Annotated in this window: 50 protein-coding genes and 1 tRNA gene; 28 read left to right on the top strand and 23 right to left on the bottom strand. The window is 53.9% G+C overall.

Annotation, left to right across the window (positions count from 1 at the left end):
• Positions 1–377 precede the first annotated feature (377 nt).
• Complete coding sequence (locus tag U2W12_RS07120; protein ID WP_326499977.1) at positions 378–1,031, top strand: cytochrome b/b6 domain-containing protein; 654 nt, start codon at positions 378–380, stop codon at positions 1,029–1,031.
• 165 nt (positions 1,032–1,196) lie between these two features.
• Here U2W12_RS07120 and U2W12_RS07115 read toward each other — a convergent pair whose 3' ends face one another.
• Positions 1,197–1,526, bottom strand: coding sequence for a DUF3301 domain-containing protein (locus U2W12_RS07115; protein WP_326499976.1), 330 nt, complete (start codon positions 1,524–1,526; stop codon positions 1,197–1,199).
• An 87-nt stretch (positions 1,527–1,613) separates the two neighbouring features.
• Here U2W12_RS07115 and U2W12_RS07110 point away from each other — a divergent pair, with 87 nt between their 5' ends.
• From U2W12_RS07110 to U2W12_RS07100, 3 genes are all read left to right on the top strand, one after another.
• Positions 1,614–2,024: a GFA family protein gene (locus U2W12_RS07110; protein WP_326499975.1), complete on the top strand. Its 411-nt coding sequence runs from the start codon at positions 1,614–1,616 to the stop codon at positions 2,022–2,024.
• Between the two features lie 19 nt (positions 2,025–2,043).
• On the top strand, positions 2,044–2,730 hold the full coding sequence (locus U2W12_RS07105) for an alpha/beta fold hydrolase (protein WP_326499974.1): 687 nt from the start codon (positions 2,044–2,046) through the stop codon (positions 2,728–2,730).
• A gap of 247 nt (positions 2,731–2,977) precedes the next feature.
• Positions 2,978–3,655, top strand: coding sequence for a hypothetical protein (locus U2W12_RS07100; RefSeq protein WP_326499973.1), 678 nt, complete (start codon positions 2,978–2,980; stop codon positions 3,653–3,655).
• Positions 3,656–3,683: 28 nt separating this feature from the next.
• On the opposite strand, the gene U2W12_RS07095 is transcribed toward U2W12_RS07100, so the two are convergent.
• Positions 3,684–5,117, bottom strand: a complete 1,434-nt coding sequence (locus U2W12_RS07095; protein ID WP_326499972.1) for an ATP-binding protein — start codon at positions 5,115–5,117, stop codon at positions 3,684–3,686.
• A gap of 236 nt (positions 5,118–5,353) precedes the next feature.
• Between U2W12_RS07095 and U2W12_RS07090 the strand changes: the two genes are divergently transcribed.
• The 10 genes from U2W12_RS07090 to U2W12_RS07045 all read left to right on the top strand — a co-directional run bounded on the left by U2W12_RS07090 (position 5,354) and on the right by U2W12_RS07045 (position 14,881).
• Positions 5,354–7,414, top strand: a complete 2,061-nt coding sequence (locus tag U2W12_RS07090) for a TonB-dependent receptor (RefSeq protein ID WP_326499971.1) — start codon at positions 5,354–5,356, stop codon at positions 7,412–7,414.
• Positions 7,415–7,489: 75 nt separating this feature from the next.
• Positions 7,490–8,584: a histidinol-phosphate transaminase gene (gene hisC, locus U2W12_RS07085; RefSeq protein ID WP_326499970.1), complete on the top strand. Its 1,095-nt coding sequence runs from the start codon at positions 7,490–7,492 to the stop codon at positions 8,582–8,584.
• Positions 8,585–8,772: 188 nt separating this feature from the next.
• On the top strand, positions 8,773–9,372 hold the full coding sequence (gene petA, locus U2W12_RS07080) for a ubiquinol-cytochrome c reductase iron-sulfur subunit (protein ID WP_326499969.1): 600 nt from the start codon (positions 8,773–8,775) through the stop codon (positions 9,370–9,372).
• Positions 9,369–10,787 carry a cytochrome b N-terminal domain-containing protein gene (locus U2W12_RS07075; RefSeq protein ID WP_326499968.1) on the top strand — a complete coding sequence of 473 codons (1,419 nt, stop codon included), beginning with the start codon at positions 9,369–9,371 and terminating at the stop codon, positions 10,785–10,787. The genes petA and U2W12_RS07075 overlap by 4 nt, the downstream gene beginning before the upstream one ends.
• 1 nt (position 10,788) lies before the next feature.
• Positions 10,789–11,511 carry a cytochrome c1 gene (locus U2W12_RS07070; RefSeq protein WP_326499967.1) on the top strand — a complete coding sequence of 241 codons (723 nt, stop codon included), beginning with the start codon at positions 10,789–10,791 and terminating at the stop codon, positions 11,509–11,511.
• A 158-nt stretch (positions 11,512–11,669) separates the two neighbouring features.
• On the top strand, positions 11,670–12,275 hold the full coding sequence (locus U2W12_RS07065) for a glutathione S-transferase N-terminal domain-containing protein (protein WP_326499966.1): 606 nt from the start codon (positions 11,670–11,672) through the stop codon (positions 12,273–12,275).
• Positions 12,272–12,658, top strand: a complete 387-nt coding sequence (locus U2W12_RS07060) for a ClpXP protease specificity-enhancing factor (RefSeq protein WP_326499965.1) — start codon at positions 12,272–12,274, stop codon at positions 12,656–12,658. The genes U2W12_RS07065 and U2W12_RS07060 overlap by 4 nt, the downstream gene beginning before the upstream one ends.
• A gap of 222 nt (positions 12,659–12,880) precedes the next feature.
• Positions 12,881–12,956, top strand: a tRNA-Lys gene (locus tag U2W12_RS07055).
• A gap of 158 nt (positions 12,957–13,114) precedes the next feature.
• A complete protein-coding gene (locus U2W12_RS07050) occupies positions 13,115–13,900 on the top strand; it encodes a hypothetical protein (RefSeq protein ID WP_326499964.1) in 786 nt (261 codons plus the stop codon).
• A gap of 741 nt (positions 13,901–14,641) precedes the next feature.
• The gene (locus tag U2W12_RS07045; protein ID WP_326499963.1) at positions 14,642–14,881 is read left to right on the top strand and encodes a DUF2934 domain-containing protein; all 240 of its coding nucleotides are present in this window, start codon (positions 14,642–14,644) and stop codon (positions 14,879–14,881) included.
• A gap of 392 nt (positions 14,882–15,273) precedes the next feature.
• Here the strand turns inward: U2W12_RS07045 and U2W12_RS07040 are convergent, their stop codons facing one another.
• The 9 genes from U2W12_RS07040 to U2W12_RS07000 all read right to left on the bottom strand — a co-directional run bounded on the left by U2W12_RS07040 (position 15,274) and on the right by U2W12_RS07000 (position 25,567).
• Positions 15,274–16,047 (bottom strand): DUF5765 domain-containing protein, encoded by a 774-nt coding sequence (locus tag U2W12_RS07040; protein ID WP_326499962.1) that lies wholly within the window; start codon positions 16,045–16,047, stop codon positions 15,274–15,276.
• 153 nt (positions 16,048–16,200) lie between these two features.
• The gene (gene pgl, locus U2W12_RS07035) at positions 16,201–16,887 is read right to left on the bottom strand and encodes a 6-phosphogluconolactonase (protein ID WP_326499961.1); all 687 of its coding nucleotides are present in this window, start codon (positions 16,885–16,887) and stop codon (positions 16,201–16,203) included.
• Positions 16,888–18,372 (bottom strand): glucose-6-phosphate dehydrogenase, encoded by a 1,485-nt coding sequence (gene zwf / locus U2W12_RS07030; RefSeq protein WP_326499960.1) that lies wholly within the window; start codon positions 18,370–18,372, stop codon positions 16,888–16,890.
• A gap of 169 nt (positions 18,373–18,541) precedes the next feature.
• Positions 18,542–19,987 carry a decarboxylating NADP(+)-dependent phosphogluconate dehydrogenase gene (gene gnd, locus U2W12_RS07025; protein WP_326499959.1) on the bottom strand — a complete coding sequence of 482 codons (1,446 nt, stop codon included), beginning with the start codon at positions 19,985–19,987 and terminating at the stop codon, positions 18,542–18,544.
• An 87-nt stretch (positions 19,988–20,074) separates the two neighbouring features.
• A complete protein-coding gene (locus U2W12_RS07020) occupies positions 20,075–20,578 on the bottom strand; it encodes a hypothetical protein (protein ID WP_326499958.1) in 504 nt (167 codons plus the stop codon).
• A gap of 2 nt (positions 20,579–20,580) precedes the next feature.
• Positions 20,581–21,132 (bottom strand): FMN-binding protein, encoded by a 552-nt coding sequence (locus U2W12_RS07015; protein ID WP_326499957.1) that lies wholly within the window; start codon positions 21,130–21,132, stop codon positions 20,581–20,583.
• A gap of 134 nt (positions 21,133–21,266) precedes the next feature.
• A complete protein-coding gene (locus tag U2W12_RS07010; RefSeq protein WP_326499956.1) occupies positions 21,267–22,700 on the bottom strand; it encodes a hypothetical protein in 1,434 nt (477 codons plus the stop codon).
• A 310-nt stretch (positions 22,701–23,010) separates the two neighbouring features.
• Entirely contained in the window at positions 23,011–23,904 is an 894-nt protein-coding gene (locus tag U2W12_RS07005; protein ID WP_326499955.1) for a general secretion pathway protein GspB, read from the bottom strand.
• A 4-nt stretch (positions 23,905–23,908) separates the two neighbouring features.
• A complete protein-coding gene (locus U2W12_RS07000; protein ID WP_326499954.1) occupies positions 23,909–25,567 on the bottom strand; it encodes an AAA family ATPase in 1,659 nt (552 codons plus the stop codon).
• A 158-nt stretch (positions 25,568–25,725) separates the two neighbouring features.
• On the opposite strand from U2W12_RS07000, the gene U2W12_RS06995 reads away from it, so the two are divergent.
• The 7 genes from U2W12_RS06995 to U2W12_RS06965 all read left to right on the top strand — a co-directional run bounded on the left by U2W12_RS06995 (position 25,726) and on the right by U2W12_RS06965 (position 34,573).
• Complete coding sequence (locus tag U2W12_RS06995) at positions 25,726–27,006, top strand: MFS transporter (RefSeq protein ID WP_326499953.1); 1,281 nt, start codon at positions 25,726–25,728, stop codon at positions 27,004–27,006.
• A gap of 319 nt (positions 27,007–27,325) precedes the next feature.
• Positions 27,326–27,976, top strand: a complete 651-nt coding sequence (locus tag U2W12_RS06990) for a bifunctional 4-hydroxy-2-oxoglutarate aldolase/2-dehydro-3-deoxy-phosphogluconate aldolase (RefSeq protein ID WP_326499952.1) — start codon at positions 27,326–27,328, stop codon at positions 27,974–27,976.
• A 59-nt stretch (positions 27,977–28,035) separates the two neighbouring features.
• The gene (gene gltA, locus U2W12_RS06985; protein WP_326499951.1) at positions 28,036–29,340 is read left to right on the top strand and encodes a citrate synthase; all 1,305 of its coding nucleotides are present in this window, start codon (positions 28,036–28,038) and stop codon (positions 29,338–29,340) included.
• Positions 29,341–29,408: 68 nt separating this feature from the next.
• Positions 29,409–29,747 carry a SemiSWEET transporter gene (locus U2W12_RS06980; RefSeq protein WP_326499950.1) on the top strand — a complete coding sequence of 113 codons (339 nt, stop codon included), beginning with the start codon at positions 29,409–29,411 and terminating at the stop codon, positions 29,745–29,747.
• 146 nt (positions 29,748–29,893) lie between these two features.
• Entirely contained in the window at positions 29,894–31,177 is a 1,284-nt protein-coding gene (locus U2W12_RS06975) for a hypothetical protein (RefSeq protein WP_326499949.1), read from the top strand.
• Positions 31,167–32,429, top strand: coding sequence for a hypothetical protein (locus U2W12_RS06970; protein WP_326499948.1), 1,263 nt, complete (start codon positions 31,167–31,169; stop codon positions 32,427–32,429). Before U2W12_RS06975 ends, U2W12_RS06970 begins: the two co-directional genes overlap by 11 nt.
• Positions 32,430–32,941: 512 nt before the next feature.
• Positions 32,942–34,573 (top strand): porin, encoded by a 1,632-nt coding sequence (locus U2W12_RS06965; RefSeq protein WP_326499947.1) that lies wholly within the window; start codon positions 32,942–32,944, stop codon positions 34,571–34,573.
• 149 nt (positions 34,574–34,722) lie between these two features.
• On the opposite strand, the gene U2W12_RS06960 is transcribed toward U2W12_RS06965, so the two are convergent.
• Both U2W12_RS06960 and U2W12_RS06955 read right to left on the bottom strand, forming a co-directional pair.
• Positions 34,723–35,013, bottom strand: a complete 291-nt coding sequence (locus U2W12_RS06960; protein WP_326499946.1) for a hypothetical protein — start codon at positions 35,011–35,013, stop codon at positions 34,723–34,725.
• Between the two features lie 99 nt (positions 35,014–35,112).
• Entirely contained in the window at positions 35,113–35,859 is a 747-nt protein-coding gene (locus U2W12_RS06955; protein ID WP_326499945.1) for a 20S proteasome subunit A/B, read from the bottom strand.
• Positions 35,860–36,108: 249 nt separating this feature from the next.
• Between U2W12_RS06955 and U2W12_RS06950 the strand changes: the two genes are divergently transcribed.
• The 3 genes from U2W12_RS06950 (at position 36,109) to U2W12_RS06940 (ending at position 41,926) form a co-directional block, all read left to right on the top strand.
• Positions 36,109–39,411, top strand: a complete 3,303-nt coding sequence (locus U2W12_RS06950; RefSeq protein WP_326499944.1) for a transglutaminase family protein — start codon at positions 36,109–36,111, stop codon at positions 39,409–39,411.
• A 118-nt stretch (positions 39,412–39,529) separates the two neighbouring features.
• Positions 39,530–40,990, top strand: coding sequence for a circularly permuted type 2 ATP-grasp protein (locus U2W12_RS06945; RefSeq protein ID WP_326499943.1), 1,461 nt, complete (start codon positions 39,530–39,532; stop codon positions 40,988–40,990).
• A gap of 3 nt (positions 40,991–40,993) precedes the next feature.
• Entirely contained in the window at positions 40,994–41,926 is a 933-nt protein-coding gene (locus U2W12_RS06940) for an alpha-E domain-containing protein (RefSeq protein ID WP_326499942.1), read from the top strand.
• A 58-nt stretch (positions 41,927–41,984) separates the two neighbouring features.
• On the opposite strand, the gene amrA is transcribed toward U2W12_RS06940, so the two are convergent.
• Together amrA and U2W12_RS06930 are read right to left on the bottom strand one after the other, a co-directional pair.
• Positions 41,985–42,536 carry an AmmeMemoRadiSam system protein A gene (gene amrA, locus U2W12_RS06935; protein ID WP_326499941.1) on the bottom strand — a complete coding sequence of 184 codons (552 nt, stop codon included), beginning with the start codon at positions 42,534–42,536 and terminating at the stop codon, positions 41,985–41,987.
• Positions 42,537–42,550: 14 nt separating this feature from the next.
• Positions 42,551–43,201, bottom strand: a complete 651-nt coding sequence (locus U2W12_RS06930; RefSeq protein WP_326499940.1) for a phosphoribosyltransferase — start codon at positions 43,199–43,201, stop codon at positions 42,551–42,553.
• Positions 43,202–43,387: 186 nt separating this feature from the next.
• On the opposite strand from U2W12_RS06930, the gene U2W12_RS06925 reads away from it, so the two are divergent.
• Together U2W12_RS06925 and U2W12_RS06920 are read left to right on the top strand one after the other, a co-directional pair.
• Complete coding sequence (locus U2W12_RS06925) at positions 43,388–44,131, top strand: aldolase (protein ID WP_326499939.1); 744 nt, start codon at positions 43,388–43,390, stop codon at positions 44,129–44,131.
• Positions 44,132–44,372: 241 nt separating this feature from the next.
• Entirely contained in the window at positions 44,373–44,843 is a 471-nt protein-coding gene (locus U2W12_RS06920; protein ID WP_326499938.1) for a low affinity iron permease family protein, read from the top strand.
• A 41-nt stretch (positions 44,844–44,884) separates the two neighbouring features.
• On the opposite strand, the gene U2W12_RS06915 is transcribed toward U2W12_RS06920, so the two are convergent.
• From U2W12_RS06915 to U2W12_RS06880, 8 genes are all read right to left on the bottom strand, one after another.
• The gene (locus U2W12_RS06915) at positions 44,885–45,520 is read right to left on the bottom strand and encodes an ABC transporter substrate-binding protein (RefSeq protein ID WP_326499937.1); all 636 of its coding nucleotides are present in this window, start codon (positions 45,518–45,520) and stop codon (positions 44,885–44,887) included.
• Between the two features lie 206 nt (positions 45,521–45,726).
• Entirely contained in the window at positions 45,727–47,901 is a 2,175-nt protein-coding gene (locus U2W12_RS06910; RefSeq protein WP_326499936.1) for a xanthine dehydrogenase family protein molybdopterin-binding subunit, read from the bottom strand.
• Positions 47,898–48,362: a (2Fe-2S)-binding protein gene (locus U2W12_RS06905; RefSeq protein WP_326499935.1), complete on the bottom strand. Its 465-nt coding sequence runs from the start codon at positions 48,360–48,362 to the stop codon at positions 47,898–47,900. Before U2W12_RS06905 ends, U2W12_RS06910 begins: the two co-directional genes overlap by 4 nt.
• A gap of 3 nt (positions 48,363–48,365) precedes the next feature.
• Positions 48,366–48,974 (bottom strand): nucleotidyltransferase family protein, encoded by a 609-nt coding sequence (locus tag U2W12_RS06900; RefSeq protein ID WP_326499934.1) that lies wholly within the window; start codon positions 48,972–48,974, stop codon positions 48,366–48,368.
• Complete coding sequence (locus tag U2W12_RS06895; protein WP_326499933.1) at positions 48,967–50,067, bottom strand: XdhC family protein; 1,101 nt, start codon at positions 50,065–50,067, stop codon at positions 48,967–48,969. Before U2W12_RS06895 ends, U2W12_RS06900 begins: the two co-directional genes overlap by 8 nt.
• Before the next feature lie 152 nt (positions 50,068–50,219).
• Positions 50,220–51,194: an integron integrase gene (locus U2W12_RS06890; RefSeq protein WP_326499932.1), complete on the bottom strand. Its 975-nt coding sequence runs from the start codon at positions 51,192–51,194 to the stop codon at positions 50,220–50,222.
• 117 nt (positions 51,195–51,311) lie between these two features.
• Entirely contained in the window at positions 51,312–51,617 is a 306-nt protein-coding gene (locus tag U2W12_RS06885) for a hypothetical protein (RefSeq protein WP_326499931.1), read from the bottom strand.
• Positions 51,618–51,680: 63 nt separating this feature from the next.
• On the bottom strand, positions 51,681–51,881 hold the full coding sequence (locus U2W12_RS06880; RefSeq protein WP_326499930.1) for a hypothetical protein: 201 nt from the start codon (positions 51,879–51,881) through the stop codon (positions 51,681–51,683).
• Positions 51,882–52,247: 366 nt separating this feature from the next.
• Here U2W12_RS06880 and U2W12_RS06875 point away from each other — a divergent pair, with 366 nt between their 5' ends.
• Positions 52,248–52,640, top strand: a complete 393-nt coding sequence (locus U2W12_RS06875; RefSeq protein WP_326499929.1) for a hypothetical protein — start codon at positions 52,248–52,250, stop codon at positions 52,638–52,640.
• 285 nt (positions 52,641–52,925) lie between these two features.
• The coding region (locus U2W12_RS06870; protein WP_326499928.1) for a hypothetical protein at positions 52,926–53,150 on the top strand (225 nt) is incomplete at its 3' end.

Raw genomic sequence — 53,150 nt, 5'->3', positions numbered from 1 at the left:
ATTAAGTGAATAGCAACAAGTTCATTGGCATTTCTTGAGCTCTCTAAGTCATTGATTTGCTATTCACAGGTTGCAAACGAACTTCTCGCGAAGCACTTACCATATGATTAATAGGATTTCTACCGAGCTCCTTGCGGATTTCAGTGTCTGAAAAAATTTTCCCTCAACAATCGCATGTCACTCAACAAATGACTTACTATAAAGACCGACCATTCGATGAGTGGTGCGGCTGTGCGATCGTTTGTGGACGTATGCGGCGAATTTAAAAACCGCGAAAATCTTGGCGCATGCTTTATCCCTGATTTTCAGCTTGGTTTCATATTGACGACCTAGAATATCCCTCATTCCGTTCAACCGCCAATCATGAGGAAACTCTAATGAACAATCAATCCACCGTGCGAGTCTGGGATATTCTGATTCGCATCTTTCACTGGTCGCTGGTCGCGAGTTTTACTGTCGCTTATCTGACCAGCGAGGAAGAAAATCTCTGGCATATCTATTCCGGTTACACCGTCCTCGGGCTGATTGTTTTCCGGCTGATCTGGGGCTTCACCGGCAGCCAATATGCGCGATTCAGCGATTTTGTCCGCTCCCCCGCCGTGGTTTACCACTACGTCAAAAGCCTCCGCGCAGGTCACCCGCGGCATTATTTGGGCCATAATCCGCTCGGCGGCTGGATGGTCGTTGCGTTGCTGTTGACATTGTTCGTGGTCACCCTCAGCGGACTTAAAGTCTACGCGATCGAAGAAGGCAAAGGCCCGTTTGCCGGCACGAAGTCTATCGAAATGACGCCGATTGCTGCGGCTTACGCCGGAGATGAGGATGAGGATGAAGACGAGGACGAAGAAAATGACGATCAAAAATCAAACGACACCAACAAGGCCGATGAAGAATTCTGGGAAGAAATCCATGAAACCTCCTCGAATTTGATGTTGCTGTTGATAGCATTTCATGTGTTCGGCGTGATCGTGGCGAGCCGACTGCACAAGGAAAACCTGATTAAAGCGATGCTGACAGGTAAGAAAAATTGACCATGACAAGGTAATTGAAAAGTTTTTAGTAAAAAATACCTTGCATCGTTCCCACGCCGGATCATGGGAACGATGCAAAATACCTGTCAAAGCTGTTGGCCGCATTGCCTCGCGGGTGGTTATGCGACAATCCGAATATGACGGCTCCGATTGTAAGGAGGCGCGCTAGCCCTGTATGGAATCGATCGGAAGCCGGTAAGCGGGCATTTCGATTGCGGCCACGTCACGGCCCAGCATCACGCATGTACCTTGATAGCGATCTTCGCCGGTCGCCGAAAATTCGAACGTAAAACGTCTCAGGATGCGCACTTTCCCTGTGTTATCGCGTGCCAAAGAGAAACCGTTCAACGCAATATAACCATCAAGCATTTGCACCTCGCAAAGTCGGCACTGCCGCCGCGTCGCAGCAAAAGCGATTTCCTTGACTTGTTGCGCGCGGCTCCAGTACAGATAAGCGGCGATCAGTAATACAATAAAAACGATATCGGCTGGCATAGATTCGGATAGGCAGGATTAGTATTCGTCATCAATACCGTTTATTGTACTAAGATTGAAGAATATCTCGATCGGCAGAGTCAAATTATGAAATTACCGATGACCGGCGGCTGTTTATGTGGAGCGGTGCGTTATGAAATCAGCGCACGGCCGGTGCGGATGGTCAATTGCCACTGCCGGAGCTGTCAAAAATGCTCCGGCTCGGCTTACCTGGCGCTGTTGTTTGTGCCGGATTCGGCGTTGAAAGTCGCCGGAAGTTATCGGGAGCATCCAACTATTGCCGCGAGCGGCAATACGGTTTACCGTGCTTTCTGTACGCAATGCGGAACTCCCTTGTTCGGGCGCAACAGCGCCTTTACCCAACTCCGGCCAGTCGTGGCGATGACGCTTGACGACCCCGGCCTCTATCATCCCGAACTGGACATGTGGGTCGCCGACGCACAGCCGTGGGATACGATGAATCCCGATTTACCCAAATACCCCGGCAATTTCTGGTAAGCCGCAGAGAAGGATTATTATGCATTCGCAACTCAGTACAGTCGAAATCAAACCCGCCGCGGAGCACCGCTATTCGATCATTTGGCTGCACGGTTTGGGTGCGGACGGCCATGATTTCGAGTCGATCGTGCCGGAACTCAGTCTTCATGCCGAAGCCCACATTCATTTTATCTTTCCCGATGCGCCGTTCCGCCCTGTCACAATCAACGGCGGCATGACCATGCGCGCCTGGTTCGATATACTCGAACTTTCACGCAATTTGAAAGTAGATATTGCCGGCATTTATGATTCGGTTAAATCGATTCGGCAGCTGATAGAGGACGAAATCGCCAAGGGTATTCCGTCCGAACATATCCTGTTGGCCGGATTTTCGCAGGGCGGCACAATCGCCTTGCATGCGGGCCTGAGCTTCAATCGAAGACTGGCCGGAATCGTCGCATTATCGACTTTTTTGCCGACACTTGAGCAATTGAAGGCCGAACGCTCCGCCGCCAATCAGGACATTCCGATACTGATCGCACACGGCATTATCGATTCGGTGGTCGATGTCGAACTGGGCAAAAATACCAGCGATCAATTGCTGGCGTTCGGATACCCCGTCGAATGGCACGATTTCATGATGGGCCATTCGGTATGCATAGAAGAGATCGAACACATCGCCCAGTTCATCAATGCGGCCTTTCGCAAGCGCTCCTCGCGAGCATAGATTGGCCGCTACGCAAAGCCAAATGAGGAGGATGGGTAGTTTAGCTATCGCTCGCGGCAACGGCACTGTCCGTATCCATAGACTCTTTTGGGAGGACTGTCCGTTTTAGCGTAGCTTATCGCCTAACACCCACGCCATCGCTCCGAACCTGGCATGATCGATTCAATAATATGCCTTAATTAAAAATGTTAGAATCGACCGCACCGAGCATTGAACCGACGCCCTTTGCCGGCCTGGAGCCAGAACCATGTATAGAACAATGCGCCTGCAACTGCCACTTTTTCTATTGACGCTGATGCTGGGCAGTGCTGCGCGAGCGCAGGAAATCGATATCGACTCCGGCAAGCTGCCTCGCGAAGGCCGTTCGCTTGACGATTTTACGCCGCGCGGCTGGACGGCGGAAATGAAGGCCAACGGCGACTTGAATGCCGACGGCATTGCCGATATTGCAGCGATCCTGATTCAAACGCCTGCTAAACCGGATAAGGATAACCTCGAAGAAAGTCAACGCTTGTTGCTCGTACTGATCAGCGGGCCAAACGGAAAGCTCCTGCCGGGCGGCAGGAATGGCGAACTGCTCGGGTGTGTACACTGTGGCGGCGTCAAGGAAAGCGCCGGCGTCGAAATCAAAAAAGGCGTATTGATCGTCAGCCAGTTGACCGGTTCCCGGGAGTTTACCGATCAAACGTGGCGGTATCGTTACAACGCAAAAATTCGCCGCTTTGTGCTGATCGGCAGGGATGTCACAAATGGTGACGGCGCGGTTGGGACAGGCGTTAAAGAAAGTTACAACTTTTTGACCGGCATCAAAATCAGCAAACATTACCGGTACGATCATAAACGCGACCGGGAAGTCACAATTTCCTCAAAGAAAGAAAAAATTTCGAAACAAGCGCGATTTCTTGAAGATGCCGGCATGGAATGACAGGAAAATCCGGCGGCAATCGCGAAACCTAAGGCAAATACACGCTCCAACTCATTCCGCCCAGCGTTTTGCTTGGCACGCCCTCCAGTTTGCCGCCCAACAAGTCGATCAAATCGTTCACAACCGCCATGCCGATGCCGTGCCCGTGAATGTTTTCATCGGCTCTGACGCCGCGTTTTAATATTTCGCTCAGCTTTTGCTGCGGAATACCAGGACCGTCGTCCTCGATCAACAGATACACGGCATAATTGCGGCGGTTTTTACGCTGGTTCAGCACAACGCTAACCCGAACCGTTTGCCGGCACCATTTGCAGGCATTGTCGAGCAAATTGCCGATGATTTCGTAAAGGTCGCCTTCCTCGTAATACACCGGACTCGACTCGGGAATGTTCAGGTCGAAAAAGACGCCTTTGTCGAGATAAACCTTGGTCAGCGAGGTAACCGTTTTCCGGATGATCTCCGCAACGTCGGACCTGCCGACGGTCTTGGTCTCGCCTTTCGCGGCCGCGCGTTGCAACTGGTATTCGATGATCTTGTCCATGTGGGTAAGCTGCTCGATCACGGCGTCCTTATTACCTTGAAAGGAATGCGCATAGCCGTGCAGGATTGCCAGCGGCGTCTTCAGACTGTGCGCTAGATCGGCCAGCGTATTGCGGTAGCGCTCCAGATGCGCGCGCTCGCTGTTGATGAAAGCGTTCAGATTGCTTGCGAGCCCCTGCAACTCGGTGGCATAGTAATGGTCCAGACGCAGACGCTTGCCTTTTTCGATCGACTCCAGATCCCTGACAATCCGGCGGAGCGGCTTCAAACTCCAACGCAACAGCGAAAACTGAATCAGGATCAACACCACGCCGATGACCAACAGCCAGGCTCTCAGCGTCACGGTAAAACGCTTCACCTGCTGAGCGACAAAGCCGCCGTCTTCGACGACGGTAAACAGGTATTCGCGCTCCATACCGCTCACATTCTGCCAGATGACCCGATAATGGAAAGCATAGCGGTTACGCTTTTCCAATGTAAACGCCGATTCACCCGGCGCGATTTCGGGTATGGGCGGCGGATCTAGACCGATCGCGGAAGGCGAACTCCATACCAGCTTCTTATTGGTTTGCTGGATGTAGCCGTAGAGCCCCGATCCTGGATTCGTAAAACGCGGGTCGTGCAGGTTCGGCGAAATCGATAATTCGCCGTTATCCTTCAGTTCGGCGGACGACAACAGAGAATACACCTGAATCTGCAAGCGTTCCTTTAATGCTTCCTCGGCGCTTTCGCGAAAGCCCTGTTCGAGCACCAAGGCGACCAATGCGAAAAAGGCCGCCAGCACCAGGCCTTCCGCGGTCAGCAATCTAAAGCTTAAGGATTTGGTACGCATCGCGCTCGTCTTGTTCATCTGAAAGGGAGCGTCGGGTTTCTGTTGAATAACATCAACGCCCATGTTGTTGTCGTCGTAAGTCTTTTTCATCACGATTAGAGTCAATGACTTATCTGCTTTGTCGATAAGAAATCCTGGGTTCCAGGCAACTATTGCTTCTTGATAATTATAGGATTATCGGTCCGGCGCAGGCGTTTTATTGGAAACTCTAACCAAAGCCAATTTGCCATTGTGATTCGTAATCATACAGGAGAACGCGCTTTCATCGTCTGCTATACATTTTTTATGCGTTATAATATAACATTACACCTCAATAAACTGTCTCCATGCAGAGCAATCAACTCGCTATTTTTCCATCTGTCGTCGCCTTTTTGTTGTTCTCGGGTTTACCGGCGACAACGTTGCGAGCCGAAGAACAAGACAGCAAAATGCTGGATGAAATCGTCGTTACTGCACCTTCGCAACAGACGGAGGAGAGCCCTGTTTCGCCGTTCAAGGTAATGAGCGACGAAGAATTGCGGATGAAAACCGGTCACAGCATCGGCGAGACGTTAAAGGATGAGTTGGGCATCAGCAGCCAGTCTTTCGGTCCGGGCGTCGGCGCTCCGGTAATCCGTGGGCAGGCAGGCCCCAGGGTGCGGGTATTGAGCAACGGCATCGGCAGCAACGATGTGTCGGCGTTTAGTCCGGATCACGCGACCAGCGTCGAACCGCTACTGGCCGAGAGGATCGAAGTGCTGCGGGGACCTGCCACTCTGATGTACGGCAGCGGCATAATCGGCGGCGTGGTCAATGTGATCGACAACCGTATTCCGGGACAGATGCCCGATAAACCGATCGGCGGCGCGCTCGAACAGCGCTTCGATTCGGCCAGCGACGAAACCAGCACCGTGATGAAAGTCGACGGCAGCCAGGACCATATCGCCTACCACCTGGACGGCTTCTATCGTCACCGCGACGATCTCTCGATAGGCGGCAGCGCGATCGATACGGCCAAGGTAGCAATCACCAATCCCTCGCTCGATATCGTCGATAATCCCAACGGCCATTTGAACAATACCGGCGCTGAGGCAATCAGCGGTTCGGCCGGCTTGTCCTGGATCGGCGAACCGGGGTTCGCGGGCGCTTCGATCAATCACCTCGAAAACAATTACGGCATCGCGCCGGACGGCACCGGCGAGGAAAACGTGCGCATCGCCTTGCGGCAGGACAAATACGACTTCAAAGGCGAGTTGAACGATCCGTTCCGTTTTGCTAAAAGCCTGCGCGCCCGCTTGGGATACACCGACTACCAACACACCGAAATCGCGAACGGCGCCCCCGGCGCGTTTTTCACGAATCAAACCTACGAAAGCCGGCTGGAAATGGATCATCGTGACCTCGGCCCGCTGCGCGGCACGATCGGGTTTCAAGCGCAGGCCAGCGACTTCAACGCGCTCGAAAAACTGACCGGCGCGGCCATCGTGCCGCATTCCTTGATCAACAGTTACAGCGTTTTCGCGGTCGAATCGTTCGATGCCGGCCCCGTGACCTATCAGTTCGGCACCCGCATCGATCAAACCGACATTCGGCCGGACGGCATGAAAGGTCTCGGCTACACGCCGGTCAGCGCGTCAGCTTCCGCAATTTGGAAAATAGACAAGAAACACCAGTTGAATCTGGCAATCACCCGTTCGTCGCGAGCGCCGCAAGTGCAGGAACTCCTGGTCAACGGTTATCACGATGCCACCCGCAGCTTCGAACGGGGCAATCTGGGTTTGCGGGAAGAAACTTCCTACAACCTCGATCTGGGCTACCGCTTCAAGTCCGACTGGCTGCGCGCCGAATTCGATTTGTTCCACAACTGGGCCGGCGACTATATCTATCAACAACGCAACGGCGAATTCGTCGATGAAAACGGCAATCCCTGCGCCGTGGACTGCAATCCGGTCCTGGTCAGCAGCCAACAGGATGCGATATTCAAAGGGTACGAAGCCAAGCTGATTTTCTCTATGATGGAGAATCGTTACGGCCTGCTGGATTTGACCCTGTTCAGCGACTACACGCGCGCCGAATTCGTGAATGGCGGCGATGTGCCGCGTATACCGCCGCTGCGCTACGGCCTGCAACTTGATTATTCGCAGGACAAATTGTCGAGCTATCTACGCTTCGCCCGCGCCGACAACCAGCCGCATAGCGGCGACTTCGAAACCTCGACCGCCGGGTATTTCTTACTGAACGCCGGGGTCAACTACCAAGTGAAAACCTATAAGGACGCCAAGCTAATGTTGTTTGCAAAAGGCAACAACCTACTCGATCAAAACATCCGCAATTCGGCTTCCTACCTCCGGAATTTTGCGCCAGAAGCCGGAAGGGGGGCGGAGATTGGGTTCAGGTTGAGTTATTGAAACTCCGGCAAGACATCGACGAAGGAATCTGGGACAATGTCGCCGGAATCCAATCCATAGTAATACCGACCGAAAATGACAAAGATGAATGACCTGATTGCCCGCGTCTTCCGCCAGGAAGTGCTGGCAATGTCCGCCTACCATGTAGCCGATGCCGAGGACTTGATCAAGCTGGATGCGATGGAAAATCCTTATGAATGGCCTGAAGACGTCAAGACGCACTGGCTCGAAACATTGCGCGCCTGCCCGCTGAACCGTTATCCCGATCCCGGCGCGCGGCGTCTTGCTGCGACGATCAAACAGATGAATGGCCTGGATCAGGACGCCGCGCTGCTGCTCGGCAACGGTTCCGATGAAATCATCCAACTGCTGTTGATGGCGCTGCCGCAAGGCTCCCCAGTGTTGTCGCCGGAGCCGGGCTTTGTGATGTACAAACAACTGAGTCACTGCCTGGGCTTGAATTACATCGGCATTCCTTTGCAGGAGGAGGATTTTGCACTCGATTTGCCGGCGATGCTGACCGCAATTGAGCGGCACCAACCGAAGCTGATTTTTCTCGCGTATCCGAACAATCCGACCGGGAACCTGTTCAATCAGGACGCAATCGGTGCAATCATCGAGCAAGCTCCCGGCCTTGTCGTGATCGACGAAGCCTATGAGCCGTTCGCTGACGCGAGCTACCTTGAAATGCTCGGACGCCATCCGAACCTGTTGGTGATGCGCACCGTATCCAAGCTGGGACTGGCCGGTTTGCGCCTAGGCTATCTATGCGGCAGTCCCGAGCTGATCGAACAACTGGACAAAATACGCTTACCCTACAATATCAATGTGCTAACCCAAGCAAGCGCCGAATTTGCCTTGAACCACAAGGCGCTGTTCGATCAGCAGACCCGATTGATCCGGGCCGAACGTGCACGCGTCTTCGCCGAACTGAATGCGATCGGCGGCATCACCGCCTACCCGAGCTCGGCCAATTTCATCCTGTTCAGAACGCCGTCAGGCCGTGCAAACGCGATTTTTGCCGCACTCAAACAGATGGGGGTTCTGATCAAAAATTTGAGTCCGCAAGGCGGCATTTTGGTCGATTGTTTGCGTGTCACCATAGGCAAGCCCGATGAAAACGAAGCGTTTCTTTCCGCATTAAAACAAAGTCTTATCTCACATCCTTGAAATCCGAAGTGGTCAGCGGCAAACCGGCCGAACCGACCTGTCCGGTTTTCGCCTTGACTAATAGTTGCATTTTTTGTCATTTCCCGTTAACAAATCGATTAAGCTCTTCAACTCGACTAGGTTCTAGTGGTATATTGCGCTCGATAACGCGTTAATTACGACACAGACCTGAACAGGAGAGTTAGATAATGAATAACCAAGGCGTCGATAAGTCTAAACGCCAGTTTTTAACCTCGGCATTGACCGTAGTGGGGGCGGTCGGCACGGGTTATTTAGCTGTACCTTTTCTCGCGCAGATGCAGCCCAGTGTAAAGGCGATGGCCGCCGGCGCGCCGGTCGAGGTTGACATCAGCAAAATGGAGCCGGGGCAATTGCTCCGCGTCGCCTGGCGCGGCAAGCCGGTCTGGATTTTATTGCGAACACCGGAGGTGTTGGCGACGCTCCAAACGCTGGATAACGAACTTCGCGATCCCATGTCCGATGAATCGATTCAGCCCGATTACAGCAAAAATCTCTACCGTTCTATCAAGCCCGAAATTTTCGTCGCCATCGGCATCTGCACCCACCTTGGCTGCTCACCCACTTTCCGTCCCGAACTTGCGCCCGCCGACCTCGGCGACAAATGGAAAGGCGGTTTCTTCTGTCCCTGTCACGGTTCCTGGTTCGATTTGGCCGGTCGCGTCTACCGCGGCGTTCCCGCGCCGACCAATCTCGAAATCCCGCCTTACCGGTACGTGACCGAAAACCAACTGATCATCGGCGAATCCAGCCAAGGAGCAAGCGCATGAAACCTTCACGTCTGTCTTTGTTCGGCGAGTGGATACTCGAACGCTTCCCGATTACTAAGATTTGGGAAGAGCACATGGCGCACTACTATGCGCCGAAAAACTTCAACTTCTGGTATTTTTTCGGGTCGCTAGCGCTGTTGGTGCTGGTCAATCAGATCGTTACCGGGATTTTGCTGACGATGAACTACAAACCGGACGCCAAGCTCGCGTTCGATTCGGTCGAATACATCATGCGCGAGGTCAATTGGGGTTGGCTGATCCGCTACATGCACTCGACCGGCTCGTCGGCATTTTTTATCGTGGTCTATCTGCACATGTTCCGCGGCCTGATGTACGGCTCCTTCAAGCACCCGCGCGAGCTGATCTGGATCTTCGGCATGTGCATCTTCCTCGCCTTGATGGCCGAAGCGTTCATGGGTTATCTGTTGCCGTGGGGGCAAATGTCCTATTGGGGCGCGCAGGTAATCATCTCGTTGTTCAGCGCGATTCCGGTGATCGGCGACGATCTGTCATTGTGGATTCGCGGCGATTATGTGATCGCCGATGCGACCTTGAACCGCTTCTTTGCTTTCCATGTAATCGCGGTGCCGCTGGTGCTGGTGATGCTGGTGTTTCTGCATATTGTCGCGCTGCATGAAGTCGGCTCGAACAATCCCGACGGCATCGAGATCAAGAAATATAAAGACGCCAACGGCATTCCGCTCGACGGCATCCCGTTCCATCCGTACTATACGGTCAAGGACATCGTCGGAGTCGCGGTGTTTCTGATCTTTTTCTCGGTCGTGATCTTTTACATGCCGGAGGTGAACGGCTTATTCCTGGAGCACGCGAATTTCATCCCGGCCGATCCGATGAAGACGCCGGAACATATCGCGCCGGTGTGGTATTTCACGCCATTCTATTCGATACTGCGCGCGATTCCGGATAAATTCGCCGGCGTGCTCGGCATGGGCGGCGCGATCGTCGTGCTGTTTTTCCTGCCCTGGCTCGACCGCGGCCCGGTCAAATCGGTGCGTTACCGCGGCGGCATCTATAAGAAAGCGTTGTTTCTGTTCGTGGTCAGCTTCCTGATTCTCGGCTATCTGGGCACACAGCCGCCGACGCCTGCTGCAACCATCATCGCCAGAGTCTGCAGCGCGATCTATTTCGGCTTCTTCCTGTTGATGCCGGTTTATTCGCGCTGGGAAAAACTGAAGCCAGTGCCGACTCGAGTCACCGAACAGCCCAGCCTGGACGACCGCCTGCGTGAAGCCAAGAAGCTCTACGAAGAGGTCACCATCGTGCTGCCGGCCACACCCGAACAGGCTGCAACGCTGCTGAGCAAATGCACCTTTTTCAGAAGAAGACCAAATCCTGAAGGCATCCGCAAGGCCGCCAAACGTTTTGTCAAAATCCTCAAAACGAGCCTCGACTGATATGAAAAGAATAATAACATTACTGCTGTTTTGTGCGCTGTCGGTTACCGGGTACGCCTCAGAGGGTGTCAAACTAGAATCGGCCGACATCGACTTGTCCGATAAAGAGTCCTTGCAGCGAGGTGCAAAAAGTTTCGTCACCTACTGTCTCGGCTGCCATTCGATCAAGCACATTCGCTACAAACGGCTGGCCCAGGACCTGGAGATGGACGAAAAGAAACTCTTGATCCAGATCGCCCCGCAAAATGCGAGCATTTACGACAAGATGTTCACCGCGATGAACGGCCATGACGCGGAGAAATGGTTCGGCCTTCAGCCGCCCGATCTGTCGCTGATCGCCCGTTCGCGCGGCAAGGATTGGCTATACAGCTATCTGAAAGGTTTCTATGCCGACCATAGCGCGCCGCTCGGCGTCAATAATACAGTCTTTCCCGATGTCGGCATGCCGAACGTGCTTTGGCAACTGCAAGGCCAGCAGGAAGCGGTCGTAAAGATGATCGAGGGCAAACAGATCGTCGAAGGTCTGGTACTTGCCAAACCCGGCACCCTGTCCGAAAAAGAGTTTGACGATCTGGTGAACGATCTTGTAAATTTCCTCGTCTATGTCGGGGAGCCGATGCAGCTTGACAGAATCAGCCGCGGCAAGTATGTGCTGATTTTCCTGTTCATGTTCCTGGGTATCGCTTACCTGCTTAAAAAGGAATACTGGAAAGACGTACATTAAGCGATCGACTCCAAAGTCCTGGGGATAAAACCTGGGCGGTTCGGTTTCCGGATCGCCCAAATCCGCTTGTCTGAATGTTATAATGCCTCGTTTCAGCGTTTTGTACGTTCAAAAGAGGTTCTTGATTAGTGACCAATTTATTTAGCAATAAATCTGTGATGACTCTATTCTCTTCCCCAACATGCGCAATGAGCCATTGCGTTCGCTTTGTATTGCACGAAAAAGCGATCGTCGCAGACATCGAATATTACGATCCGGCCAATCCGCCCGAGGATTTGCTCGAACTGAATCCGACCGGCATATCGCCAACCCTGGTCGAGCGCGATTTGGTGCTTTATGATTCGCGGATCATCATGGAGTATTTGGATGAAAGATTTCCGCATCCGCCGTTGCATCAGATGGATCCGGTATCGCGCGCGAATGCCAGAATGCTGATCAAACGGATCGATCAGGACTGGTATCAATTGCTCGACGAGATTTTGTTCTCCGGCGAAAAAAAATCCGCCCGTGCGAAAAAAATGCTCAAGGAAAGCTTGTTGTCGTCCGCGCCGATTTTCGCTGCCAGGCCGTTTTTCATGAGCGACGAATTTTCGCTGATCGATTGCGCGCTGGCACCGTTGCTGTGGCGTCTGCCGATGATCGGCATCGATGTCTCGACCCCGAACGAAGTAATCACCCAATACGCCGAACGCATTTTCAGGAGGCCTGCATTCAAGCGCAGCCTGAGCGACGCCGAAAAAGACATGGCGCAGTTGCCCAAATGACTTCGTTAAAGCCTTACTTGATTCGCTCGGTTTACGAGTGGGTCACCGATAACAGCCTGACGCCGTACCTTCTGGTCGATGCCGAACATCCCGGCGCGATCGTGCCGCGTGAATTTGTCGAAGACGGCAGGATCGTTTTGAACGCCCGTCCGGAGGCGGTACAAGGTTTGTCGCTTGGCAACGAGGCGATCGAATTCAACGCGCGTTTCGGCGGAGTAGGTAAACACATTTTTGTGCCGATCCGCGCGGTTCTCGCCATTTATGCGAAAGAAAACGGCAAAGGCATGATATTCGATCCTGAAGAAGAAATCACAGACGAGACGCCGCCTGAAACGCCGGATACAAAACCACCGGGCAGGCCGCAGTTGAAAGTCGTCAAATAAATCGCAGATTATAAAACTGCGCGGGATGAGTATCGCTACCATTTCCGGCGCCTCTTAATTACCGCCGCACAGGAATAGAGTGGGCGCCGTCCCGGGTGACTAGTATATTTATTTTATGATCGACAACGCACCACTCAATGCCGATCAGCTTTCAGGATTGGAATTTCTAAAGAAATCCGATATAATTCCATTTTTTATTTCTCAAGTCGATCACTCGGCATTGGGGGGTTAGCTCAGTTGGTAGAGCAGTGGACTCTTAATCCATAGGTCCAGGGTTCGAGTCCCTGACCCCCCACCATTCATTCGCGGCAGGCATCGCGGATGCCGCCGTTTTTCTCCGCGTTTTCTTTTTAGGCGGAATTTCCTAAAATCTGCGAAGGCATAGCCACCAACAGCTTCAAGGCTTGTTTTCACGATCATTTCCGCCCTTTTTCCAATGTATTAGAGCAATTCGCCATGAATCTATCTAAGACCCGGCCGACGACCTTTCGCATCGCTTCGGTTCTGCTGCTATCCCTCTCGTTAACCGGCTGCATTTACTGGTGGCGCGCCTACCAGACTTATGTACAAATGAGCGAGTTCGACCGCTATTTCAAGGTCGCGGCCGACGACGATTTCACCTTGCTGTTCAAAGAACCGATTATGTACAGTGGAGACTTCGTTTCCCTGGCCAAACTGCGCGCCAGCGAAGAAAAGACGACTCCGACCGGCAAGCAATGGCGCTATTGGTTCCGTAAGGTCGATAACAAAGGAAGGCTGATCAAGCCGAAAATCGAGTTTTATTCCGATTTAAACTTCAACAAGAAAGACCGGATTACGGCATGGTCATTCTCCTCGCTCTTTCTCGAAATCGCCCCGCCCAAATTCCTCGAAGTGTCCCTACGCTCGATAGGCGGCGCGGATATCAATGAAGATAAAATGCAGTTGAAAGCCGACACCTCACGCATCGGCAAAGTCGATGCGGAATTGCCGCGCAAAAGCAAGGTTGTCGAGAAATTGGGCGAGCCGTTACGCATTGACAAGGACAATGACCAGGAAATCTATGTATACCATTTCAAGTTGGTCACCCCCGGTATCGAGGAAGGCTATGAGGATCGTGAACTATCCATAATCAACCTCAGCTTCGATAAAAAAACGCAGGAAATGACCAAGATGTCGGGCCGATTTGCGGGACTCAAAATTTCGATCAACTACGGAAATCTGGTTCACAAAAAAGCCGGTGACGTCCATGCATCAAGTTAAGTGTTTAGGATAGGGCTAGACGAAGCCGCTATCCCGGCACCCCTTCGAATAAACGCATAAAATGTAACCTCAAGCTCTCGATGGGCGGGAACGCTCAAAGACGAATCATGGGACTGCAACACAATAGCGCTATCACCCGAAGCCGATTTCAAGCTACTGCGGCTTTAGACAAACCGCAACGACCCGCGACATCCGAAAAGCTATTTTCTTATCATAAGGTCTGCCTTCCATCTACCACAGTGCTCGTCCAACAAACGAATCGGATTATGGCTCGCTTCGCTTACTCAATCTAGCCTTATTCGCTCAAGGTTCCGCACCCACACCAATTTTTGACCAACCGAGTGTTTTCATCTAGCCATGGTCGGACCAACGAAATTCCAAGCAGCCTGGATACAAGCCGAATCGACCGGCACAATGTTATCAAATAAGGCTATTTATGATGCCAGATTCGGCGCCAAAGTAGGTCAACACTGCTCCTGAGGTGCTTTACTGAACTTAAAGCGCGGAAAAGAGACCAATTAAATTATGGATATTATGGAACTAAAACAGGAAGTCAGAAGAAGTCATAGTAAGGATTTCAACAGCAAAAAACACATTTCATTATCAAGCCGCGGCTGATTTCGAGGCGGTCGCTGAAGATTGCTTGAGGCGAAACGTGCTGTAAGGACGCATCCCTTGAGCTATCGATCAGGGCTACGGTTTGTCTTGAGTTTTGCGAACTGATAATTACAGGGGAATCTCATGAAGCCTACCGAAAACAATATACATCAAAATACAGAAATTTTAACTCATGAAGAATCCGGCATGGCGCTCGATTCAACAGCGGTTAAGACGGCCAAGATTGCCGAATTAGCCTATTACAAGGCAGAAAGAAGGGGGTTCGAACCGGGCCATGAATGGGAAGATTGGCTTGAGGCGGAACGGGAATTGGCATCTACAGAGGATAACAGCTCGATTGGGACGACTAGCTCAAGAACATAGCCTGGATTCCAGCCATAGATGCATTGTAAAGCCTACTCAAAATCGATTTAACCTGATCACTACCCTGAAGTTAAGGCTAGCATGTCGGCAGGGACTGCCGACATCCAACTACAGAAATGAAATTGAAACCCGCCATCCATGGGTTGTCGGCACCTGTTCTATCCTTATCTACAAATCGCCTTGAAGGGAACTACCTTCCATGCTATCGGACTCGGCCAGCTCGGCCTTCGCCAGAACATTCCCGGTCGAGTGCTTCTCTTTTGCTGATTTTTTTCGTTGCTCTCCCTCCTGCATAAACCACACGGATGCGGCATAGGCAGATATTCAAGATATCTGCCTATGCCGTCGTGGTGCGAAACCGTCCCGCCTAAACGATATTCCCAACCGACCCTTTACCCGGTCTGCTCTATCGGCTTCAACTCCACACTCGTGCATCGATTGTAAAAAAACCAATTTTTGACGTGCAGGTGTTTGCGGATCGGGGTTTTAATAACCGATACACAAAGCGCGATCGAGAATAGACACCAGACTGCCGCGTATTCGTTCGGATCAGAAGTGGTGACGTCGGAAATCCACGGGCCGATCACATAATGGAAGCCGACGAAGCGCCAGGAGCCATACAAAGCCGGCATATAGAACGAAACCAGGATATAGGTGAGAGCATGCAGGCCCCAGTCGAAACCGAACAGCCAGTCCTGAGGACCCGATAACAGCCCGTTTAAAGGCATTTGCCAGGCGATGTGCCAGTCGCCGGAGACCGAGCAGACGCCGGTGCCGCAAAACCCTTCGGTGCCGATCACGCAATGCCCGGCCCAGTCGAACGGGTACATCTTGACCAGCATCGTGAGCGAGCCGATCCCGCAAATCGCATACACGGTGGTGCGGATTTTGAGTTTGACGCTTTCCGGGATGAAGTACATGGCAACCATGTTCACGAAAAACGGCTGGAACGCGACGTGAATATAGCCGAACATCGTGAGTATCTGATTTTTCGGATTGCCGCACAGGTCGATATAGACGTAGGTTGCGGCCTGTAATAATTCCATCAACGCGAAATAAGTCAATGGAATCCACAACTCCTTCGACTCGCCTTTGTAAGCGACATAAGCCGCTGTGCTCAGTCCTGCAGCTGCCAGGACGCCCGACGCTTCTCCACTCCAACACATAAAATGAACCTTCTTATAATAATTATTGAATACAGCTTTCAAGACAAGGATGCATTGATCGAATCAAGACTTCCTTCGGGGGCCTATTCTATTACAGAGACTCGGATTGAAAAAGCGCCGGCGCAATCGAGACGCGCCGACTTAGGCAAAGAATCAGGAGAATGGCAGGGCGTCGCAATCGATATAAATATCGACAGGATTTTGCGGCTCAATCGTGGCGACCGGCAGGTCTCTGCCCTCGCGCCATTGCTTGACCGGCTCTTGCTTGTTTTTGCCGGTGATCAAAAAGATCAATTGCCGGGTGTCGCTCAACGCCTTGGCGCTGACCGACACGCGCTCGGGCGGCGGTTTCGGCGAGTTGTATACCGCATGCGTCAATTCATCCTGATTGTGAACGTGGCCGGGAAATAAACTTGCGGTATGGCCGTCTTCGCCCATGCCGAGCAACACCATATCGAAAGGCAAGGCCTCGGCAACGATCCGGCGGTATTGCAGTGCGCCCGCTTCCGGCCCGAGTTCGGCAGGAATCGTGAAGATCTGTCCGCCAGGAATCGGTGCCTCCGCAAGCAATGAATTTTCCGCAATGATGCTGTTGCGATCCGAATCATCGGCCGGCAGGCAGCGTTCATCGCCGTAATAGATGTACCATTTCGACCAGTCGGCTTCGGCCTTGCCGAGCAAGCGATAGACCTTTTCCGGCGTGGTGCCGCCGGCCAATACCAGTTTGAAATGGCCGCGCTCGGCGATAGCCTCTTTGGCCGCAGTCAGGATTTGTTCGCAAGCGGCTTCGGCAACCTGCTCGGCGGTCGCGAATATCCGCCAGTTGGCGTTTTTTTGCATTTATTTACACTCCGGGGTTAATGAACTGCGCCAGGTCTGGCTGTCTTTGTCGAACAGGCGGCTATCTTCCGGCCCCCACGAACCGGCCGGATAGGTCGCGATATGGTCGCGCTCGACCGCCCAGGTTTGCAGGATCGGATCGACGATACGCCAGGCGTGCTCGACTTCGTCGAAGCGCAGGAACAGCGAGCGGTCGCCTTTCAGTACATCGAGTAACAGGTCTTCATAGGCGTCGATCGCTTTTTCGTCATGATTGCGGAAGCTCGCGTCGAGCGTGGTCGTGCGGGTGTTCATTTCGAGGCCCGGTTCCTTCACGGTCATTTCCAGCTTGATGCATTCGTCGGGCTGGATACCAAGCAGCACCCAGTTCGGGCTCATGCAGTTGACGTTGGTGCCGCGGAAGAATTGCAGCGGCGGATGGCGAAAGCAAATCGAGATGGTCGATTGCGCCTTCGCCATGCGCTTGCCGGTGCGCATGTAGAACGGCACGCCGCGCCAGCGCCAATTGTCGATGTACAGCTTCATCGACGCATAGGTTTCGGTCACGCTGCCCGCCGGGATATTGTCTTCCTGCAAGTAGCCTTTAACCTTTTCTCCCTTGCTGGTGCCGGCCGCGTATTGACTGCGGAAAGCCTGCGCATGCACCGCTTCTTTCGGTATCGGGCGGATCGACTTCAACACTTTGACCTTTTCATCGCGCAGCGCCTCGGCTTCCATCGACACCGGCGGCTCCATCGCGACCAGGGTCAACAGTTGCAGCAAATGGCTTTGCAGCATGTCGCGCAAGGCGCCAGCGCCGTTATAGTAGTCGCCGCGACTGTCGATACCGATTTCCTCGGAATGGGTGATCTGGACATGGTCGATGTAATTGCGGTTCCACAACGGCTCCAGCATCACGTTCGCGAAACGGAATACCAACACGTTCTGCACCATGCCCTTGCCGAGATAGTGGTCGATCCGGTAGATCTGTTCCTCGCTCAAATAATGGCTGATGCGTTTTTGCAGGGCCTGCGCGCTGTCCAGATCGTAACCGAAGGGCTTTTCGATAATCACACGCCGCCAGCCGAATTCTTCGTCAAAAAGCTGGTTAAGGCTCAATTGTTCCAGCACGGTTCCGAAGTCGGACGGGCTGATCGACAGATAAAACGCAATATTGCGCGAAAATTGCTGCTTATCGTTCAAGGTCTCGGCCAACGCCTTGTAATCTTCCGGCTTCTGAATATCGGTCCGATGGTAATGAAGACGCTGGCTGAAACTCTGGAAGACGGTCTCGTCGAAATCGGCCTTGACCTTGGCCTGGATCATGTCCCTGACTTCGGACAGCCATTTCTGTTGATCCCAGGGCCGGCGGCCGACCGCGACAATGCGGGTGCCTTCGGGCAGTTGTTTTGCGACATCGAGATGGTAGAGCGCCGGCATCAGCTTGATCCTGGAAAGGTTGCCGGTGGCGCCAAAGATAACGTAAGTACAGGGTTCGGCGTTCATGAGGGGAGTCGAAAAGGTTAAGGGCAGTAGCCCGGTGCAGCGTAGCGGAATCCGGGAAACTACGGGTTCCGTTTATCCCGGACTCCACTGCGTTTCGTCCGGGCTACACGCTGCGTCACGCCCCGCCGGAGCGGAGCAGTCCGCGTTCCCACGCCGGGAACGCTTACGGTTATACGTTGTAAGTTGTCGAAGCGATCTTGCCGCCTTGTCCGGTCCAATCGGTATGGAAGAATTGACCTCTGGACTGGTCAATGCGCTCGTAAGTATGCGCGCCGAAATAGTCGCGCTGCGCCTGCAGCAAGTTGGCGGGCAGCCGCTCGGTGCGGTAGCCGTCGTAATAAGCCAGGGCCGACGAGAACGCCGGGGTCGGAATGCCGAGTTCGATACCCAGAATCACCGCCCTGCGCCAGCCGGCATCGGCTTTTCTCATCGCCGCGACGAAGAAATCGGCAAGCAGCAGGTTTTCGAGTTCGGGGTTGTTCTTGTAGGCCTGCTTGATGTCGTTCAAGAACCTGCTGCGGATGATGCAGCCGCCGCGCCACATCAGCGCGATTTCGCCGTAATTAAGCGACAGCTTGTATTCCTTCGAGGCCTCGCGCATCAGGCGGAAACCCTGCGCGTAGGAAATGATTTTGGCCGCATACAGCGCATCGCGGATCGCATCGATCATCGCCTGTTTGTCGCCGCTGAATTGGCTCGGCTGTTTCGCGAGTATCTTCGCCGCCTTGACCCGCTCGTCTTTTTGTGCGGACAGGCAACGGGCAAAGACCGATTCGCCGATCAGCGTCAGCGGAATGCCGAGATCCAGCGCATTGATGCCGGTCCATTTGCCGGTGCCTTTTTGGCCGGCGGTGTCGAGAATTTTTTCCAGCAATGGCTGGCCGTCTTCGTCCTTATAGGCGAGAATGTTCGCGGAAATTTCGATCAGATAGGAACTCAACTCGCCTTGATTCCATTCGGCGAAGATTTCATGCATCTCATCCGCGGACAGTCCCAATCCTTCGGAAAGCAACTGATAGGCCTCGCAGATCAACTGCATGTCGCCGTATTCGATGCCGTTGTGCACCATCTTGACATAGTGGCCCGCGCCGTTGTCTCCGACCCATTCGCAGCAGGGTTCGCCGTCGACCTTCGCGCTGATTGCCTGAAAAATCGGTTTGACCGCCGCCCAGGCCGCCTTGTTGCCGCCGGGCATGATCGAAGGTCCGTGGCGCGCGCCTTCCTCGCCGCCGGATACACCGGTGCCGATGAAATTGAGCCCTTTTTCCGCAAGATATTGGGTGCGCCGGTTGGTGTCGGTAAACAACGAATTGCCGCCGTCGACGATGATGTCGCCCGGCGAGAGCAGCGGCAGCAATTTTTCGATATATTGATCGACAACATCGCCGGCCTTGACCATCAGCATCACGATGCGCGGCGTTTCGAGACTGTCGACCAGTTGTTCGAGCGAATGCGTGCCGACCACTTGCGAGCCTTTCGCAGGGCCGTCCAGAAACTCATCGACGGTCTTGGTGGTGCGGTTATAGACCGCGACCTTGAAACCGTGGTCGTTCATGTTCAGCACCAGGTTTTGGCCCATCACCGCGAGGCCGATCAATCCGATATTTGCTTTCATTCGATAATATTCCGTGAGTGTTAGGTACGGCTAAATTTTATCATGGCGGGAAGCGCGGCCGGTAGAAAATGCGAGGGAAACAGACTGTTAACCGGGATTGCCGTGATGCATCCTAACCCTGGCACGGATCATCGCAAAGATCACCACGATCAACAACGCGGCCAGCGAAAACTCCAGAAGCACAAAGGCTCCGATCTTGAAATAGGCGAATTGCGGATGCACGAAGCGGACCAGCCAGCCGCCCGCCTCGTCGGCGATCGCCGAGACGTAGGTCAAGCCGCTGATCCAGATTTTGAGCCGCACCGAAAAATCGGTCATCAACATCAGATGGGTTAGGGTCACGACCAGCATGCCCATCGAAAACAGGTGGAAATGCGACACTTCAAGCATGCCCTCGTAACTGCGCGGCGGTTTGAATTGCTCTTCGGAGCCGAGGTAGTAAAGTTTGACCGATTCCGACGTCAAATCCATCCGGTGAAAATACATCATGCCGTTGCTAACCCACAGCAGCACGATATAGCCCAGAAACATCAACACCAGCGCGTTCAACAACGATTTCCGGTGCTGTTCGCCGGTTACAAAATAACGCATATTTATTGACTTTGTTGTTTGACCATGACCTGATACATCGCCATCACCCTGCGCACGCTGCTGAGTCCGGCGCGCGTGCTCAACGTCGCGCCGCTGATGCCATCCACGCCCTTGCTGAAATCCATGTCCGCAAGCGGCCGCTTGTAGAGTTGCTCAAACCAGTGCTCCGGCGGCATATATTCCGGCGGTTCGTGAAAAGCGAGCGTAGTGACGTTGCGCAGTTCGCCTTCCGGCGTCAACACGATCAACAGTGTTTCCGGCTTGGTTCTGACCGTGACCGTTTCGATTGCGGCATAGCCTAAAATTTTGCCCTGGTCTTTGCCGACATAGAACGTGAACATGCCCGATTCGAGTTTGACCTTCGCCAACTCCTGAATTTTAGCGGTCTGATTTTCGTCGGGAAAAAGCGATAACAATTCGACTTGCTTATCTTTGCCAAATGCCAGTTCAAGCGCTTCGTTTTTACTGTAGAAAATGGTGGCGAAGCTCTGCGTTACCGCAGTCATCAGAAATAACAAGAGCAGAAATCCTCCTCCTTGTCTGATTGCTTTCATTCAGGTTCTCCAACTTCAAGAAAACAAACGCCAGTATCCGAAAATCCGGCCGATCGGAAAATCGAATGCTGGCGGCATGTCAGTAATATCATTTTTCCATCATATCACACTACAACAGGGCAAATGACTGGGGCCTAGAAAATGAAGCCGAAGCCTAAATTGAAATCGTCGGAAAGGGGGCCTTGTTTGGCGACACGGTTCCGGTAATCGGCCTTGATCACGACGTTAGGAATCGGTTTGTACTGTATTCCCGCCTGATAAATTTGCCAGTCTTTGGTAGGATCGTCCGGAAAGCCGTTCGGCGCTTTGGCGATCGTATCCAGGCGTTCATAACGGACGAATGGCGCGAGATATTGCGTCGTATCCGTGAATAACCAAGGCAAAACGTCATAGCCAACTTCCGCATACCAGCCGAAATTCTCGGCGCCTATAATTTGCGCAGCGACATCGGGGTTTTCCATGTGATTAATTTGAGATTGCTGGCTTAACAAGTCCGCATTGCCGATATGCCCCCACGAACCCAACGTGCGGAATTCAAGACCACGGTATTTCCATTGCAAATGACCTTCGTACAATTGCGTGAAAACATCCGGCTGTTGGCCGGCAAATGTCTGGTTCTGCCCGGATTTGCCGATAAAGGCGGAGCCGCCGACCATCAGGCCCGGCAAAGCCTTCGGCGTGTAGTCGAAACGTCCGACAAAGCCGAAGTTTTCGGCCTTGGCCTGGCTGCCGCCGCCGCGGCCTTCGCTGATACCGTCGGAGCTAAATCCAGCCGCATCCAAGCCGTTGACCGCATAAGCGGTATAAGCCAATTCCGGCGTGAGTTGGCCAAATAAACCGAGGCCGACTTCTCTCCAGGTAGACGGGATGATGCGTTGTTCGACTTCAGGGCGATGATTTCCGAAAAAGAACGGCGGCTCGTGAATTTGGTTGATAAAACCCATCGGCATCAGCACTAAACCGGCGCGGACATTCGCCATTTTGTGCATAAAAAAATCCAACGCGGCAAATTCGACCGACGCCTCGCCTTTTTGTTCAGATCCTTCACCGGTCGTGGCGTGTTCATACTCTATTTCACTATTGAAAAGAATTCGATCGTTGAACTTGTAACCCAGGTACATAACCATGCGTTCAAGATCGGCATTATCTTTGTTGTTACCCTTTTCACCAACATTGGCCTGATAGATCGCTTCGCCGTAACCGCCAATCGACAAGCCCTTGCCGACCTGATAAACCTTCGACGCGGCCGGGCCCAAGCCATAGGCGCTCTTGTACTTGGGCTCTTCGGGGATTACCAGATTGGTCCGCAGCTTTTCGACCTCCTGGCTCAAAATATCAGTCTTGCGCTCCAGCGTTTTGACGTTGCCTTGCGGAGCCGCAGCCGGCTGACTCTTAGTCGCATCCGCCATCGCGGCCTTCATTTCATCGATCTGCTTTTGCTGAGCCTCGATAATTTTCCACATCTCGTCCATGGTCTGCGGTTTTTGTAGCGCCTCGACTGGCGCATTCAATGCCGCCAGTACTGCTAATGCACTTCCCCTTAACAAAATTTTTCGCTTGCTTATCATTACATCCCCCAAAACAAAATTTTCCAGGATTATAATGCAAACAATTTTTTTATTACAAATGATTATCATTTGTTATCATGTTAAAAAGATGACCCAACCGCCGTCAGAGTCCCCATTGCCCTATGTAGATTCGGTCAAAAAATAACGTCATGACAGTCGGCACAGAACTGCCAGGCCTTAAAAAATTCGGCAGTTCCGCAACCGTAAAGCCGTTTCTAACGAAATCCTAACGATCTGAGGAAAAGGATTGGATTCCGGTGTTTTAGCGTCAAGAACCTTGGGCAATTTGCACCTAAAGCTATTTGCGTTTTCAGGGCCGCTCGATGCGAAATACTCTGCCTCCGTAACTCGCGACCACGCCGTCGGCGCGAATTTCCTTGATTTCAACCGAATCTTTGGTCATTTGGCCGGCCTTGTATTTGATCATGTTCAACACGACGAAGCGATCCTCGGGTTTGGCGTCGTACATAAAAACATTGATCGTCATCTTCGGCACGGAACTGCGGAAATCATAGGGCAGATCCTTGAATAAAGGGATTTCCTGCTTGGCTGCGGACGCGGCTTCTGTCTTTGTTTCCGGTACGACCCCTTGCTCTTCCTCAAGGCTGTACTCGTATTCCGGCGCAAGCTGACGCTGGGCGCTCCTGGCCTGGATACCACGCCTTGATTGTTCCCTTCCGCTGCTTGCGGCAGCGGGACGCGCGGAAATATTTTGTCCACTACGATCGGATGGCGCCTTTTTATCTTCCTGCACCGGCTTTGCCGTTTTCTGTTCCTCAGCCTGTTTTACCGCAGCCAATTCTTCGATCGAAGGCGTTTTTGCGCTTGGCGTAGCCGCCGGCCTACCCATATTACCCACCGGCGTTACCGCATCTACAGGCATTTGCTTTGCGTTCCCTTCGGAATCAGCCGCCTCATCGGCCGGTTCAACGGCAATCGGCGGCGCCGGCTTTTTTTGTACAGCTTTTTTCTGCATCGGCTGCGCAACGGCCTGCGGTTTGACCAGCGCTTCATCGGTATTCTTCAGGTACCAGACCAGCAAAGAAACGGCCAGCATATTGACGGCCAGCAGCCCGCCAATCAGCAACGCGGTTTTCCGGCGTTTTTGCGGCGGCGGCATCAGCACTTGTTCGGTGATGGTTTCCGGCTGATTGGCTTGCCGCTCCTGCTCCGATTTGCGTAAAGCATTGAGAATATAAGACATGGTGTTAATCGGTTATATTGAGAAGAGGCTTGTTCGAAGCCTCGGTCAAATTATCGAGATAAAACAAGGTTTGGGCACCCACCGCGCCGTCTTCGGTCAAATGGTGCTGATGTTGGAATTTGATCACGCGCGCCTTCAAATCCTGATCGAATTTTTGCGGCTCGGGCACCGGCGGATTCAATCCGTCAAAAACCGCCAGCTGCTGCCGAAGCCATACGATTCTATCTGACAACTGACCGGGAAAAATCGTTCGCGTGTCCGCCATCGGCGGCTCCCATAATAATAAATAATAGCCGTTCCAATAATTCAGCAGTTCGGCCAGGGAAAAATCATGCTGATCGCTCGCGATCAACATCGGCTTGTCCTTCTTGATCCCTGCCAGCAGCGCGTAACGTTTTTCCTCGTTAGGCAACACAAATTCCAGAATAGCCGGTCGGTTCATCTCCAACAATTCTTTCCAACTGGCCTTGCCGAGTTGGCATAAAACTCCGACGGTCTTGACCGTTTCACAATCGACGGTTCCTACCGGCGGGATTGCTTTTCCAAGAGCTTTCAACGCATTCGCAAAGGCCAATTGCAGCGTAAACCGCGGATCGGCCACCCATTCGGCAAATTGAACCGGCTTGGGAGGCAACGGTTCGATCTTCGGAGGAGGTGAGGGCGGGGGCACGGCCGATACGGTTTCGGTGACGGCCGGCTCGGGCTTTTGCGTAGCAGTTTCCAGCTGACGATGATCAAAAAACCGGTCCTTGATCGCCGCGAAACGGTCAGGGTAGTAGTAATAACCGCCAATCGCGATGCCGCAGAGCAGCAGCAAGCCCAACGCAACGCCCATTCTCGGCAGTTTGTTCTCGAGTGGCGCAAGTGTTTCCTTCGCGGCGTTTTTGACCATGCCGGACGTCACATGCAGGGCGTTGCCGGCATAAGCGCCAAGCAGGGCGCGGTCGCACAGTATGTTGATGATTCTGGGAATGCCGCCCGACAATTTATATATTTTGCGGACCGCACGGCCCTTGAAGAGTTCGGGATCGCCGCCGCAAACGCGCAGTCGGTGCCGGATATAGGCGCGAGTTTCGCCAAAGGACAACGGTAGTAAATGATAGCGTGCAGTAATCCGTTGATTGAGCTGTCTGAGATCCTGGCGCCGCAGCATCTGCTTCAATTCGGGCTGGCCGACCAGGATGATTTGCAGCAATTTGGTCTTACTGGTCTCCAGATTGGTCAGTAAGCGAATCTGCTCGAGCACTTCCATGCTCAGATTTTGCGCTTCGTCGAGCAGCAACACGGTACGCCGGCCGGCGGCGTGCTTGGCAAGCAAGTAATGGTTCAACGCATCGACCAACTGTTTCAGCGTCTGCTGTTGTTTGTCATAAGCGATCCCCAACTCGTCACAGATAGTCGCCAGCAATTCTATCGCATTCAGTTTTGGATTCAGGATCAGCGCGATATCGATATTGTCCGGCAATTCGCGCAGCAAACAGTGGCATAACGTCGTCTTGCCGGTGCCGACTTCGCCGGTCAAGGCGACAAAACCGCCGCCGACGGTAATGCCGTAGAGTAGATGCGCCAGGCCTTCCTGGTGGCGGCGGCTCATATAAATGAAATGCGGATCGGGGGCTATCGAAAACGGTAATTCCGTCAAATGAAAATACTGTTTGTACATAGCAGCGGTTCGGCAGGAAATAAGATATGAATCTTAAGATTTTACTCTATACGCGGCAAAAGGCGTAAAAATCGGCCTCACGATTCGGCGGTGCCGCACGCTTTTTACGTTTATAATCTCCGAGCCTCCGGCCTCAGCATCCCCACTCCCTTCTTATCATGCCAATCAACGAATATCAGCTGTACCGCAAATTGGCCTGGCGTCTTTTGCCGCCGCTCTACATCATTTATATTCTGGCCTATCTCGACCGCATGTGTGTGGGTTTCGCGCAATTACAGATGAAGGATGCGTTGCAGTTTAGCGATACCACTTACGGCTTCGGCGCGGGCATCTTTTTTGTCGGTTACATGATGTTCGAAATTCCGAGCAATCTGATCCTCGAAAAAGTCGGCGCGAGACTTTGGCTGACCCGGATCATGATAACCTGGGGACTGATTTGCTGTGCAATGATTTTCATCGAAACGCCGCAGGGTTTTTATACGCTGCGCTTTCTGCTCGGCCTCGCCGAAGCGGGGTCGTTTCCGGGCATCATTTTGTATTTCAGCTACTGGTTTCCGGCGCCGGTCAGGGCCAAATACGGCGCGTTGTTGATCACCGCAACCGCTGCCAGCGGCGTGCTCGGCGCGCCGCTGGCCGGGCTCTTGCTCAGCATGGACGGCTTTTTCGGCCTACAAGGCTGGCAATGGCTGTTTCTAGCCGAAGGCGCGCCCTCGGTGCTGTTCGGCTTCATGCTGTATTTCTGGCTGACCGACCGCCCCGCCAAGGCAAGCTGGCTGAATCCGGAAGAAAAAGCCTGGCTCGAACGAACGCTGGCCGCTGAACAACGGACGGATTCGCACCATCATGCCGCCGACCTCGGACAGGCGCTCCGCCACCCGCAAGTCTGGCTGTTGGCGCTGGTCTATTTTGCGGTGATCATCAATTATTACAGCATCAGCCTCTGGCTGCCGCAACTTATCAAAACCTGGGCCGGACTCGACAACGTGCGCACCGCGCTGTTGACCGGCCTGCCTTATCTCGCGACCGTAATCGTAATGGTGATCGTCGGCGCACATTCGGACAAGACCCGCGAACGGCGCTGGCACATCGTGGTTTGCGCCTGGGTGGCGGCGGGCGCATTAGCCCTGAGCCCCTATCTCGAATCGCCGGTTTGGGCGATAGCCGCAATCACGGTCGCGGCAGCCGGCATCTGGAGCATCCTGGCGCCGTTCTGGACACTGCCGCATACGCTGTTAAAAGATGGCCCGGCCAAGGCATCGGGCCTGGCGTTGATCAACTCGGTCGGCAATCTGGGCGGTTTTGCAGGACCCTATATCGTAGCCTGGCTGAAGACTGCGACCGGCGATTTCAAGCTGGGGCTGCCGCTGCTGGCGGCAACGATGGCGTTGGGAGTATTGCTGGTTTTCGTTGCCGCAAAAACGGAAACTGAAAAGCCATAGGATGAATTAAAAGTAAGCGCTACAAAAAAACCGCTGCCTGTTCCAATCTACTAGCCAATCGACACTATATCCTTGAATTCTTGGACATGTCGTTCCTTTTTGACATTTGCCCAACGCTCGATACAATGTAATAGACATTAAATTCATTATTTTGGTAGAGTAGCCCCAGACTTTCTTGTACCGAGCCCTTCTCTGCCAAGGCAAGAAATGACCGCTTTTCTCGCCGAAAACCAATAGCCCGGACCTTTGCGCCGGACGTTCTGTAAACACTTTATGTCATGGAAGACCGACATTATCCACCCAATTTCATACGAAACACATGGCAAATCAGCATTGGAAAATTCAGCCTAACGAGATATTAAGAGCCGGTCCCGTCATGCCGGTCATGGTCATCAAAAATCTTGAAGACGCCGTACCTTTGGCGAAAGCACTGGTCGCGGGCGGCATTCGCGTGCTGGAAATTACCTTGCGCACACCGGTCGCACTCGAGGCGATCAATAGGATCAGCCGGGAAGTCGAAGGCGCAATCGTCGGCGCGGGCACGATTGCGAACCCCGCGCAATTACAAGCCGCAGCGGATGCCGGTGCGGTATTCGCGATCAGCCCCGGCATCACCGCCTCATTACTGAACGCGGCGGTGAACGGCAATATCGCGTTGATACCCGGCATTGCGACCCTGTCCGAACTGATGCTCGGCATGGAATACGGCCTGGATCACTTCAAGTTTTTCCCGGCCGAAGCCGCAGGCGGCATTCCCATGCTTAAATCGATCGCCGGCCCTTTCCCGCAAGCGACCTTTTGCCCGACCGGCGGCATCTCGCCCGATAATTATCAGGCTTATCTCAAATTACCCAATGTCGCCTGCGTCGGCGGTTCATGGCTGGCTCCCCAGGACGCGCTGAATGCGAAAGACTGGTCTAAAGTCACCGAACTGGCAAAACAGGCGATTGTTAACGCCAATCCCGATTAATTGATTCCGAAATCGACACTAATTACGCCGCAGCGGCGTCCCAACCGAGATTGACTATCATGAGCAAGCCCAGCGCTATCGTCCTATCCACTCCCGAATCCGAGCTACTGTGTACATTGCCCGTGTTGTCCGGCACCATAGGTCCCGACGTGCTGGATGTCCAGTCCCTGTACAAGCAAACAGGAATGTTCACCTACGACCCCGGATTTACCTCGACCGGCAGTTGCCGTTCGTCGATTACTTACATCGACGGCGAAGCGGGCATATTGCTGTACCGCGGCTATCCGATCGAGCAACTTGCCGCGCAATGCACCTTTCTGGAAGTTTGCTATCTGTTGCTGGAAGGCGAACTGCCGACCTACGATCAATTGCAGCAGTTTGAGCACAATATTACGATGCACACGATGGTGCATGACCAGTTGACCAACTTTTTCAAGGGCTTTCGCCGCGATGCGCACCCGATGGCGATCATGGTCGGCGTCGTCGGCGCGCTGTCCGCGTTTTATCACGACGCGCTGGATATCCGCTCGAAAAGCGATAGGGAAATGTGCGCGATTAGGCTGATGGCGAAGGTGCCGACGATCGTTGCGATGTGCCATAAATACAGCACCGGCTCACCGTTTTTGTATCCGCAAAACAAACTGAGCTATGTCGAAAACTTCATGCGCATGATGCTGGCGACGCCGTGCGATGAATTCGTGCCGAATCCTGTGCTGGTCAAGGCGCTCGATCGTATTCTGATTCTGCACGCCGATCACGAACAAAACGCCTCAACTTCGACCGTGCGTCTGGCCGGCTCCAGCGGCGCGAATCCGTTCGCCTGCATCACTGCCGGCATCGCCTGTCTTTGGGGCGCGGCGCACGGCGGCGCGAACGAAGCGGTTCTAAACATGCTGGAAGAGATCGGCGATGTTTCCCGAATAGGCATTTACATCAATAAAGCCAAGGACAAAAGCGATCCATTCCGGCTGATGGGCTTTGGCCACCGCGTCTACAAAAACCACGATCCGCGCGCCAAACTGATGCGCGAGACCTGCCATGAGGTCCTGAATGAACTGGGACTGCATGACGACAAATTGTTCAAGCTGGCGCTCGAACTCGAACGTATCGCGCTCGAAGACGAGTATTTCATCCAGAAAAAACTGTATCCGAACGTCGATTTTTATTCCGGTATCGTGCTGCATGCGCTCGGCATCCCGAGCAGAATGTTTACCGCGATCTTTGCAATGGGCCGGACGGTCGGCTGGATTTCGCATTGGGATGAAATGATCGCCGATCCCGAGCAAAAAATCGGCCGGCCAAGACAGCTCTACACCGGCGCCACCCGCCGCGATTTGCCGGCGCGGCATGGCAGGGCGGTTTAGCATCATTGCAGAGCTGCCAGGTTTTATAAACCAGGCAGCTCTTCGCGAAAGCAGAGGATCACCCCGGCATGCCCGCCCTGTCTGATTTAATCGGCTATGCCGCCGCGCTATTGACTACCGCCTCGTTTCTGCCGCAGGCTATCCTGACGATCCGGACCCGCGATACCGACTCGCTCTCGTTATCGATGTACGGCATCTTTACGCTCGGCGTATTGCTCTGGCTGATCTATGGCATTTTTCTACACAACGCGGCGATCATCGCGGCGAATGCAGTTACCCTGGGGCTGTCAGCCTCGATACTCTATGTCAAAATTTATAATACACTGAGCCCCCGAAAATACCCCGACAAGCCGAAGAACGGTAAAAAACCATGCGGCAAGGCCGCAGCGATAAGCCGCAAAAAGTGAGTTTTTTCGCCCGGCCGATTGGCGTCCGCCCTACGCAGCCAATTGCATTTTCCTTATAAATCAAATAGACTGCGTTTCATTTCAAACATCGGCGCCTTCTCAATTCCCAGGGTTTCCTCGCGCGACTCATCCCCAATCTGGCAACAATGGACATCAATAGACTAAGTAAAAAACACGACTCCGGCGGGATCGGCGGCATCATCAACAGCATACAAACGTTGTTTATTGCCGGCCTTAGGGTATGGACCATTCCGATTGTGCTGATGCTGAGTATGGCGACAGGTTTTACCACCTTTTACGGCTTGTCACATTTCATCGTATCCTGGATTGCGCTGATTATCACGATCGCAATACAGTCGATCATCGTGATCAGCTCGCTTGAAATCGCCGGCATCCACTGGAAAGCCAACAGATTGCGTTTTTTCTGCGTGCTGGTGTCGTTGCTGGTGGCGGTATCGGCCTCCGTCACCTTCTCTTATTTCAAGTTCTATGAAATTTCCCAGAAAGATACGATACAAATCGGCCGATTGAACAAAATCCGCTCCGATGTGAACACCTATCTTAAAAGCATCGCCGATACCAAAACACGGATACTGAAACAACAGCAGGAAGAGCTCGACAAGGCCTCGTCGAATGTGACCCAGGCCTATTTCGGCACGCATCCGGATGCGCCCCAAACGCAAAAAAACATGGTCGGCCAGGGACCGTTTTTCCGCTATCAGCGCGAAGTTTTCGAGACCAAGAAAAAGGAGGCCGCCCAGGTCGTGCAAAGCTTCGAGAAATTGAACCAGGATATCCGCGTGCTGCAAAACAGCCTGACGGCATGGAACATCAAAGCGCCCGACGCGGAAAACAGTTATCGGCAAATCGTTTCCAGCCTGCAGGAAGTCTCGCTCAAATTCAACCAGATGGCGACCAGTAGCGGCGTGATTGCGCCGGAAATGCCGATCCTGATGACTTACTCGGAAGTAGTGCAGGGCATCACGCCGTCCTTTGCGATGTGGAAGGATTTTTCGCTGTTTGCCTTCCTCTGCGCGTCGATGGCCGATTTTTTTACCGTGTTTTTATCCTACCGCCTGGAGTTTACCGCGCCCGGACCCTTGAGCGAGCGGGAGCAGGAACTGGTGTTCGAATGCCTGCGCCAGTTTACCGAGTTTAGAATCAACGAAAACGACGAACTCGAAATGGTGATCGAAAAGTCCGAAATCGAAAAAGCCCGGCGCTATTCCGACTGGTCGCGGATGTTCGCGGTTGGCTATTTATTGAGCCGCGGCTTCTTGCGCAAGATCGATTCCAAATCGGTCGAATTTGCGCCGAATCTCTATCCCCTGATCGCCGAACGGATGAGCGCGCAACTCCGCAACCTCAAGTCCGAGCAAGCCTTGCTGACCTCCAGCCCGATCCCAGCGGAGGTATCCAATGACGAATAAGCAAGCCCTGCTGGACGCCTGGCTGGCCGGTATCAAGCCCCAAGCCATCCCTGACAATACTGAATTCGAAGAAGTCTGGGACCCCGGCTTTGACGGCGAAAGCCGCGTCGTTATGTCCAAACTCGGACCGTATTACAAGCTGTTCGAATATCCGGCGAAATTTTTCCCACGCTTTTATCATCAGGTCTATCCGCTGCCGGTTGCCGAATGGCCGCTCAATATCTCCACCACGCTTTACGGTGGGCTTTGTACGATAGCCGCCCAATTGACGATCCATTTTCAAGCGACATTCAAATATGCCGAACGCAACCTGGACGCCCTAGCCAACATGAACGCGCATATCAAAACCGGATATGAAAGCTTGATCAAGACGATCGTTGACGCCGAACTCAGAAACCTGCGCAACGGCAACTGGATAGAATCCGGTCTATCCGCAACCGAAAAACAGATCGAGAAATCGATCAATGAAGCGCTGACCGTCAAATACATCAAATGCCGCGCGATTTGCTCGCTGACCCCGGCCTTTGCCGATCTCGAAGACAGCCCGGGGCTCGACGGGCGCTTCACCCAGGAAGACGTTTATCTGGGCATCCTGCAAAAGAATTTCGAATTTCGCGAAAAACAAGCGCGCGAACGGGTCCGCCAGGAACAATTGCTCGAAAAGGAGCGCCTCGAGCATCTGCATCAACTGAATGCCTTACAGCAGCAAAAATTGGTCCTCGAAAGCGAAAACCAGCGTCAACTGCTGGAAACGCAAGAAAAACAGAATGCCGATCAGTTTACAATCGAGGCCAAGCTGCACGAGGAAAAGGTCAACCACGAAAAACATCTGCAAAGCATCGAGGATGCGGCCGAGTTGAAGTATCGACTCGAACAACAAGTTCGCCAACATGAACTCGAACTGCAATTACACGCCAAAAAGCTCGAACACGAAGCGATTCTTAAAGAAAAAGAACAGCAGGCAGAATTCAAAGCGCAGGAAGTGTTGCAGCAGGAGCAGCAAAAATACGAGGAACAGCTCGAAGCCGAACGCATCGAACATCAGACACGCCTGAAGGAAATGCAACTCCAGGCCGAAATCAAGGAACTGGAACTGCGCGTAGAAGTCACCAAAAACAAGGACGCCTATCTGCACCGCCAGATCGAATGGCTCGTCTTGGATAAACAGCGCGCGGAATTGTCGAGAGCGATCAAGGAGGCTGAGCACGACATCGACACGGCCAATCGTTTATCGCACACACCGCCGCAATAATCTTACTGCTTCCGTTCAAAACCGGTTAAGTAACACTGTAGCCCTCCCTCAGGGAGGGCCGGGGCCTGCATCAGGCCAGGCCAACAACCGCTCGATCACGCCTGCCACGACCGGGCGTTCGCCTACCGAAATTCGCATCAAAAAATGACTGAGCCATTCTCCGCCCCTGATTATTAATCAGCTTTATGTCCCGCAGCGGCGTCTGTTATGTGTTGTTTTCGAGTCCGCAAATTGTTGCGTCCATGCACCTAAAAAGCATGGAAGACTCTCTGGCGTTTTAATTATGTATTTTCAATGGCTTTTATCTAACTAGCTTCTTAGATTAGTTGCTATATCTCCACACACCCGCCCTTCCGGGCTAATTTCCCGGCCGTTTTAAAGGTTTTTGTTGTAAATTTGCAGCGGTGCGGAAAAGCTGTTGCTCTGTCATCATTTCGTAACATTTCTGTCATTTTACTGTCACTTGAGTTCCTTATTCTTGCCGCAGTCTTAATCATCACTGCGAGCAATACATGAATTTTTCAAAACTGACCCTGGCCGTGGCGACTGTCCTAGGCGTTGGAGCGTCTTCATCTGCGTTTGCGATCGATCTTTATGTCGATGTCAAAACCAAACAGATTTTTGCAGAACCTGGCCCGCACAGGGAGAAAATGGGCTCTTTTGAAAGAGTGGAAGATACGCCTAAAAAAACGGCCCAGGAAGCTAATAATGCCGCCGAGATCGCTGCGATTCGGGAAGAAATGGCCTTAAAAGAAAATCAAATCAAGGCTCTTGAAGAGCATGCCCAAGAAGCTACAGCCCCTGACTCGGTTAAAGTCAAACTCGACGACGGGATACATTTTGCAACCAGAGATGGCAATTTTACAGCAGGAATTAACGGACGGATGCAGGTGGATTCGCAGGAAAATGTTAACCAGCAGTTGCCTGTAGAATTTATAACCCCCACAGGCGTGCCTTCAGAATTAAACAATGGCACAACGCTTCGTCGGGCACGTCTGGGTGTGGAAGGGACTTTTTTCAAAAATACCGACTATAAATTTGAATACGATTTTACGCGGGGCAATGGCTTGAATGCAGGCGGTATAACCGACGCTTTCATTCGTTATAATTTTTCCAAACCCTTTTCAGTCAAAGTGGGTTCCTTTAAAGAACCATTCAGCATGGAAGAAGCAACCAGCAACCGCTACATTACGTTCATTGAGCGTAACATGGCGACCAACACCTTCGTAGACAACCTCAATACATATAAAGTGGGTTTTGGCGCCAATTACGCGGCTGATCGTTGGCAGGCAGCTACATCGCTACAAACCGAAGGTGTCGGCGGTTACAACGCCTATGGCAATAACTCACTGACTGGCAGTACCGGCAGTGCGATTAATCCTAACGGCGGTGTCAACCGCAATGGCGGCGGCGGCGATACCAGTTGGGAAGTTAACGCCCGGGTGACCGGTTTGCCGTGGATGGAAAGCAAAACCAAATTCTTACATGTGGGTGCGTCGGGGTCGTACATTAGCTTAAACGATAATTACCTGGGTAATGGTAATTTTAGTAACGGCGGTATCATTTTCGCAAACGGTATAGGCGCCAACGTAGACCGTACCTCTATATTAAATACGGGTAATTTGACCTCCGGCAACAAAAATTCAGCAACTGCGATTCAAGCTGATCACCTGACTCGCTTCGGCGCGGAAACGGCCCTGGTTTATGGGCCATTCTCAGCCCAAGGCGAATATATACAAACCGATGTTTCAGGTAAAGGTTATAACCAAAATGAATCCATGAACGGTTACTATGGCTATATGACCTACTTTTTAACCGGTGAATCTCGCAACTATAAAGCTAAAACCGGTGCCTGGGATCGTTTAAAACCCACTCACAACTTTGATATGCATGGCGGCTGGGGTGCGTGGGAACTTGCCGCCGGGTACGATTACATGAACTTGGATACTGGCGTAATTCATGGCGGTCGAGCGTCTACAGCCAAGTTTGGTATTAACTGGTACCCTAATTCGCATATGCGTGTGATGGCTAACTACATTCACGCCTTGGATATTAATACAGGTAACGCCCCTACAACCACAGGACGAGCATTTAATAATGCCGATCTGGATATTCTTGAAACACGTGTTCAGGTCGACTGGTAACGGTTGAAGAGGCTCAAACTAGCCAAAGCCGCACTGGTATCCAGTGCGGCTTTTTTAATGGAGAGGCTTCAGAGGCTGATTATTTACAATTGATAATCCAACCGTCTTTTCCAGCCCAACCTGCGCTCAAGAATTACAATCGAACCGTTTCAATCAACCCGGCCAAACCGCGACTCAACCGGACGAAAACACATGTCCTCGAGGCCACCAGCCGCTTCGTCCTGCAAGCGGGAAGCATAGGAATAACATGTGTCGGAATCTTTCGAGTCGAACAAGTTTAAAACCTGTAGTTGGAAGCGGGATCTTTTCTGACGTCGATAACCCATCGTCCAGTTGACCAGCGAAGCGTCTCGCGATTTGAAACCGGGTTCGGTCTGCGGAATGTCGCGAGATGCCGAAAAACAGCTTTGTAAATAAACCGTTGCCCAGTTGATGGTCACGCCCGCCCTCATCACGCGGTCGGCCGAACTCGACTCGTGCCGCGCGATTACGGGTAAGCCATCAAGCCGCCGGCGCTCGACGAGATGAAAGCCCGGTGATTAAACTGGCTCCGGCGTTTCCCAGTCGAATGTAGGAAGACTGTGCAGGGTGTCGCAAAGACCTTCGTTCCAGCGTCGCTGTAATTGCGTCAGGTAGGGATCATTCGCAGCCAGTTTCATATGATGGCTGATCTTCATGTCGTTCCGCCGGTAGATTGCGACTTCGAACGGCGGACCGACCGCGGCATTCGAGCGTGACGTTGCGTCCAGGGAAACCAGCAACAGACGCGCGCCTTCCTCCAGGCCGGTCAATGCGCCGACCGCCCGGTCAAGAACCGGTTTGCCGTATTTATTTTCACCAATCTGTAGATAAGGTGTTTCGCGGGTCGCTTCGAAATAATTGCCTTGTGGGTAAATCAGAAACAAGCCCGGATTATGCCCATGGATTTGGCCTCCGAGAATCAATGTGGTTTCGACGCTAACACCGGACGACAGCAGGGCGGGACCATGCTGCTGCTGAGTTTCCTGGCTGATTTTGCCGATATAGTCGGCGGCTTCAAACAAATAGCGAGCGGTCAACAGACTGCCTCTTTCCGAAGGGTATTCCATATCGCGTACGATCCGGTTCAAAACGCCCTGCGTGGTCGCCAGATTGCCCGCCGACAACAGCACGAAGAAGCGGTCCGGCGCCGGCGTAAAGATATGCAGTTTACTGAACGAGGTCACATAATCGACGCCGGCGTTCGTGCGCGAATCGGACGCGAACACCAAACCGTCGTTAAGCAACAAACCCACACAATACGTCATTGCAACCACCCTGGAATATCTTGAAAATCAAACATCATCATTTTAGAAGATGCCGTAATTTAAAGCGACTTTTTTCCTGTCACCATGATGTCTTCCAATTGAGGTAGGCTGATTATTTTATACCGGCGCGCGAGCTGCCTAAAGCTGGTGCAATTATTGCTTGGTAATTTTCCATAACGGTAAGCAGAGCGTGGATGCCAAGTTTGACTCTTGCCGATTTTTCAACACACCTTCCTACCGAGCACGCCCATGTCTCTAGTCGTTGCGATCCATCATCTCACCGTTTACGAATACGACCGCCCGGTGACGCTGTCGCCGCATCTGGTCCGCTTGCGCCCCGCGCCGCATACGCGCACCCCGGTGCATCATTATTCGCTGAAGGTCGAGCCGGGCAAGCATTTCGTAAACTGGCAGCAAGACCCTTTCGGCAATTATGTCGCCCGCTATGTATTTCCCGAAACTACACAAAAACTGTCGGTCGAGGTCGATCTGGTCGCCGAACTGGTCACCATCAACCCGTTCGATTTTTTCATCGAGGAATATGCCGACAGCTTTCCGTTTAAGTACGAAACCCAGTTGGCCAAGGAGCTGGCACCCTATTTCGAAATCAAGGAATCGGGGCCGCTGTTGCAAAAATGGCTGCAAGCCGTACCCAAACGGCCGGACAATACTGTCAATTTCCTCGTCGCGTTGAATAGCAGGCTGCAAAAGGATATCGGCTATACGCTGCGCTTGGAGCCCGGCATCCAGTCCTGCGAGGAAACGCTCAAAGTCGGCATCGGCTCCTGCCGCGACAGCGCCTGGCTGTTGGTGCAGATCATGCGCCATCTGGGGTTGGCCGCGCGCTTCGTGTCGGGCTATCTGGTGCAGTTGACCGCCGATCAGAAGAGCTTGGACGGACCTTCCGGGCCGGAACAGGATTTTACCGACCTGCATGCCTGGACCGAAGTGTATCTGCCCGGCGCGGGCTGGGTCGGCGTCGATCCGACGTCCGGCCTGCTCGCCGGCGAAGGCCATATCCCGTTGTCCTGCACGCCCGATCCGGTCAGCGCGGCGCCGATTACCGGCGCGGTCGACAAATGCGAAGTGACTTTTCATTTTGAAAACAAGGTGACCCGCACTCATGAAGATCCGCGCGTCACCAAGCCCTACAGCACTGAACAATGGGCAAAGATTCAGCAGTTGGGCGGCGAAGTCGATGCGCTGTTAAAGCGGAATGATGTACGGTTAACGCAGGGCGGGGAGCCGACTTTCGTCTCGATCGACGACATGGATTCGCCGCAATGGAACACCGAGGCGCTCGGTGAACATAAGCGCGAACGCGCCGAGGACTTGCTGCGCCGCCTCTATCATCGCTGGGCAGAGGGCGGCGTGATGCACCACGGCCAAGGCAAATGGTATCCCGGCGAGCAACTGCCGCGCTGGGCGCTGGGGGTGTTCTGGCGCGCCGACGGCACGCCGGTCTGGCGTAATCCGGCCTTGCTCGCGTCCTACCAGGATCGCATCCAGTCGCAAACCAATTTGTCCGGACGCTTCATCAGCCGCCTTGCAGGCTGTCTGGGAGTGCCGAGCGATCATGCGATGCCCGGTTTCGAAGACGGCATCTATTATCTCTGGAAGGAAGGCAACCTGCCGGCGAATGTCGATGTGTTCGATTCGAAACTGCGCGATCCGATTGAGCGCGCGCGCCTGCGCAAGTTATTCGAGCAGGGGCTGGATCATGTCGTCGGCCACGTGCTGCCGATCGCCTGGGATTACCAAAGGCACGGCTGGCATTCGTCGCGCTGGAAATTCCGCCGCGAGCACATGTTTCTGCTGCCCGGCGATTCGCCGATGGGTTACCGGCTGCCGCTGGACAGTCTGTTATGGGAGCCAGATGCCTTGCGCCAACAATTGATTCCGCTCGATCCTTTCGCGCCGAAAACGCCATTGCCCTCCGATCACAGTGAATTGCAGCGCCGTTATACGCACCGCATTGGTGCGACCGCACCGCATCCGTACATCAACGAACAAGGCTTTGCCGACGCAAGCCGCGAAGATTGGGAGCGTCACCTGATCCGCACCGCTCTCTGCGTCGAAATGCGCGACAACCGGCTGCATGTATTTTTACCGCCGTTGACCGATCTTGCCCATTGGCTGCGCCTGATCGCAGCGGTCGAAAACACTGCCGCCGACCTGAACATTCCCGTTCTGCTGGAAGGCTACGAGCCGCCGCGCGACGAACGCTTGAAGCGTTTCAACATTACCCCGGACCCCGGCGTGATCGAAGTCAATGTGCCGCCCTCGGCCGATTGGGAGGGCTTGTCAGCGCTGACCGAAAGCCTGTACGAAGAAGCCCGTCTCGCGCGTCTAGGCGCCGAAAAATTCATGCTCGACGGCCGCCATACCGGCACCGGCGGCGGCAATCACGTGACCCTGGGCGGCCATACCGCCGCCGATTCGCCGCTATTGCGCCGTCCTCATCTGTTATCCAGTCTGCTGCGATTTTGGCAGCATCATCCCGGCCTGTCGTACCTGTTTTCGGGTCTGTTCGTCGGCCCGACCTCGCAAGCGCCGCGCGTCGACGAGGCCCGCGACGAATCGCTTTACGAACTGTCGATCGCGTTCAAGCAACTCTCACAAAGCGACACGCCGAGCCCTTGGCTGGTCGATCGGGTGCTGCGCAACCTCTTGACCGACATGACAGGGAACACGCACCGCGCCGAATTCTGTATCGACAAACTCTATTCGCCGGACAGTCCGACGGGCCGTCTCGGTCTGGTCGAATTCCGAGCCTTCGAGATGCCTCCGCATCATCAAATGAGCCTGGTACAAATGTTGCTTCTTCGTTCATTAGTTGCACGTTTTTGGGACCATCCCTACGAATTCGAGCCGGTACGCTGGGGCACCGAACTGCACGATCGCTTTTTATTGCCTCATTTTGTCGCAAGCGACTTGAAGGATGTGACCGACACGATGCAGCACTGGGGCTATGCATTGGATAAGGATTGGCTGGCGCCGTTTTTGGAATTTCGTTTTCCGCATTACGGCTCGGTGCAAATAGGCGATGCCGAATTATCCTTACGGCTTGCGATCGAACCCTGGCATGTGCTCGGCGAGGAAGTCAGCGCGCAAGGCACTTCCCGCTTCGTCGATTCGTCGGTCGAACGGCTCGAAATCAAGGCGAGGGGCTTGACCGAAGGCCGCCATGTGGTGACCTGCAACGGCCGCCGGGTACCGCTCCGCCGCACCGAACGTCGCGACGAATGGGTCGCCGGGGTGCGTTACAAAGCATGGCAGCCGTCGTCCGGTTTGCATCCGACGATTCCGAGCCATGCGCCGTTGGTGTTCGATTTGATCGATACCTGGAACCGCATTGCGCTTGGAGGCTGCACCTATCATGTCGCGCATCCGGCGGGCCGCAATTACGAAACGTTTCCGGTCAACGCGAACGAAGCGGAAGCCCGTCGGCTGGCCCGGTTTTGGGCGCATGGACATACGCCGGGACCGATCGCCGCGCCGCGCGAGGAAGTCAATAACGAATGCCCTTATACGCTCGATTTGAGAACGTAAGGCAATTGAGTTAAAGGTGGGTAAACGACTCGTATCCACCACCTTGGAATGAATTTCGCGATGACGGCATTGACGAAAATTACCTAGACACAGGACAGTCAACAGCGAGGAGTGGCACATGAAAAACATCGATTGGAAAACTTACGAAGCCGAAAAGATCTGGGACGAACTGATCGACACAGAGGGCCGACCCCGACCTCATGGCGAACAACTGGCCCGGTTGCTGGCCGGCATGGACGCGGACGACTTGGCGTCGCGGCAAGCCGCCGCCGATCTCGCGATCAAGGAAATGGGCATCACCTTTACCGTTTATTCGGACGAAAAACAGGACGCGATAGACCGCACGTGGCCGTTCGATATCGTGCCGCGCATCATCGTAAAAACCGAATGGGATAGGATTGAAAAAGGACTCAAACAGCGCGTAGTCGCGCTGAACCGCTTCATCGACGACCTCTACCACGACCAGGAAGTCATCAAGGCCGGCATAATACCCAGGGAAATCCTCGCCAGTTCGAGCAACTTCCGCCCGCAGTGCGTCGGCATGTCGCCCCGTTTCGGGGTGTGGGCGCACATTTGCGGCTCCGATTTGGTGCGCGATCGGGACGGCACGGTTTATGTACTCGAAGACAATCTGCGGGTTCCGTCCGGCGTTTCGTACATGCTCGAGAACCGCCTGGTCACCAAACGCGTATTCCCGGAATTGTTCGAAAACTATGCGCCGCTGCCGGTGGATGACTATCCGTCACAGCTATACGACACGCTGGCCGCGCTATCGCCTCGTGACCTCGAATATCCGGAAATGGTCGTACTGACCCCCGGCATCTACAACTCAGCCTATTTCGAACACAGCTACCTCGCCCAGCAGATGGGCTGCGAACTGGTCGAGGGCCGCGACCTCTACGTCGATAACGACGACTGCGTGTACATGCGCACGGTCGGCGGCCCGGCCCGGGTCGATGTGATCTATCGGCGCGTCGATGACCTGTTTCTCGATCCGGAAGCCTTTCACCCCGATTCGATGCTCGGCGTGCCCGGCCTCTTGCGCGCCTGGAAAGCCGGCAAGGTCGCGCTCGCCAATGCGCCCGGCGCGGGCGTGGCCGACGACAAGGTGGTCTATTCGTATGTGCCCGACATCATCGAATTTTATCTCGGCGAAAAACCGATCCTGCCGAATGTGCCGACCTGGCGTTGCATGGAGCCCGAGGCGCTCGCCGATACGCTGGCCAATCTGGAAAACCGGGTCGTCAAGCCCGCCAACGAATCGGGCGGCTACGGCATGCTGGTCGGCAGCGCCTCGACCAAGGAAGAACGCGAGGAGTTCGCCAAGCGCCTGAAAGAAGACCCGCGCAACTACATCGCACAACCGGTGCTCGGACTTTCGACCGTGCCGACCATCATCGAAAAGCACATGGAGCCGCGCCATGTCGATCTGCGCCCGTTCATTTTGAGCGCGGAACAACAGCAAGTCACAATGGGCGGCCTAACTCGGGTGGCGCTTAGAAAGGGGTCGCTGGTCGTCAACTCGTCGCAAGGCGGCGGCAGCAAGGATACCTGGATCGTACCAATCGGTAAGGAGTGAAAGATGTTATCGCGAGTCGCCGAAAATATTTACTGGCTGGCGCGTTATTTGGAACGCGCCGAAAATACCGCCCGTCTGTTGGCCGCTAACGCCACTTTGCATCTCGACCTGCCGCGCGGAATCACGCCGGCCTGGGAGCCCTTGATCGCAATGGCCGGCGCACGCGAGCGCTTTGAACGGCAACACCCAGACTACAGCGAAAATGAGGTCGTAAAATTCATGATCGGCTGCGAGAAAAATCCCAGTTCCATCCTCAGTTCGTTGCGCGCGGCCCGCGAAAATGGGCGCACGATCCGCGACTACCTGCCGCGCGAAGCCTGGGAGCTGATCAACAAGCACCATCTCGATGCCGGCGAGCAACTCGACGAAGGCCTGTCCAAACGCGGCCGCCACGAATATCTGAAACGGATCATCCTGACTTCGCAAACCTTGAACGGACTGCTCGCAGGTACGATGAATCACGACCAGGGCTATCATTTCCTGTTGCTCGGACGTAATATCGAACGGGCAGACATGACCACGCGCATCATCGATGTGCGCACGGACAGTCTTTTGCCGCTGGAATCCTCCGAATTGCCGCCGTTCGAAACGATACAATGGGTCAGCCTGTTAAGATCGCTCAGCGCGTATCAAATGTACCGCCGCAGCATGCAGGCCCGGGTTCGCCGCGGCGACGTGCTGATCTTTTTATTCCAAAGCCAGGATTTTCCGCGTTCGATCCGGCACAACCTGTGCAACATCGAACGCAGCCTCAAGACGCTGCCGAAACACGAGCCGGCGGTCCGAATATTGTATGAAATCAAAACCAAAATTCTGTCGACCCAGGTTGAAAAAATGAAATGCGCGCCGCTGCACAACTTTATCGATCAGGTGCAAATCGCGCTCGATCAAGTGCATGGCGAAATTAGAAACGCATGGTTTTTGCCGGCGGGATGAGCGTCAATGCCGCTTGGATTTCCTTTATCGCAGGGTACGCACCCTCTCTAAATGATAATCAGCCGATCCCTTCGGCCTGATAGCGATAAAACTTTAACGTATCCGACCAATAATCCGCCGGCAGCCCCGCCTTTTGCTTCAAATGCCGGAGAAACTGTTTCGGAGTCGGCAAAGTTTCCCAAACCGCAGGCAAAAAGGTCCCGCGCCGCGCGCCTTCCTCGATAATCATGCCGTCCACGCCAGGCCGTAGTTGCGCGAGTAAATCTTCCTCCGAACGGAAGGCGATCGGTTCGGGCGTCGTCAGAATCGAAAGATGAATTTCCAATTGCTCAAATTCCTCGGCCGTCAGCGGCGGAAAGCGGTGATCCCGAAACGCCGCGGCAAAGGCATTTTCGGCAATATCCTGGGCCAACGGCCGCACGGCCTTCAACATGCCGATACAGCCTCTGAGTTCACCCTGTTTATGCAAGGTCACAAAGGTCGCGCGCACATCCAGCAGTTCCTGCGGCAAACCGGCCAAATCGACAGCTAACGGCTTGCCGGTTTGCAGACCGCGCAGGATTGATTTTTTCGCCAAATCGAGCAGGCATCGTTGATGTTCTTTATTCATTTTCACATCTTGCCTCATTCAGGAATCGAAAAACTTTTTGTATCAGGGCTATTTGTTTGATCGTCTTCGAGGGTCAATAACGCATCTTCGATTTGCAATTGGGTCACTTCAATATCATGACGCATCCTAAACTCCTGCTGCAATCTCAAAGGATTCCGATGATCGAGTTGCATAGCTTTGATCAAACTTGACAGATCCTCATTGACCGCCCAAGGATAGATGATCCATCGCCATTCATTGAGAATCTCGGCATAATAATCCGGCACAAAATCGGATACGGTTTTGAGCTGCATGACCGCCGTGTGTATCGATGCGGCCACGCCGGATTCACGAAGATGCTCGACCGCAACGACAAAGGTATCGCCGCTGTCGCAAACATCGTCGACCAGCAGCACGTTACGTCCATTGATGTCGGCATTCAGCGGGCATTTGACAAAGGCTGCCTGCTGTTTTGCCGCGCCCTGGTAATGCTCGATCTTGAATGCGGTCAGATCGGCAATGCCGAGCATGTCGGACAATAGGCGTCCCGGAATATACCCGCCTCTCGCAATCGCAACGATCATGTCGATTCGGACTTTGTCCGCGCGCAATCGCCGCGCCAGCTCGCGGCACAAGCGGTAAACCTCTTCCCAAGCGATCAAGGTACAGGGTATTGTTTCTGTCATTACCGAATCTCGTCGTTTTGATGGCGTTCCAACAAGCGATAGCATAGCATTTTTGCATGAGTCGGCGATCATGAATGGCGGAACGAGCTTAAGCGGGGAAATTGGATTGCTTGACAATGCCCTACCGCTCACTTATCTTTCCGAAAAAGGCCTTTGAGATTTTTGGTTTTTAGCGAGAGATAAGTCATGTTGAACGTCAGCGAAGCGGAGTGGAATCTGCGCGTGGATCTGGCCGCCGCTTTTCATCTGGCGGTCGCGAACAATCTCCATGAAGGCATTGCAAATCATTTTTCCGCGGTGCTGCCAGACCAGCAACATTTCCTGGTCAATCCTTTCGGCCTGCATTTTTCCGAAGTCACCGCCTCGAACCTGATCGTCTGCGATTTCGACGGCAAGGTCGTGCGCGGCGACGGTGCTCCGGCCGCGTCGGCGCATCATATCCATGCCCCTATCCATCGTCTGGTTCCGAGGACCCGGGTGTTGTTGCATACGCATCAGCCTCATGCGACCGCGCTGACGATGATCCGGGGCGGCCGCCTCGAATGGGCGCTGCATACGACCTGCCGATTTTACGGTCGGGTCGCTTATGATACCGATTACGACGGCGTGGCGCTGTCCGACTCGGTCGGTGAGCGCATGGCCGGCATTCTCGGCGATGCGGAACTCTTGTTCCTGGGCAATCACGGCGTGATCACCGCCGCGCCGACCGTAGCGCAGGCGTTCGACGATCTGTATTTCGTCGAGCGGGCCGCACAAACCCAGTTGCTCGCGCTCGGCACCGGCCAGCCGCTGGCCATGCTCGCGCCCGAAATGATCGAGCAGGTGGCCGCGCAAACCCGCTACGAGCGTTTCGAGCTCGGTTATATCGATCGGCATTTCGCCGCACAGAAACGTTTACTGGATAAGGCGGGATGTATTTACCGCCAGTAAATCGCAATCCTTAAACATAGCAAGCGCTAGCCTTCCAACCCAAAGGGACCGTGGCATGGATGCTAGAGGCAGGGCAACGTCTGGTGGGTCGCCTGAACGGAATTTAGCCGAGGACAATAGGCTTGAATTGAATCCCTCGATCCTAACTTTGTCCCAAGGAGAGAAGAAACTTTCCCAGACTCTTCCCACTATAACTTAATTTCAACCGCGACAATATCCATCAACCACCGGAAGAATAGCGATGAACGAAGCAAAAGACTTGGTCAGCAAACTCGGCGATTTGGTCAGCCAGATAGCCGACGCCCCTCAGAAAACCGCTTATTGGAATGCTCGTTTCGACCGTTTTGCGCGCGCTTGGTCGCGACTGACAGGCAAACCGCTCGCGTTCAATATTGCGATTCTGGTCATCGCGGCCTGGCTGATCACCGGTCCACTTTTCGGCTTCAGCGATACCTGGCAGTTGATCATTAATACCGCCACCACGATCGTGACCTTTTTAATGGTTTTCCTGATTCAGCACACGCAAAACCGCGATACCGATGCGCTGCAGGTCAAACTGGATGAGCTGATTCGCGCCATTGAAGGCGCGAACAACGAATTGCTGGATCTGGAAGAAATGGAAGAGGACGAACTCGCCCTGCTGCGCAAGCAATATCTGGAATTGGCACGCATCTCCCGGCAAATCAGGGCGAAAAAAACCGAGAGTCAATAACTGACTTGTCAGTGTCCGACAGAAGCACCCTGACGATTGATTCAGGAACCTTTGCCGCTAAGCGCTTCGGCGTTACGCTTGGCCAGCGAGTCGATCAGGGCGGCCAGCGAGCCTTTTTTCTGAATGTCTTCGCTGAAGCTCGAACGGTAGTTCGTAACCAGGCTTACACCCGCGATGATGATGTCGTACACTTTCCAACCATCGCTGCCGAAAAACATCCGGTAATTGACCTGCACCGGGTTCTGTCCCGGCTGCAAGACTTCCGATTTGACGATGACTTTCTTGGCGTCGCCGCCCGCTTCGATCGGCTGGAAACGCAGGGTCCAGTCGTTATATTCAACAAAGGCCCTGGAATAGGACCGGACCAGCATCGTCCTGAATTCGTTCTTGAAGCGTTCGCGCTCGTCCGGCGACGCGGTTTTCCAATGTTTGCCGAGGACCAATGGCGCGATCACGTTGAAATCGGTATGTGGTTGAATCACACCGTCGACGAAGCGGGTCACTTGGGCAAAATTGCTGGTAAAAGCTTTGTTTTGCAGTTTTTGACGCAGTTGATCCGAGATGCCTTGAATGACCTGTTGCGGCTCCTGCAAACCGCCGGCCATACCTTGGGCCATCGGCATCAGGCCGAACAAGAGCAGTCCGAATATCGCATATTTTTTTATCAATTTTTGCATCGATTATTTAACCTTCTAATGATCATGAAAGAAGTTGTGAAATCCGGAAAGGTCGCCGGCCCGCCGATCGCCAGTGAAATTCATCGGTGGGAGCGACGCCCATAACTAACCCGAGGACTTTCACGGTAATGGCGGTAAAGAAAAACATACCATCACGCTTATGAATCAGGACTGAATTTAGGAAAGCCGTACCGGCAGCCGATCCGCTAAAACGAATACTGCGACAACGGCAGACTGCGCACCCGTTGCCCGCTGAGCAAGAACAGCGCATTGCAGACGGCCGGCGCGATCGGCGGCGTGCCGGGCTCGCCGATACCGCCGAGCGGCGCGCCGCTGTTGATGATTTCGACCTCGACGACCGGCATCTGGTCGGGGCGCAGGATCGGATAGGTGTCGAAATTGCCCTGCACGACGCGGCCCTTTTCGAGCGTGATTTGCTCGCCCATCGCGGCCGACAGGCCATAGCAAACCCCACCTTCGATCTGCCGTTTGACGATCGCCGGGTTCACCGCGAAACCGCAATCGACCGCGCACCAGACGCGCTCGACCTTGAACTCGCCATCCTGATTCAGGCTGACCTCGGCCACCTCGGCGACGATGCTGTTGAACGATTCATGCAGCGCAACCCCCATCGCCCGCTTGAGTCCTTGCGGATCGGTCCAGGGCTTGCCCTTCCATCCGGCCAGATTCGCGGCGGTCTCCAACACTTTTTTGAAGCGCGGCTGCTCGCCAAGCAGTTTGAGCCGGAATTCGAACGGATCGGCGCCTGCCGCATGCGCCATCTCGTCGATGAACGATTCCTTGAAAAAACAGTTCTGCGAATGGCCGACCGAGCGCCAGAAGCCGATCTGCACCGGCTTGACCGGCACGTTGACCACGTTCGTGCGCTTGTTCTGGATCGCATAAGGCAGTTCGACCGTACCCTCGAACACGCTGGTGTCGAGATCGGGATTTTTGACAAAGCCCGGCATCAGGCGGGTCATCGGCCCTTCGCCGACCGAGGTGATCTGCAAAGCAACCGGATTGCCGGCTTTATCGAAGCCGGCGCTGAACTTCGCGGCCGACATCGGCCGGTAATGGTCGTGCTGAATATCTTCCTCGCGCGTCCAGATCACCTTGATCGGCTTGCCCGGATGCTTCTTGGCCAAGGTGATCGCCTGGATCGCATAATCCATCACGAAACGGCGGCCGAAACCGCCGCCCAGAAACGGCGTGACCACCTCGATCGCCTCGGGCTTCAGCCCTGTGATTTCGGCCGCGACTCCGACGACGAAATCGACGCCCTGGTTCGGCGCCCACACGGTGCAATGGTCCTTGGTCACCAGCGCGGTGCAGTTCATCGGTTCCATCGTGACGTGCGCGATGAAAGGTGCGTGATACTCGGCTTCGATCGTCTTCGCGGCGGAGGCGATCGCCTTGGCCGCATCGCCGACTTCCTCGGCGACATGGCCCGGCTCGCTCAGCGCGGCCTGCAACCTGACCTTGTAGTCCTGGGTCGAGAAACCGGCGTTCGTGCCTTCGTCGAAGGTGAGAGGCAGTTTCTCCAAGGCTTTTTTTGCATGCCAGAAATGATCCGCGATCACAGCGACGCCGTTCGGAATCTCTTCGACCGCGACCACGCCCGGCAGCTTCAGCACCGCGTCTTTATCGTAGGAGGCGACCTTGCCGCCGAACACCGGCGACTGCATCACCGCGGCATGCAGCATGCCGTCCACTTTGACGTCGATGCCGAATTCGGCCGCGCCGGTCGATTTAGCCAGACTGTCGGTGCGCTTGACCGGCTGGCCGATCAGCCGGAATGACGCGCTGTCTTTCAACGGCACGTCCTTCGGCGGCGCCAATTTTGCGGCCTTTTCGGCAAGCTGTCCGTAACCGAGCTTTTTACCGGTCGCCGCATGCACGACACTGCCCGGCTCGGTCGTACAATCGCCCGGCTTGACGCCCCACTGCTCGGCCGCGGCCTGGATCAGCATCGCCCGGGCGGTCGCGCCGGCTTTGCGCATGGTCATATAGGACGAGCGCACGCTCAGGCTGCCGCCGGTAAAACGTATCGTATTATCGAACATGATCTTGTAATCGGGGCCGTGCGGGGCCTGTACGACTGTGATCGAGGGCATCTCGACGTCCAGTTCCTCGGCCATGATCGCCGGAATCGATGTATAAGTCCCCTGGCCCATTTCAATGAACGGATTCTGAAAAATCACGTGTCCATCCGCGTCGATGCCGATGAAGGCGTTCAGATCCTGATCCTGCTCGGCCTGTTCGATCTTCGCGCAACCGGTCGGCAACGCCACGCCGAGCAGAAACACGCTGGCGCCGGCCGCCGCGCTAAGGCCGAGAAACTGCCGGCGCGACAGCGAAAGGTTCAATATCGTGCTCATGACTGCTCTCCCTGAATTTCGGCGGCGCGTTTGACCGCTGAAAAAATTTGCTGATAGGTGCCGCATCGGCAAAGGTTGACCATTTTCGCGCGGATCTCTTCATCGCTCGGATGCGGATTCTCCTTTAATAAGGCTGCCGCCGCAATGATCTGGCCGGACTGGCAGTAGCCGCACTGCGGAACGTCCTGTTCGACCCACGCCTGTTGCGCCGGATGCAAGCCTTTTTCGGTCGCCAGACCCTCTATGGTAGTAATCGCCTTGTCCTTGGCCGCGCCGACCGGCGTGCTGCAGGACCTTGTCAGCACGCCGTCGAGCAGAATCGAACAGGCTCCGCAAAAGCCGATGCCGCAGCCAAATTTGGTGCCGGTGTAACCGGCCAAATCGCGAATCGCCCAAAGCAAGGGCATGTCGTCTTCGGCATCGACCTGGTGCTCTTTGCCATTGATCAGTAGGGTTGTCATGAGTTACTCCTCGGCCAATGCCTGCCCGGTTAAATGTTCAAAATCACTTATCGTATCGATATCGAGCTCGGCGCGTGCGGACGGAATTTTCAGCACGCTCGGTTCGAACTCGATCAACAACGGTTTGGCGCCTCTGTCGCCTGTCAAGGTTTGCAGACGATTAAAATACGCCGCCGGAAACAAGGCCGGCACACCGGAGGATGAATCATATTGACTGGCGACAATGCGGTCAGGTTCATTCCGCCAGGCGTTCAGCAATGCCGCAAGATGCGAAGAATCGATCAAAGGCTGATCGCACAAAACGATCAGCACGGCTTCAGCCGAGTCAGGCAATGCTTTTATGCCGATATTTATCGACGAGGCGATACCCTCTTGCCAGTCGGGATTCAGAACCGTTTCAGCCGAATCCGGGGCTAGCGACTCGCGGATCAACTCCGCATGCGCGCCCAGCACGACGATGATCCGCCCGGGCAGAACCCGGCACGCGCTGCCGATCGCCCGTTCGAGCAAGGTGCGGCCCTGCCAGCGCAGCAATTGCTTGGGCCTGCCCAGCCGGCGGGAGCCGCCGGCGGCAAGAATCAGCGCATAAACATTTGGAAAATCATCAGGCATGAGCTGATACTTTATGAGGAGTCAATTGACCGCCATACCGACGATTTTGCGCGGCAAGAATACCGGCCATGATCGATAACGCGATTTCTCCCGGCGTTTCCGCCCCGATGTCCAGGCCGACCGGCCCGAAGACGCGGTCCGCAATTTTTGCAGCCTTATCGCCCAGACTATCGAGGAGCCGGGTTTTGCGAGCTTCGGGCCCCAACAAACCGATAAAGGGGATACGGCTGTCCGCAACGACCTTCAAATAGCGGGCGTCATATTCGAAACTGTGCGTCATCATCACCAGCGCATCGAAACGAACGAGTTGCAGGTTTTCGTCTAGATTTTGCGGCAGGCAACAAAATAGACGCTCGGCCGCGGGAAAACGTTCCGGTTTGATATACGCCGGACGGTGGTCGACGATCGTAACCCGCCAACCCAGCGCCCTGGCGCATTGCAGGAGCGGAATCGCATCGGCACCCGCGCCGACGATCAGCAATTGCGACAACGGACGAATCGGGTCATAAAAAACACCGACAGCATTTCCTTCGACAAGGTGGGTTTCGATCGACGGTTTGTCAGCCGACAAAGCCTGCCGCGCCTTGGCGATCAGTTCGCCCCGCCAGGGCAACTGAACGTTTTCGAAATCGTCTTCTCCGCAAAATAGCGATTTGCCCGCCGGCAAGGCCTCATGTTCGGACTCAATCACAGTGATTAACACACCCCGCCGGTCATCTTCGACCGCTTCGGCCAGCGCGTCCAAAGGGTAGTAATGCGCGTCCGATTTCAGCAATTGCAGCATGATTTTGACCGAGCCGTTGCAGCCGAGCCCAAGCCCCCAGATCACATCATCGGGTGAGCGCATGTCATAATAAACCGTCATGGCTTGACCGCTCGCAAAAACCGAACGCGAACGTTCCAGAAGATCGCTTTCGAAACAGCCGCCGCTCAACAGCCCCTGCGCGTCTCCGTCTTTCGCAATCAACATCCTCGCGCCGGCCTTTTGATAAGTCGAACCCTGCGTTTCGATGATCGTGGCCAGCACAAAATCGCCCACATCAGGCGCGAGATTTCGGAAAGCATCGACCAGCGTGTACAGTTGATTGGCCATGGCGTCGGAATAAACTTTGGCGGGAAAATTTATGCTTGATTGTGCAGGAAACTGCGGCGATTATCCTCCATGGAGCAAGAAACGTCCAGCCATCCCAACAAACAGGCCCCCGGCCCGAGAGGGCTCCGACGAAGACTTTGGGGAAAACAGGGTCATAACCGGTCCAAGGGACCGACGACTCCCTTTCCGCCTTTGTTGAGCACATGCGTGTAAATCATCGTCGTCTGTACATCCTTGTGGCCGAGCAACTCCTGCACCGTGCGGATGTCGTACCCCGAATCGAGCAAATGGGTCGCGAACGAATGCCGTAACGTATGGGGCGTGGCCAATTTTGTCATGCCGCTAGCCCGCACCGCCTTTTTCATGGCCCGCTGCAATAGCTTTTCGTCAATATGATGGCGGCGTTCGACACCGCTACGCGGATCGCGCGAAAAGCTGCCGGAGGGAAACAGATATTGCCAGGCCCATTCTGTCGCCGCATGGGGGTATTTGCGTTCCAGCGCATCCGGCAAATAAACCGACGCCTTGCCCACGCGGGTATCGTCATCAAACAAAACACGGCGCTGACGTAAATGGTCTTGCAATACCGTCGCCAACGACTGCGGCAACATCGTGACCCTATCCTTGGCGCCCTTGCCGTCGCGGATCAAAATCTCGCCTCGCTCGAAATCGACATCCTTCACCCTTAGGCGCACGCACTCCATCAAGCGCATGCCGGTGCCATAGAGGAGATTCGCCATCAACCCATGGACGCCGCTCATCCGCGCCAGAACGGCGCCCACCTCGGTGCGCGTCAACACACTGGGCAAACGTTGCGGTTGCTTGGCGCGCACGACATTATCCAGCCAGGGCAAATCGACTAACAGCACCTCCTTATACAAAAACAATAAAGCGGACAATGCCTGGTTTTGCGTTGAAGCCGATACATGGCCTTCCACAGCCAGATGCGTCAAAAATGCTTCAACCTCCGCCTCCCCCATTTCTAACGGATGGCGTTTGCCATTAAACAAAATAAACCGCTTTATCCACTGCACATAAAGCTTTTCGGTACGGATGCTATAGTGCTTGACGCGAATCCGGTCGCGGACTTGATCAAGCAATTTAGGAGGTGTATTTTGCGTTAGCATATGGAGGTTGCTATCAATAATTAAATACTGTAGTATTTAGTTTAACAGATTATCAGAGTGGCGTTATACACCGATAATCGTAGATTAATATACACCTAAATAGGTGCCTACTTAACGTTATGCACTCAACGCGCCAAGTTCTTTTGCATAATTACAATACCTCTCTACCTTGTCCATTTTGGCTGCGATTGCTGAAATGTTTGGCTTCAATTCAATGCCAACTTCTCTCAGCTTTTCTACGCTCCCAAGCAAATCTTGCCATTCCGCCTCAATGCGTTCGCGATTACTGATCGGAATGTCGCGCTGTTCGTCAATGCCGAAACGCTGTGCTTTAAAAATCTGCTTTTGAAGCTCAAGCAGCTCCATTGCTACCTCGCCAAGTTCTTCTGCAAACACGGTAATCAAATGCTCTTGCTTGTTCATATTTAGTCCTTCCCGTGTATAACACGGCACTCAAGGCGACGCCGGGAAGCATCGCGGTATTTATTAAAGTTCGGCGGCGGCGCGCCTTAGTTCAGCGTTAGCGGACTTGGCCTTGTGCCACATAAATTCCGCCAGATGGTGCAGCAGACCAACATCAATTTTATCGTGCCGAACGATGTCCCCGTTTGTCGGCGCTCCGCCCTCCATTGCGTCCATCCATTCTTCAAATGCCACTTTAACTTCTGGGTGATTATCTGCGATCATGATTTCGTCCTCTAACTTTACGTTCGAGCGGAGCGCCCGAAGCGTGGTTTTTCAATCAAAAATTTATACGCGCCCGCTCAACTACACGTTAGGAATCGAACTTTGCAGATTTTTGCATTCCAATTTTGTCCATAAATGACAGCAAATCCTCAATTTCATTTTGGGTTAAAAGGATGACCATTAACCAATAGTATTGGTGGTCGAATGCCCATAAAACAATCTTATATTTAAAGCTCATGTGTTTATACCAAAGTTTGTGGCGGCCTAACACGGTACTCAAGGCGACGCCGGGAAGCATCGCGGTATTTATTAAAGTTCGGTAGCGGCGCGCCTTAGTTCGGCGTTAGGCTTGCACAAGGAAACATCATGGCAATTTTGGATTGGTTTAAAGAAGTCCCTCTTTCTGCTGTTCTTAAGGAAAAGTTGGTTGGTCTTGAAAATGAGAATGCGGCGCTCAAGTCGGAGAATGCAGCGCAAAAAATATTGCTTGAGCAATGCCAAGAGCAAAGGCGGGCACTCGAAAAACAAATCACGGAAGAACATAACAACCCCCTAACATTCGATGAAAAAACAGGAACCTGGATTGGTTCCGTTGACGGTTTGCGCTATTGCGCTAATTGCAAATCCAAAAACATATCGTCTCCACTCAAAAACGAGAATCATGGCTGGAGATGTCCGTCTTGCGACAAATATTTTGACGATCCTGAGCGCCCAAAACCAAAAATAAACAGAGGCCCATCAGATTGGAGGACAGCTTAAAATGCCTAACCCAACGGTCAAAGGGACGCGCCGCCCGTCAACGGTTTTGAAGGATTGTTTATTAATCAAGGTTGGCGGCTTCGCTGAAGGTTTGCCCTCAGCGCGCCTCTTACCTTTGCGTTAGACGGCGGCAAAATCAAAAGACTTGGGTCGCTCCTTCCAGGCACGGAAAGTCCGTCCCGTTTTCCACGGCGGCCCTTATCCGTTCCGGCCTGATCCGTTTGCGTCACGCTCGCCCGGCAAGGCTTTGGCGGTGTCCAAGACGCCCCAAAGATTTTTAGGACCTTGGCTTTAACACGGCGCGACGCAAGCCGGGGAGTCCTTCCGGGCGGCAAGGACTTTCTGCTGGCGCAGGCCCTCGTTTTTTTCCTTGGCTTCGCCCAAGGTCTGCTTTACAATCGGTCTAACCCGGCGGTCAAAGGGACGCGCCGACCGTCAACGGTTTTGAAGGTTTGTTTTTTAATCAAGGTCGGCGGCTTCGCTGAAGGTTTGCCCCCAGCGCGCCCCTTA

Origin of the sequence: Methylomicrobium sp. Wu6 (genome assembly GCF_035916875.1) — a bacterium.
Lineage (GTDB): Bacteria > Pseudomonadota > Gammaproteobacteria > Methylococcales > Methylomonadaceae > Methylomicrobium.
Note: the sequence above shows the minus strand (reverse complement) of the source record. Positions and strands in the feature narration are given on the sequence as shown.

Excerpts from the sequence above, each read along its gene's own strand:
- U2W12_RS07120 (WP_326499977.1), top strand. The coding sequence starts at position 378 with ATGAACAATCAATCCACCGTGCGAGTCTGGGATATTCTGATTCGCATC.
- U2W12_RS07115 (WP_326499976.1), bottom strand. The coding sequence starts at position 1,526 with ATGCCAGCCGATATCGTTTTTATTGTATTACTGATCGCCGCTTATCTG.
- U2W12_RS07110 (WP_326499975.1), top strand. The coding sequence starts at position 1,614 with ATGAAATTACCGATGACCGGCGGCTGTTTATGTGGAGCGGTGCGTTAT.
- U2W12_RS07105 (WP_326499974.1), top strand. The coding sequence starts at position 2,044 with ATGCATTCGCAACTCAGTACAGTCGAAATCAAACCCGCCGCGGAGCAC.
- U2W12_RS07100 (WP_326499973.1), top strand. The coding sequence starts at position 2,978 with ATGTATAGAACAATGCGCCTGCAACTGCCACTTTTTCTATTGACGCTG.
- U2W12_RS07095 (WP_326499972.1), bottom strand. The coding sequence starts at position 5,117 with ATGAAAAAGACTTACGACGACAACAACATGGGCGTTGATGTTATTCAA.
- U2W12_RS07090 (WP_326499971.1), top strand. The coding sequence starts at position 5,354 with ATGCAGAGCAATCAACTCGCTATTTTTCCATCTGTCGTCGCCTTTTTG.
- hisC (WP_326499970.1), top strand. The coding sequence starts at position 7,490 with ATGACAAAGATGAATGACCTGATTGCCCGCGTCTTCCGCCAGGAAGTG.
- petA (WP_326499969.1), top strand. The coding sequence starts at position 8,773 with ATGAATAACCAAGGCGTCGATAAGTCTAAACGCCAGTTTTTAACCTCG.
- U2W12_RS07075 (WP_326499968.1), top strand. The coding sequence starts at position 9,369 with ATGAAACCTTCACGTCTGTCTTTGTTCGGCGAGTGGATACTCGAACGC.
- U2W12_RS07070 (WP_326499967.1), top strand. The coding sequence starts at position 10,789 with ATGAAAAGAATAATAACATTACTGCTGTTTTGTGCGCTGTCGGTTACC.
- U2W12_RS07065 (WP_326499966.1), top strand. The coding sequence starts at position 11,670 with ATGACTCTATTCTCTTCCCCAACATGCGCAATGAGCCATTGCGTTCGC.
- U2W12_RS07060 (WP_326499965.1), top strand. The coding sequence starts at position 12,272 with ATGACTTCGTTAAAGCCTTACTTGATTCGCTCGGTTTACGAGTGGGTC.
- U2W12_RS07050 (WP_326499964.1), top strand. The coding sequence starts at position 13,115 with ATGAATCTATCTAAGACCCGGCCGACGACCTTTCGCATCGCTTCGGTT.
- U2W12_RS07045 (WP_326499963.1), top strand. The coding sequence starts at position 14,642 with ATGAAGCCTACCGAAAACAATATACATCAAAATACAGAAATTTTAACT.
- U2W12_RS07040 (WP_326499962.1), bottom strand. The coding sequence starts at position 16,047 with ATGTGTTGGAGTGGAGAAGCGTCGGGCGTCCTGGCAGCTGCAGGACTG.
- pgl (WP_326499961.1), bottom strand. The coding sequence starts at position 16,887 with ATGCAAAAAAACGCCAACTGGCGGATATTCGCGACCGCCGAGCAGGTT.
- zwf (WP_326499960.1), bottom strand. The coding sequence starts at position 18,372 with ATGAACGCCGAACCCTGTACTTACGTTATCTTTGGCGCCACCGGCAAC.
- gnd (WP_326499959.1), bottom strand. The coding sequence starts at position 19,987 with ATGAAAGCAAATATCGGATTGATCGGCCTCGCGGTGATGGGCCAAAAC.
- U2W12_RS07020 (WP_326499958.1), bottom strand. The coding sequence starts at position 20,578 with ATGCGTTATTTTGTAACCGGCGAACAGCACCGGAAATCGTTGTTGAAC.
- U2W12_RS07015 (WP_326499957.1), bottom strand. The coding sequence starts at position 21,132 with ATGAAAGCAATCAGACAAGGAGGAGGATTTCTGCTCTTGTTATTTCTG.
- U2W12_RS07010 (WP_326499956.1), bottom strand. The coding sequence starts at position 22,700 with ATGATAAGCAAGCGAAAAATTTTGTTAAGGGGAAGTGCATTAGCAGTA.
- U2W12_RS07005 (WP_326499955.1), bottom strand. The coding sequence starts at position 23,904 with ATGTCTTATATTCTCAATGCTTTACGCAAATCGGAGCAGGAGCGGCAA.
- U2W12_RS07000 (WP_326499954.1), bottom strand. The coding sequence starts at position 25,567 with ATGTACAAACAGTATTTTCATTTGACGGAATTACCGTTTTCGATAGCC.
- U2W12_RS06995 (WP_326499953.1), top strand. The coding sequence starts at position 25,726 with ATGCCAATCAACGAATATCAGCTGTACCGCAAATTGGCCTGGCGTCTT.
- U2W12_RS06990 (WP_326499952.1), top strand. The coding sequence starts at position 27,326 with ATGGCAAATCAGCATTGGAAAATTCAGCCTAACGAGATATTAAGAGCC.
- gltA (WP_326499951.1), top strand. The coding sequence starts at position 28,036 with ATGAGCAAGCCCAGCGCTATCGTCCTATCCACTCCCGAATCCGAGCTA.
- U2W12_RS06980 (WP_326499950.1), top strand. The coding sequence starts at position 29,409 with ATGCCCGCCCTGTCTGATTTAATCGGCTATGCCGCCGCGCTATTGACT.
- U2W12_RS06975 (WP_326499949.1), top strand. The coding sequence starts at position 29,894 with ATGGACATCAATAGACTAAGTAAAAAACACGACTCCGGCGGGATCGGC.
- U2W12_RS06970 (WP_326499948.1), top strand. The coding sequence starts at position 31,167 with ATGACGAATAAGCAAGCCCTGCTGGACGCCTGGCTGGCCGGTATCAAG.
- U2W12_RS06965 (WP_326499947.1), top strand. The coding sequence starts at position 32,942 with ATGAATTTTTCAAAACTGACCCTGGCCGTGGCGACTGTCCTAGGCGTT.
- U2W12_RS06955 (WP_326499945.1), bottom strand. The coding sequence starts at position 35,859 with ATGACGTATTGTGTGGGTTTGTTGCTTAACGACGGTTTGGTGTTCGCG.
- U2W12_RS06950 (WP_326499944.1), top strand. The coding sequence starts at position 36,109 with ATGTCTCTAGTCGTTGCGATCCATCATCTCACCGTTTACGAATACGAC.
- U2W12_RS06945 (WP_326499943.1), top strand. The coding sequence starts at position 39,530 with ATGAAAAACATCGATTGGAAAACTTACGAAGCCGAAAAGATCTGGGAC.
- U2W12_RS06940 (WP_326499942.1), top strand. The coding sequence starts at position 40,994 with ATGTTATCGCGAGTCGCCGAAAATATTTACTGGCTGGCGCGTTATTTG.
- amrA (WP_326499941.1), bottom strand. The coding sequence starts at position 42,536 with ATGAATAAAGAACATCAACGATGCCTGCTCGATTTGGCGAAAAAATCA.
- U2W12_RS06930 (WP_326499940.1), bottom strand. The coding sequence starts at position 43,201 with ATGACAGAAACAATACCCTGTACCTTGATCGCTTGGGAAGAGGTTTAC.
- U2W12_RS06925 (WP_326499939.1), top strand. The coding sequence starts at position 43,388 with ATGTTGAACGTCAGCGAAGCGGAGTGGAATCTGCGCGTGGATCTGGCC.
- U2W12_RS06920 (WP_326499938.1), top strand. The coding sequence starts at position 44,373 with ATGAACGAAGCAAAAGACTTGGTCAGCAAACTCGGCGATTTGGTCAGC.
- U2W12_RS06915 (WP_326499937.1), bottom strand. The coding sequence starts at position 45,520 with ATGCAAAAATTGATAAAAAAATATGCGATATTCGGACTGCTCTTGTTC.
- U2W12_RS06910 (WP_326499936.1), bottom strand. The coding sequence starts at position 47,901 with ATGAGCACGATATTGAACCTTTCGCTGTCGCGCCGGCAGTTTCTCGGC.
- U2W12_RS06905 (WP_326499935.1), bottom strand. The coding sequence starts at position 48,362 with ATGACAACCCTACTGATCAATGGCAAAGAGCACCAGGTCGATGCCGAA.
- U2W12_RS06900 (WP_326499934.1), bottom strand. The coding sequence starts at position 48,974 with ATGCCTGATGATTTTCCAAATGTTTATGCGCTGATTCTTGCCGCCGGC.
- U2W12_RS06895 (WP_326499933.1), bottom strand. The coding sequence starts at position 50,067 with ATGGCCAATCAACTGTACACGCTGGTCGATGCTTTCCGAAATCTCGCG.
- U2W12_RS06890 (WP_326499932.1), bottom strand. The coding sequence starts at position 51,194 with ATGCTAACGCAAAATACACCTCCTAAATTGCTTGATCAAGTCCGCGAC.
- U2W12_RS06885 (WP_326499931.1), bottom strand. The coding sequence starts at position 51,617 with ATGAACAAGCAAGAGCATTTGATTACCGTGTTTGCAGAAGAACTTGGC.
- U2W12_RS06880 (WP_326499930.1), bottom strand. The coding sequence starts at position 51,881 with ATGATCGCAGATAATCACCCAGAAGTTAAAGTGGCATTTGAAGAATGG.
- U2W12_RS06875 (WP_326499929.1), top strand. The coding sequence starts at position 52,248 with ATGGCAATTTTGGATTGGTTTAAAGAAGTCCCTCTTTCTGCTGTTCTT.